This window comes from Paenibacillus sp. JNUCC 34 (assembly GCF_058269055.1).
Genome location: NZ_CM177770.1, coordinates 2,643,068 through 2,700,738, shown reverse-complemented (window position 1 = coordinate 2,700,738; position 57,671 = coordinate 2,643,068). Strand labels below are relative to the sequence as shown.

The following is a 57,671-nucleotide window of genomic DNA, read 5'->3' as shown; positions in this document are numbered from 1 at the left end:
TTCATCAATGCTTTACGAAGTGCCTTGCTTTCGGTTTGTTGAGCCAATATTTTCGTTGCTTCAGCGACCGATACCCCCGCTATGATCAAAGTTGAAAATTGCCGCAAATAGATTACAAAATCTTGGGTTTTAACAGGGTTACCAATCGAAATCTCCTGATTGAACACCGTGGTCTCCAGCTCAACAATGTCCGATACCGCAATCCCCTTCTCACGAAGAACCATGACGGCATCTTTACGGGCGGCACTCGTTATTTTCCCTTTACGAGCCTTACCGGATCTGTCGCGCCCGATGTACTGAAATTGCGCCATTAACTCATCTCCCTAAAGTAAGGTGCTGCAACCTCTCTCGTAATAATTCTCTTCTCTATGAGTTCGTTCATCGACATTTCGAGTGTATGCATGCCGTAGGATTTGCCTGTCTGCATGAAGTTGTAGATTTGGTGCACTTTCTCATTTCGTATCAAATTCGCGATCGCATGGTTATTGATCAACAATTCTGTTGCGACATGTCTGCCGCGATTATCCATCGTTGGAAATAAGCGCTGTGACAATATGCCAATTAATACGGAAGCTAACTGAATCCGAATTTGCCCTTGCTGATTCGGTGGAAACACGTCGAGTATACGATCAATTGTCGCGGGTGCATTCGGGGTATGCAGCGTCCCCAGCACCAAGTGACCCGTCTCAGCAGCCGTGATCGCAATGGAGATCGTCTCCAAATCCCTAAGCTCTCCGACGAGAATGACATCCGGGTCTTGACGAAGCGCAGCGCGCAATCCATTCGCAAAACTATGTGAGTCATAGCCGATTTCCCGTTGATTTATGACCGAGTAACGGTTGCTGTGCAAATATTCAATCGGATCTTCTAACGTAACGATGTGTTTTCGCATTTTTTGGTTCATATCATTAAGCAGGGAGGCTAATGTTGTAGACTTTCCACTCCCCGTTGGTCCAGTTACTAAAATCAATCCTTGCGCCTTCGTAGACAGTTGACGCAATACTTCCGGTACATGTAAGTTATCAAGCTCTGGAATTTCCGTCGGAATGAGTCGAAGTGCGATACCAACATTCGAACGTTGGTGATAGACGTTGACACGGAAGCGAGTTAAATCTCTAATCCCGAAAGAAAAGTCCAACTCCCTCTTCTCCTGAAAAACATCCCATTGCTCTTTTGTCATTAAACTTTTAGCCATCTTCACTGTATCTTCTGGAGTAAGCTTGTCCTCGCCATGTTGTTTCAGTTCACCATGAATTCTCACAATGGGAGGCACGTCCACGGTTAAATGCAAGTCAGAGGCCTTACTCTCAAAGGCCATTCGTAATAATTGCTCCAATGAATCCAATGCCATCTCACCTCTCACTCACTAATCGCGACACGCAGCACTTCTTCCGTGGTTGTATAACCTTCTTTCACCTTCATCAACCCATCATCCAGGAGAAAAATGGTCCCTTTGTTCACTGCAATTTGTCTAATCTCTTCAATCGATCGATTATTCATAATCATCCTTCTGATTTCATCATCAATAACTAGAATTTCGTGGATGGCGATTCGTCCTTTATAACCTGTCATATTGCAGGCTCCACAACCTTTGCCACGAGCAATTGTATCCACCTGTAATCCGCGATTTTCAAAAATCTCTTGTTCACGATTCGTAGGCATATGGATTGTTTTGCATTCCTGGCATATACGTCTGACAAGCCGCTGGGCAACTACGCCAGACAGTGATGCGGCTACGAGAAAAGGCTCTATTCCCATATCAATTAAGCGTGTAATCGTGCTGATCGCATCATTGGTATGAATGGTACTTAATACAAGATGACCTGTAAGTGAAGCACGCACCGAAATTTCTGCAGTTTCTGTATCCCTAATCTCCCCTACCATTACGATGTTAGGATCTTGACGCAAGATGGCTCGTAAACTTTTGGCAAATGTCATCCCTGTGTTTGCATTTACCTGTACTTGATTGACGCCCTCCAAGCGATACTCGACAGGATCTTCAACCGTAATAATATTCACATCGGGTGTGTTTAATTGGCTTAACGCTGAGTACAATGTCGACGATTTCCCTGATCCTGTCGGACCCGTAATGAGTACAATACCTGTTGGTTTGTCAATCATTTGAACGAAGCGCTCATAATTGGTAGGGTGAAAATTCATCCGCTTCAAATCAATCGCTGAACTGCCAAGATCCAGAATCCGCATAACCACCTTCTCACCGTAAACCGTAGGAAGGGTAGAGATACGCAGGTCCACCGCATTGCCATCCAAGATGATTTTGATCCGTCCATCCTGCGGGACACGAAATTCGGTAATGTTCAGATTAGACATGATCTTGATGCGGGCTACGATCATACTTAACATGTTCTTTGGAAATTTCTGCTCCGTTCTCAATATCCCATCGACTCGATACCGAACCACAACCTCTGCTTCTCCAGGATCAATATGTATATCACTTGCCCGCTGCTGATAACCAACAAGAATCATTTGATTAACCAGCTTCACAACAGGTGAATTCTCGTCGGTAACGGTATCTTCTTCCTTGTCTTTGGATTTCAGATCCATCCCGAGCAAATCATCCATGTTATCCACTAAACTGTAATATTTATTGATGGATTTCTGGATATCTTCTTTGGTTGCGATAACGACTTCAATTTGGAATCCTGTCGATAATCGCAGATCGTCAATCGCGTAGAAATCCATTGGATCCGCCATGGCAACAAATAACTTATTATTTTCTTTTTTCAGCGGGATCAGCTTATTTCGTTCAGCCGTTTCTTTCGGCACGATGTTAAGCAGCTTCGTATCGATAGGATATTTAAACAGACTCACGTAGGGGATACCTAATTGGAATTCCAGCACCTCGATTAACCTTTGCTCGCTAATAAAGCCTAATTGCAACAAGGTTTCTCCTATTTTCTGATTTGCCTTCTTTTCTCGAAGGGCAGTCTCTAATTGTTCATTCGTGATTAGTCCCGCCTCGATAAGCAAATCTCCAAGTCTTTTGTGAGGTTTATTCATCCTTTATCACCTACCTTCAAATTAATAAGGATGCCAAAAATTTAAGCGCTTTCTTTATAGGCCAGGGCAAAAAATGCTGAAGTCCCCACTGTTGTAATCGTTTTTTTGTTTAATTCTATGTTTAGCAGGGATACTTCGGAATTCACTTCGAATCTCTGCTGATTCTTATTGCTTATGATTTTGTAGGCGAGAATGGAAGAGCTTGTCTTGCCAAATTCAACACTATAAGTAATCGGATCCTTTAAGTTTTCGGTTACGATTCTACGTGTCACATGGGAAGCTGAAGCGGTATCATACACATGCTCTTCAATACTTCTCCCATTCTTCTGATTAATGCAGATATAGTTGAAACCTGGCTTGAAGGTTGCTGGACAATCACTCAATAATTCAACTTCACTAGCGAAGCGTGTCTTCGACGTGATCACATGTGAAGCAATTCGTACTTCATCTTGAAGCTCGCTTTTCTCATTGGCTCGTTGAAATGCATTTACACCGAACTTGTAGGCGGAAAAAGCTAAAGATGCGACAATCGTCAATAGCACAATCGATGCTAATAATTCAACCAGGGTTAGTCCTTTCTGATTCAGCTTCCAGTTCTGCATTTTCGCCCCCATTCTGAACATGATCGATTTGCGATCGAGAAAAGCATGTCCATTATTCCTAAATAGCCGTCCAATAAGAACCCTCAATGTTCGGCGCATTACTAATACTTGATGTGTGAGGTTGTATGCATTTATAGTTCTTCCCGTTATATCTAACCTGATCGTTCAACGTATAATCAACGGTGGCCGCCCACTGCGGTGGGGTTGCAATAAATAGATCCAAACTACTTCCCGAGGCCCCCGTTATTTGCTTATTCACCGTCTCACCATGTATGGTGATCGGAGCACCAGCGCCAGAAACCTTATTAATCGTCAAATTTCCATCGGTTCCACTCGTTGCTTGTTCAATATCCTTACGGGTCAGATGCATCGATTCGCTGCGGTTCCCAAAATCCGTAATGGACTGAAAACCTTGCGAGAAAAGACTTAATGTAACCGTTGCCAAGATGGCGAGCAATACAAAAGAGATTAAGACTTCAATTAGCGTAAACCCCTTGTTTTGTCTTAATACATTCAATCGATCCCCCCCTATACATGGCTAGTTACTCCATTTCACTTTCTCGAATTTACGTGTTCCTGCAAAAAGGTTTGCGACAGCAGCGTCATAGTTGACTGTCGTAGAACCAGTTAAAGTAACATTTTTTGTGATCATTGCTCCTGTAAGCAACAATGATCCTTCGGCGGAAGTATATTCTGCATTAGGTGCATATAATAGCACCCCATACAAAGAAAAAGAACCTTTTAAAATAAGTGAGTCTTTTACAAAAAGAATCACTTTATGTCCATTTGACTTAATACTGAAAGAAGTACTAGTCTCCAACTTATTAGCATAGATGCATACAATCCCATTTCCACTTCCAGTAATTTCGATGTCTTGTGATGGTTTAAATTCATCAAATACAATATAAAGATCTCTATTATCAGCTACGTTAATGTATTGTAATTGAGTACTACTCGATGAATAATTGCCCGATTGACTAATTGTGGATCCTGTTATAGTTAGAGGAGGCCAACCACTTACATCTGGAAACTGAATTTCAGGTGGAAATTCTCCTCTATAGTCTTCTACAAGATTACCTCCCCCAAGAGATGCGATTTCACCTGTAATTTTCTTTCCTGCGGTAACATCACCTTTTTCAAATACTGCTACTGTTCCGTTGCTAATTATATTTTCCGAGGCAAAAATCGCATGATTCATAGGAACAATGGGTGCATCGGGTTCTAAGGTCAATGTGGCTTGATTTGTAACGTTCCCTACTGTGGCTGTTGATTCAACAAAGATGGTGTATGGATTGAGAGGAGCGCCTGTTGTAACTTCTGCGTGAAAAGTACCTTGCCCAAGATGAATATCTTGATCTAAATAGTCGCTATAAAGAGTGGATATTGCTGTTGATGTTAGTGTGGCTGGATTATAATTCTCGATAATATACGACGCGATCGCATCTGCACCAGACTTCGCAATGTAGAACGCCTGCTCTTTTTTCTCCTGATGAACGGTTCGGGCAGCTTGGCTTACGCTAACTCCAAGAAGGGCCATTCCTAATATGGATAAAGCTGTTACTAAGATGAGTACCATCGGGAGAGCAAATCCCCGTTCGTTCTTAATCATCGTTCACCCTCATTTCAACATCTAATCCATACAATATTCTCCAATTTCTTCGCAATTGTAGCAGACAACCCCTAAATATGGAATATGCGAATTTACAATTTTTATGAAAAAATGTCGAAATGATGGGAACTTATCCCTATTTTCGAGAAAATTATCCCCCTCCTGAAGCGCAACAATAGACCTATATACCGGGAAAATCGTCGTTTATGGTTACCCACAAGCCCTAGAAAAAAACCTTTTCTTGATAATTTTCGTCATCTCCAGCTATCGGCCTAGCCTGCTAAATACCGGTCACGCTACTATGTACTTAAATTCACAATATTCCGCTTTGAAATCGGTTGCGCCCTTATTGGTCTTGCTGCTACCTTTCGAATTCATATGCACTTCATTGCTAGATTGAGGGCTGATTTTCGAAAATGATATAAACAAAAAAGCAGAAGATCACTTCTGCTTTTGTTGGGATTTCTTTATTTATTTCCTGTTTATCCTTGGAATTCAAAAAGCTATGAGTAGCTGTTGCTGATTCTTCCCATAACTTTAATCAACTTTCATCCATAGCTTTTCGAATATTATAATCATTTAGATCGATATCCAGAGCCATTCCTAGTGCCATCTTTGCAAGCTGGCTGCCAATATAGGGGCCCATCGTCAGGCCGGACGCTCCAAGTCCGTTTGCCGCTATAAGACCATCCCAGCCAGGAACAGCCCCGATCACCGGAAGAAAACCGGGTGTAAAAGGGCGAAAACCAACTCTTACCTCCTGAAAAGTGCCATTTGCTAAATCAGGTGCCAATTCTAACCCTTTATTCAGAATTTCCTGTATTCCTCCAGCTGTTATTCTTGTATCGTAGCCTTCAATTTCATTTTCGTGAGTCGCCCCTATAACGATCTTCTGATTATCAAAAGAAAGTAGATATTGATCAGTAGGCGGAATGACTACAGGCCAAATCCCTGTGTCTTGTCTATCTAGAACTTGTAAATGCATGATTTGTGCTTTTTGAAAACTAACCATAAAGTGAATGCCTAAAGGCTGCAGCAGTTGATTGGCCCATGCGCCTGCACAAACAACAACTACGTCAGACGAGAAGCTTTTCGCACCGACAGTTACTCCTGTTACACGGTTCGACTCATATTGAAGTCTGGCATCCCCATTTATAAGCACAGCCCCGTTTCTTTGTGCTGATCGGACCAACGCATCGCGCAGCGCACGACCGTCTACCCTTGCGGCACCGCTAATATGAACAGAATGATGATCTTCTGTTAACAAAGGAAAACGCTCATGCGTTTCTTTTTCATTAAGCTGGGTAATTTCACCGATTTCCGGTGCATCCACTTTTCGTAGTTGTGCCCGCTCGTCCATCTTTCTTATTTTCTCCACATCATTATGAATACTAAGAGCACCAACTTGAGCATAGCCTGTTTCTGTTTCGCCCTCGCTTTTGAGTTCTTTAATCAACCCAGGGTAAAATCGTGCGCCGGCCTTTGCCAGCTGGTACCAAGCCTGATTACGCCTTTGTGATAGCCAGGGGCAGATAATGCCAGCAGCGGCATCCGTAGCCTGTCCTTTATCTTTGCGATCTACAATAAGGACATCTGCACCCATTTTTGCTAACTGGTATGCTGTCGATGCCCCAAGAATTCCTGATCCAATTACGATGACTTTCTTCATGATTACATTCCTTTCGTAAAATCACTGTATCCATTATAACGAATACTTCATCCATAACCCACATAGCCGGTTAGTTTCTCTCCTAATTACCGCTAACAATTAGTCTGCCTGCCCCATTAAACAGAACTCCCGCCTTTCGGCTGATCGCCAATGGACGGGAGTTCTGTTTACATAGGGGTATCATTTTCCTGAATGTTGCACTTGATGAAATAATCGCTCCTCTTACTTCAATTACTTCAGATTGTTATTATGCGGTGGACCATATAAGCCCGAAGTGTCTTTGAACCATTGGAAAATATGAGATGCACAAACCTTAAGAACCGCATAGCCAGGAACGGCCAGCAGAATGCCAACTACACCGAACAGATTACCCGATGTCAGAATAACAAAAATAATCGTGATGGGGTGAATCTTCAGCGTTTTGCCCATGATCTGTGGCGAGATGAACTTACCCTCTATTAGCTGTACGATCGTCCAGACTGCCACCATCTTCAGCAACATTATCGGAGATGTGACCATAGCCACAATCAGCGCTGGCGTAATCGCAATCGCAGGCCCTAGATAAGGTACAACATTGGTAAACGATGCAATTATGGCTAGAATAAGCGCATAATCCAGACCAATGATCATGTAACCAATGTAGAGTAAAATACCAATACAAAAGCTGACGATAATCTGTCCACGGATAAACGAACTGATCTGGTGATTAATATCTTGAAGTACATGCAATATGCCGGAACGACTTTTGGTTGGCAGGAAGGACAAAATCTTCTGCGGCAGCTTCTTGCCGTCTTTCAGCATATAAAACAGAACGAACGGAACTGTCACAATCGACAACACGATCTCGGTAAAAGCACCCAGGAATCCGCCCACTCTGCTCCACGTGTGGTTCAGAATTTCCGTTGCTTTCTTAGTAACTGTGCTCCACCAATCTTGGGAGTTAATGCTCACAGCTTCCTGGAACTGACTAAATAACTGACTACCCGTGAGTTCTTCAAATTGCAGTTTAACACTTTCACTATATGTCGGGAAATTGTCAATCAACCCCATTATCTGGTTGCGAAGCACCGGAATGACCGCAAGCACTACCACAGTCAGAATACCGGCAATAGCCAAATATAGGATCAGGATGGACCATCCGCGCTTGATTTTCCTATTTTCCATAATATCCACAAGGGGATTAAGTAGGTAATATAATATTCCGGATAGTATAATCGGCAATACGATCGTCTTAATCAATACTGCAAACGGATGCAGAACAAATGAAATTTTGCTCAGCACCAATACGTTAAGTCCCGCCAGTAGCAGGATAAGCAAAAGAAGTACAAGCTTATTGTTCAGAAAAAATCGCTTGAACCGATCCGGCCAAATGCGGGGTTGCTCCATATATGTTCTCCCTCACTTATGTATCGTTTATTAGTTCGTCTAGCTTCATTCTTGTAACTATAATATTTAATATAGTTCATGTCCAGTTCACCAAGGATCAAGCTAGAAAAATGCATATAACCCTTTCCCCATTATATTGGCTGCTGTCGGTTCCTATTCATGGAATTTCTGTTTTGATATCGACAGACAAAACAATTCTGCCAGCGAGCAAAGAAGACACCCCCGTCAAGGATGCCTTCTCGTCTATTTTTCAAACCAATCGTGATCTCATTTATTTCAGCGTGAAATTCCCAGAGCTTGTGCGAACGTTCAGCACCACGCCGCCACTGCCGAACGTTCCCTTCAACTGGTTCTTGTCTTTGTCGTTTGTCTCATAACGCATTCCGTCCCACTGCAAATCCCCCTTGCCGGAGCTCCCTTCGAAATCAACTTCCAGCGAGGATGGCTCTTCAACCAGATCGACGGTCACACGACCACTGCTGGATCGCAGGTCGGTATCATGCATGAGCCGGTCTGCATTCAGACGTATGCTTCCGGAGCCCGTCTTTCCTTGTACGCCTGACTCTCCGTCCTTCAGTTCGACATCTCCGCTTCCGCTCTGAAAGCTTAACATCGAAGCGTTATAGCGTTCGGTCGATATATCGCCAGAGCCTGACTCCAGCGCGATTGATTCAGCATCTATCTCCTCGGCCTTGATATCGCCGCTGCTGGTGTGCATTGTTATCTCGTCAGCCTTCACCTGCTGTACGTTGACATCTCCGCTGCTTGCCTTGATTTTGACCGAATCTCCCTGCATTTGTGCGATCTCGATATCGCCGCTCCCGCTTTCAATCCCGGCCGATGCCCATTGCTTCTCCGGTAGTTCCACCGTCAAATCGATATTCATGACCCGTACGCCCAAGTCAATTCCTTGAGGTACATCGACCCCCAGCACCAACGTATCGCCGTTAGGTTCAGCCTTCAATTTCACTTGTTCCGCAATTTGGGGGCTTACCTTTCCATGAAGGCGAACCTTGATCTGATCCGAATTCCCTTGAACGACATGTATATCGCTGCCACCTGTACGAAGGTTCAAGTGATGGAAATCATTAGCTTCGAATGTTTGCTCTTCGTTAATTTCTTTGGTATCCAATGAAAAACCGAAATTAATACCCGAAAAAATTTTCATCGGGTTCATCGCAATAATCAGAAGCAATACACCCACCGCAACGATCAAAAAACCTGTTTTCTTCTGCATAGCGTTTTCTTCATTCCTTCCATCTTTCCTTTTTCTCTCTCCGCTGCAAATCCCGAAGTCTTGTTCAGTATAGCACTCCTGAAAAACTCAAACATTGGGCCTGCGAATGAGATTGGAGCCCCGACTTAAGTCCAGTTTCGCTCGAAAGCCGAGTGCTCAGCGGCGAGCCAGCACGCACAACAACCGTATTGAGCTAGAATAGCTCCCAAATAAATCATCGACGTACTGCCCGTAGTGAATATGCCAACGGCTTTCTCATTCAGCCTGTTCTACGGGCATCGGATAACTCCGTGTTGTTTGAATATCGATAAAAACAAAAAAAGCCGCGATTTTCGCGACTTTTTATGCGTGCATGTTTTTGTTCTTATTCTATTTCATCCATAAACTCCTAATGTTTCCAACGATTTCTTTTGATTTCGTATGGTGTAGATAATGTTCTCCTTCAAGTGTCATTTGCTCTTCATGCAGAGTATCCAATCTTTAACGCTTGTATTATTCGCTTGTATAAAGAAAATAAGGAGAAGATTTTTGAGAAATGTTAAATGTTGTGCCCCTTTAAAAATGGTTGTATATCATTACAACAGTCGGCCTTATATTAAATTAAACTTGCATTATCCATTTATCGGTCCATGGCTCTCCACTTTTTCTTTCGACTTTACTCCTAGTGGCTTAGGCAGAACTACTAAGATCAACACGGCACATAGAATCAACAGGGCCGAGCTGATTTTCAATGTATAATCCATTCCATCAATATAAGAAACATTGATTCGCGTTAAGATCGAGCTTCGAATGGATTCATCCATCGTATAAGCTGCTTTGGTTGCTGTTCCGATGGAATTCGTTATATAGTCGACATACTGGCTTGGTACATCACTAATCACCTTATTGATTCCATTTTGGTATCTAGTGGATATCAGAGTCCCTAGGACTGCAACGCCCAGCGCACTGCTGACCTGCCGCAAAGTATTATTCACCGCTGAACCGATCCCCACTTCTCCCCTAGGCAATGATTCCATGACTGCCGACATACATGGTGACAGTGCCAAACCAAATCCAACTCCTTGGATCACTAAATAGATGGCGACAAACCCATAGCTGTCCTGAACATCTATGGTTGAAAGTAAGAACAATCCAATGCCCATAATCAGCAATCCGGTTGCAATCGCCCATTTGGTACCCAATTTACTCGCAACCCGAACACTGAATAGCGAAGCTACAATCATCCCGGCCATGAAAGGAATCAGCCTCAGCCCCGTTTCATAGGCATTGCTATCCAATGTAAATTGAAGATATTGGGTCAAGAAAAACAGGAGGCCATTCAGGACAAACATAATCACACATACGGCAAGGGTGGCCCAGGTGAATAAAGGATGTTTGAACAAGCATAAATTCATCATAGGCTCCTTTGCAAACCTTTGCCGTATAATGAACAAAGCAATAAAGAGTCCCCCAGCGCATAAAGTCAAGATGACTTGCAGCGAACCCCATCCGAGGCGTGAGGATTCAATAATTCCGTACACCAAGCTGCTTAATCCGATACAGGACAGCAGCATACTCAGCCAGTCGATCCGAAGAGCCTTTTCATTTTTGGATTCAGGTATTAGAAAGTATCCCGCTATCAATACGGCTGCAATGATCGGTACGTTGATAAAAAAGATGGAACCCCAGGAGAACTTCTCAATCAAAAACCCTCCCAGCAACGGACCGACCAACAGTCCCACGCCCGAGCTCGCTGACCAGATGGCGGAAGCTTTCCTTGCTTCCTGAGGAGTGAATACAGTAGGAAGAATGGAAAACGTGAGCGGCATAATGATCGCTCCCCCCACTCCCATAAATGCCCTTGCCACAATTAACACATCCGTCGTTCGAGCAAATCCTGCCACAAGCGAAGTTATGGCAAAAATGATTAAACCAATAAACAGCATTTTTTTTCGCCCGAACCGATCTCCCAAACTGCCTGCGGGAAGCAGCAACACGGAAAAAACCAGAAGGTACGAATCCATAATCCATTGGAGCTCATTGGTACCGGCATCAAGATCCTTGGAAAGCGTTGGCAGTGCGACATTAAGGACGGTTACATCAAAACTGATGATCAGGAGACTCAAAACCAGACAAGCCAGTGTCCACCATCTATATTTATGACGATCGAAAGAACTCATTTAACTCCTCCTAATGGAAGATTTTATACTTTCACCGTATACAAATCGTTCGATACATTCACCACAAATGGATTCAATTCACCGTTAATACAGACATGCAGGTCATGCATCGCTCTTGTACAGGCTGTGTAGAACAATTTGCGTTCGCTTTCTTTTCCATACGTTGCCTGTGAAGCATCATAGATAATGACCGCATCAAATTCAACGCCCTTTGCCAGATAAGACGGAATGATCAGAATTCCGGCCTGAAAGGAGGCTGTTTCCTTTTCAATCAGCCTTACATTTATCAAGTCCTTTAATGCCTCATATGCCTTGCCGCTCTCGGTCGCTGTCTTGCAGATTACGGCAATCGTCCGGTGACCCGCGGCCTGCAGCTCCTGAATACTCTCCACCACCACGGCAGCATGCTTCTCCGAATCAGACGTTTGCTTCAGGACGGGCTTATCGCCTTCCCGGTTAAACGGCTCAATAACCTCTCCACCTTCAATGAGCGCACGGGTGAATTCGATGATTTGCCGCGTCGAGCGGTAGCTTCGAGCTAAGGTCACATGGCTAGTATCCTTCCCTCCGTATAACAGCGTTAAGTTATCTGTGTTCAAGCTGCCCTGGTCATGGATGAATATCCTTTGATTCCAGTCCCCCAGCACAGTCATTTTGCTCCGAGGAAACAATCTTTTGATGAATCTGAATTGGAACGTGGAGAAATCCTGCGCCTCATCGATAAATATATGCCGGATCGTATTGTTCGTCTGGAATCCTTCAATACATTCGGTTAGATACAAGTAAGGTGTAGCATCCTCATAAAAGAGCTTCGTTTGATCCAAATTCTCCATCGTCTGGCTACAAATCTCCGCCCAGTGCGGCGGAAGCTCGACATTGTCCATAAAGTTTGAGACGTAGCTTGGATCCCCGAACAGTTGGCGATATAACAACGGGATATTGACGTAACGGAATTGCGTGATTTCTTTTTTTAACGGCTTGAAATACAAATCCACGATCTTTTCGGCAAGAATCGTTCTTTCGGTTTGAAAATCATCGAACGTATCGCCTGCATTGCGCTCTCGCTTTTGAAGCTCCTTAAAAGCCCAGTTGTACTCATCCTTGTCAAGCAGCTCAATTTCCTCTTCAACCCATAATTTAGCCATCTCTTGAGCAGCCTTTTTCTTCAGCTCCTTTAGGAGCCACTCCGATAGAAGTCCCAATCGGTTGGGCATCCGAAGGCTGGAATCATACCCGTAGAACTGCTCATGGATCCGTGCAGCGGGAATCAGAACCTCGTCACGAAACGTAATATCCTTAAATATCATATCTTTGCTGCCCAAGGAAGACACGTACTGCTCGATCCAATCCATGAACTCTCCTGAAGCTTTGAACTGAATACCTTCAATCCGCTCGGTATATCCCTCTTTCCCCATCGCCGACAGAATGAACTCCATTTGGCTGAACGGATCTTCAACCTGAAATACCTCTCCCAAGCGATGCTCCAAATATTCCTGGAAAGTGGTTTGTTCCATATTTTCTTCCCCCAACTCAGGAAGGACGGTAGCAACATAACTGTTGAACATCGCATTTGGAGAGAACAGTACGATCTGGTCTGCACGCAGCGTATCCCGGAAACGGTACAGCAGGTAAGCCACCCGCTGCAAAGCGGCTGAAGTTTTACCGCTGCCTGCCGCCCCCTGAACAACAAGCATTTGGCTTGTCACATTGCGTATAATCAAGTTTTGTTCTTTTTGAATGGTCGCCACGATGCTTTTCATTTGCGAATTGGACTGCTTGCCAAGAACCTCTTGCAGCAATTCGTCGCCTATGGTCACACTGGCATCGAACATGCTTCCAATCACGGCATCCCGAATCATGTACTGTCTTTTTAAGGTCATTTCCCCGGTAATGATACCGCTGGGCGTATTGTATTGGGCTGGTCCGGGAGAAAAATCGTAGTACAGATTGGACACAGGAGCGCGCCAATCATAGACAAGAAAATTGATGCCGTCTTCATCGACCAAAGAAGCAATTCCCAAATAAATTTCCTGAACCTGTTTATCGTACTCATCATAAAAATCAATGCGTCCGAAATAAGGAGACTGCTTCAAGCGAGACATGGTTTTCATTTTCTTTTTCGCATGCTGATAAGTACGCTCGTTCTCGGACAAAACCTCGGCCTGCTGCTTCAGGCTCGCATAGGTGCCTGCGTCTTCAAAATTTAAAGACACATCCTCCCAGAAGTTTTTCCGGAATTCCACGATATCCGTTTTTTTCTCGTCGATGTCTCCCGCGATCCCTGCCAACTGCCGGTCGATCTCGGATACGACAAGGTTTACCCGTTGTTGTTCATCTTCCCAGCTCTCAAATTTAGCGCTCATCTTAACACTCCCCATCCAGACTGTAGTTCAGTTTCTAAAACCAATATCAATCACTTGAACTCTGCAGCCTCATGCTGATGATAAATTTATGTGAGACAGTAATTGACAACGAGATAAGATTGTGATATGATAAAATTGTAAATATGTAATATGTTTGTTATTCTGTAAAATATTAACTCGTTGATGACTTTAGCATATAAGCATTCACATATCAAGCTTTATTTCCCAATGCATTCTACACTTGTAGAGGACATTGGTTATTTTTGTTGTGAAAAAAGGATTCTGAGTAAGCAGAAGAACACGCCTCTCCATCTCGATACTTCCTTACCCACACTTTGAGCTGGGTGCATTCTAATACCTAACTTCTCTGCCACGACTTTATAACTCGCCGATCCCTCAAGATACAATTGGACTGCCTTCACTTTGAAATCGATTGAAACGCTTGTCCTTTTTTAGCCATAAAAATATCCCCTTCTAGTTCGCTCGTTCCTCATGTTAACATAAGGTTTTTTTCGAGTGTCTACTTAAAGGGGATAATACCATTTATCAGGCCTTTCGCGAATCCAGATAATCACTGTAAACCATGATGGGATCATACAAAAACTATTTAACTCTATATCTTATATTATTGTCATCTCCGCCTCTAATTCCAGGCCGTAACAATCTCCTCTTTCCGCTCTTTCAGCAGCTCTTCCTTATCATCCCGGTAAAAGAGATTATACGTATCGAACGGAATCATTCGGCCGTCTGGATGGACGATATGGACACAGGATTTTTTGACTGAGCGAACATCAAAATTGTAGGCATCCAGGAATTGCATGATGATGACCCGAAATACATTATTATAGGTAATCTGCTCCGGCACGGCGGCCAACGGCAGACAGCACAGCAGGCTTTTCAGGGAAAGTGCCGAAGACTGCGGCGAATGGCCCGTGGATAGCAGCTCGAACATTTTGTTCCGAATCACCGGGTCTTGTTCGAATACGATCGTATTACTGTCTCCCTCAAGCAAAATTTCAGGGTCGATCATCCTCGTCAGGGGCAGTACTTCCCCACCCAGTTTCAGTGCATAACCCATAGCTAGACAATCCGGGTGGCAAGGCACCGGCAAAATGTCCGCATCCTGAAACACTTCGGTCTGTTCGATAATCATCCGCCGCACTTCGCTTACCGTCAGACGGTCGGTAGCCGGGTCATACCCTTCCAGCCGGCCAGCAGCCTGAATGGGCTGAATCGTAACACCACGCACAGCTCTCTGCTGAAGTCCGTAATTGATGATGTCGCCGATCTCTCCGTCATTAAGTCCCTTTTTCAGCGTAACAACCAGCGTGGTGGATATGTTGAATTCATTCAGATGATCGATGGCCTGCTGGCGAATACGTCGGAGATCAGCGCCCCTCAACTCTTTTAGGACATGAGTTTCAAAGCTGTCGAACTGCAAATAGATTTCAAAACCAGGCATATACCCCGAAAGCCGGCGCGCGAATTCCTTGTCCTGGGCGATGCGAATACCATTCGTGTTCACCATAATATGCTTGATTGGCCGGCTTTTGCACATGTCCAGAATATCAAAAAAATCTGGATGCGTAGTCGGCTCACCGCCGCTGATCTGCACGATATCCGCCTCCCCTTCGTTCTCCACGATCCGATCGAGCATAACTTCAATCTGCTCAAGCGACCTGTAAGAGGTACGATGCGGCGAGGATTCCGCGAAGCATATTGGACACTGCAAATTGCAGTGGTCCGTTATTTCCAGCAGTGTGAGGCAGCTGTGCTGCTCATGATCCGGACAAAGCCCGCAATCGTATGGACAGCCGTAACGAATCGGCGTATTCCACTGAAGCGGCATTTCGGAAGGCTTGATAAACCGCCGCGTCTGGTGGTAGTAATCGACCTCTGTGGAGATCAGCACTTTTTCCGGACCGTGAACGAGGCATCTTTTGACCATATAGATTTTGTCATTCTCCTCAATGATCTTCGCTTCAACTTTGCGGTAACATGTGGTGCAAATGCTGTTCGTCAATTCATGATACAGATAAGGCCGGTTTGGCATAAAGTAACGCTCCTTTATCAACTTGGAATTCGAGAACGCGGGATAGAACGACCTATTCTGTTCCTGCCGCCAATCAGCCAACCATAATAGATTAGGCCGAATATACAGGCCAGCTGAATATTGTTAAAGCCAAAGTACGGATGCAGCGTAGGCTTGATCCATTCAATTACAAGGCGGAACAATAGGTAACCGGCCATAAACCATTGAAACATCGTACCAGACACATAGCCCTTACGAGTAGACTTGCCGCGGCTGAGGCGGTACAGCGGTATTAGCAGCAGCGCGAGTATGATCAGAAACAAGATTTCATACAGCTGAGTGGGATGGCGATAAATTCCGTCGCCGAAATCCACAGCGGTGATCCAGGTTGTTGGCGTGCCATAGGTATGATCATCCAATCCTGTCAAAAAGCAGCCGATCCGGCCCAGACCCAGGCCAAGAATCAGCGGGTACACAAAATCATCGCCCGTAGATTGCTTCCAACCGACCCATCGCTTCGTCAGTTCAACCCCGATCAGCCCTCCCAAAAGACCACCGACAATCGTTTTCCCGCCCCACAGCAGGTTCAATTGACTTAACTGTTCCCATGTAGCAGAGGGATCCTCCAGCCAGAACAGCAGCTTGGCACCAATGGCCGCTCCCGCAATAATGCCGGCCAGAATTTGCAGGCTCATCAATTTGGACATAGCGCTCGGGCGCCGGGTCCATAAATACACTCGAAAGCCGATAAAATAGGCCAGCGATTCAAACAGCACATGCGGGTGAATCCTCCAGGAACCCAGATATAAATATACAGGAAACTCCATCTTCAACTCCTTATAGTGTTAACTTTAATAGGAAAAAAGCATTGCTCCGCAAATCGTGATAAGCAACAGCGCAAGCCCGCCAAGGATGGCAAGCAAGGATACAACAACGGTCCATAACGTGCTCTTCTGCTGTACGGGCATTGATGATCCGTAATTCATTTCACCGCAACGATACCGGCAGCGACCGGTGTCTGGGTCATAACATTGCTCGCAAACAGGTTTCCCGCAGCGACTGCACTGGGCAATTGCCGGTTCACCGGGATGATTCATGCAGCGGTAGACTTCCATCCTTCCACCTCACTTGACAATTAATTCATATTATTAATATTGTAAACGTTGTCGCGGCTTTAGGCTACCGTTTTAAACGGGACTGAGGTATTCCTTTCATTCAGAAACGGACTAAACGAGGTTTTATTAGAGCGCGAGAGCCTTATCTTATTAATTCATTAAATCTGGCATTTTCCTGTGTTTCGTTTTTTGTTCGAATGCAAATGCAATACGAATTAATGTCGGTTCACTAAATGCCGTTCCTGCGAATGTAATCCCGAATGCTCTTCCATTATCTTGGAATCCAGCAGGTACTGCTATGGATGGATAACCCGCTTTAGCACATATATCAGCTCCGACATAAGAAGGAAACAGGATTGTATCTAATCCATACTTTTATAATGCATGATCTATACCCATATTTTGTGAATAATATAAATCAGTAATAGACTCTAGAATGTATTTCTGATTCTTTATTGGATTATCTAGTTGTAATTGATATTTCAATGAATCTTGTCCATATTTCAAAGCCTTCTCAGTATTCTGCTCGTTCCATTCAATCAACTCCTTTAATGAATGAATAGGAAATTGAGCCGGGAGGCTTTGCAAATAATTTTCAATAGAATGCTTAAATTCAAAGTTTTTTTTGTTATATTCCCACTCTCTATAGAAAGATGGGATTTCTATATTTTCTATTACATTGGCTCCAGAATCTTTAAGTTTAGCCACAGCATCATTAAATAATCTTTCATCATACTCGCCAATATCACGATATTTCTCAGGTGGTACATTCCTAAAAACGCCTATGGTTGCGTTACTTAATCCGTCTTTATCCAAAAATGTTGTATAGTCCATATTAGAATGTTCATTCTTCCAAGTAGCGGGATCACTTTCATCTTTTCCCGTAAGAGCACCTAATAAGATCGCTGCATCTGTCACAGTCCTTGCCATAGGTCCAGCTGTATCCTGAGAGTTGCTCCACGGAATAATTCCTGATCGACTTATTAAACCTACGGTTGGCTTGATACCAACAATAGCGTTCTGTACAGATGGGCTTAAAATAGAGGCAGATGTCTCTGTTCCAACTGCGATTGTAGCAAAATTTGCTGCAACGGATGCACCTGATCCTGTACTAGAACCACCAGGAAAATAATCCCCATATGGATTTTTCGTTTGTCCACCAATTGAACTATATCCAGCCCACATTTTTGATGATGCCATCCCATTTGCCCATTCTGTCAAATTTGTTTTTCCTAAAATAATTGCACCTGCGTTCCTTAATTTTTGGACGAGAAAGGCATCTCCTGAGCTTACATGGTTTTCCAAAGCTAATGCACCCGCATTTGTATGCATTTTATCATTTGTTTCAATATTTCCTTTCAATAATACTGGGACACCATGTAGAGGGCTTCTTGCTCCTAGTAATTTTCTTTCTTGGTCTAATGCTTCTGCAATAAAAATCGCATCTGGATTTATTTCCATAATAGAGTTTATCATTGGTCCACTCTGGTCAAACGTTGCGATACGATACATGTAATACATTACAAGTTCCCTTGAGGTAACTTCCCCCTTATTCATGGCATCCTGTAATTCAAATATCGTTGCTTCTTCGCTATTTAATTTTTTCAATCCAAAATTATGTTCCATGGTGAGCTCCTATTTTCGATTTTGGGTCTTTTATTTATTTCATTCTTGTGAATCCTATGGTCTTTATTATAGAAGTGATATATTTTTAAAAATATATAAAAAACAATTACTAAGCGTTTAGAACATAAAAAAAGGCTTGCGGGCTTAACCCGACAAACCTTTTGATTTATTTCTTTTTTGAGTACACAATTTTTCTGATACTATCATGGGAAAGACTGAACAGTTCTGAGAGCTGATCAATCGTTGATCCCTCATTGAATTTTTGGCGAATCTGGCCGTTTCTAAGGTTAAGGTAATTTCTGCTCCCTGATTTTTCACCCCATTTTTTGCGAGACCCTTCTGAGTTGGGGATATAGACCATTCGACCTTGCACATATTTCTGTACTTCCTTTAGCAAATCTTCTGGCAAAATAGCTTCAGCATTTGTATATTTCAAAGTAGATATACTCCTTAAAATAGATTCTAATTTTAAGGGAGCAAAATCTATACTATAAACTATTTTCACCTTACAGGTCAGAATGAAAACATGCGGTTACTTCATTAAGCTCCATACAAAAATCCGCCATGGTTATAATATAGACTTTGCATGGAGCTTGACATTTGCGACACTTTTGTTCAATCCTCACCCTCCTTATCACGATTTATGATAACTGATTACTTGATAACTAAATATTCTATGGTATTTACGTTAATTCCTTCTTATCATTAAGCTCTCGTGTTCCTTTAGCTAAATAAAATGAGCAGGCTGCGGCAGCCTGCTCAACAATGGTTTGTTATTCAACTATCGTGTCCCGCTAGTTTTAATGATCAATGTGTTTTGAAGTATTGATATACTACCTTTATTCCATCCTCAGTTTCTTCTTTTTCATAAGGAGTTACCCCATATGATTCATAGACTTTTCTCCAAAATTTTACGGCTGGAATGTTGGTTTGTGCCTGACCAATTGCATATCGACCAGGATACATTTCAAAGAACTTAATAGAAGCTAATTTCCCAATCCCTTTCCTTCTCTGATTCTTGATAATAAAGAACGAATTCAACACATAATCTGCATATTCTTGATTTGAATACGGACCACTTTGCAATAGAATAAATCCTATTGGTTTACCATTTAAGTTAATAAAAAATGGTGTTAGCCCCTCTTTATCAAAAAACAAGTCAAGTACATCGAATTCGAAAAGCCCATTTTCGGAATTCAAACTTATGTTATCAATGAATTCGGATAAGTCATGTAAATACAACGTCATCAGATTTCTCAATATTTCTTTTCTGTCCAAGTTCACTTTTTCTATGAGTAACTCCATTTTCCTTGCCCCCATTTTCAATCAAACTATCATTTCATATATGAACGAACTTCCATATACAATTACACTATCCCCCTTGAAAAGTTGTTAAGCAAATAATAACAATGAAAGCAGACTGAATATATATATAAAACACCTAAAAAGTATTCTTTACACAAAAAGTCACTATATTCTTAAACAAAAAACGTGTATCTATCCGACAGAAAAAAAGCCCACTCTATTTTTAGAATAGAAACTGGGCTTGTTCATTGTTTTTATACAAATATCAGACCTATTACTTATTTTCACTTAAAAATTCAAGAACTTTGTTAAATGCTTCTTGAGCAGCCGGGGTATTCATTATAAATTGAAACTCATGTGCTAACTCGCCAGATACATTTTTATCAAAGAAAAGTCCATCTACATGCACCCCTTTGTTTTGCAAAGCAGAAACCAATGCCTCTCCTTGATCTTCGAATGACGCAGTATTTCCATCTGTGATAAAAGTTGGTGGATAATCGTTTGTAACATAGTTGAAAATAGAAGCAATCTCTATCTCAGGTGATTTTTCAAAGTTTTTATCCCCGAAGTAAGCCCAACCCGCGGCACGCAAAAAGTCTTGTACTTGTTTAGTTGTTTCCATCTTAGCTAACTCAGGCATATTATATGGGCCACAAAATAACAGCACGCCTTTTATTGTAGAAGGATCAACAGTAGCGTCAATCTTGGTTAACTTGGCATACTCAGGAGATGTTTGAATATTAACGAATTGACCAGATATTTGCGCTCCGGCAGAATCTCCTGCAAAATAAACCTGATCTAGTTCCAAGTCATATTTCTTTGCATTTTCTTTGATATATTCATAAGCCTCGCCTAGTTGGAGTACTGGCGTAGGATATTCTCTTTTAGGAGCAAGAGCGTAGTTTATATTCACCACTGTATATCCACGGGCTGCTAATTCTACTGCATACCCAGTGATGTCTGATTTATCTCCACCTACAAATCCGCCTCCATGTACCCAAAAAATTACGGGTGTTTTTTCTATATGATTTTTTGGGTAAACGATGTCTAATCTGCCATCCGGAAATTTGGAATTATAATTGATATCCTTAATGATTTCTGTTTCTTTTAGAGCGTTGTCATAGTTATCAGAGGGAACAAACATTCCGCCTTCAAATGCTTTTTTAATCAAGAATGCCTTTGGTGTTGGTGAAAGGTTCCAATAACTGATTCCTGCAAGAGCCAGCCCGAAAACGATTAGGACCGATATAAGCATTCTCTTTTTCCATACTCCTCTAGGTTTTTTCTCTATTATTTGCATTATAAAATGATCTCCATTCTTTATGTGGCTACTATGTTGTTTTTTATGGAATATCTAAATAATATATCATTTCATTTGCATTTTCTACACTACCAAATAGTATTCCTTTTACGTTATCATGTTCATCGACAATCAATTCAAGATGCTTGTCATGATGGTAAGCTATAATTGAAGCACTATTTTGGCAACCGTGAAGTAAATAATAAGCCCGGTGCCATCCACTAGCGTAGTAATGAATGGACTCGACACGACCGCAGGGTCTGCCTTCAGCTTATACAATATTAATGGTAAAATTGCTGCTACAAAGGAAGCCCAAATGACGATAGTCATTGCTGAAATACTGACAACAAGTCCAACGTTCCAATCAACCCCAAGTAATGCAGCGCGACCATACGCTATCAATGAAATTGTGGCACCCGTCATTAAACCTGTGGTTACTTCCTTCTTTACGACTTTAAATAGATCCCTCAATTGAACTTCACCGACAGCAAGTGCCCGTACTAGAGTCGACACCGTTTGCGTTCCTGTGTTTCCACCCGTTCCAATCAGTAATGGAATAAAGAAAGCCAATGCAATTACTTCTGATAACGTCTCCTCATAGTGTCTCAGAACAGTTCCCGTATAGGCCTCCGCTACAAATAAAATTAATAACCAAATGATACGTTTTCGATATAATTGAAATACGGACGATTTTAAATAAGGTACAGCTAGAGGTTGACTTCCGCCTAGCTTCTGAATATCCTCTGTCGCCTCTTCGTGAATGACATCGATTAAGTCATCGACTGTGATTACGCCAATTAAGCGCTCTTGATTATCAACTACAGGTAGAGCTACTAAATCATAACGGGTTAACAGGTCGGCTGCTTCCTCTTGCCCCATAGAAGCGGGTACTGAGATCACATCTCCCATAATAATTTCTGATATTTGGGTCTGGGGTTCAGTTAATATGATTTTCTTCAACGAAATTACACCTAGAAGCTCCCCTTTATTTCCTGTGATATAAACATAGGAAGTAATCTCTGCTTTATGACCAATTTTCCGGATATGACGTAGTGTTTGCTCCAATGTCCACGTACTGCGTGCAGCAATATAATCGACCGTTGCCAGACTACCTGCGGTATGTTCAGGAAAGGTCATCAAAGTCCGAACTTTTTGACCATAATCCACCGGAAGTAGAATGAGCAGCTTTTCGGCTTGATACCGATGTATGGCAAGCATCATATCTGCTACGACGTCACTAGACATCTTGTTGAGTACTTTAGTTGTCAGTGCTTCCTCCAAATGATTCAGAATGCGATACTGTAATACAGGTTCTAAATATTCCAATATCTCTGCAGACATGGCAGGATCCAATATCTCTAACAATTTAATCTGTTCCTTGCTCTCAAGTTGTTCTATACATTGAGCCAAATCAAAAGGTCTGAATGATTCAATATAGGTTCTTATGAACTTAACATCTGAATTCTTTATAATATTTCTCATTTCTTCGATCTGGATCATATATGTCTCCCCCTTCATGTTAGGATGTTGCAAATGGTATAAGAAGATTGGCGACGCTATAATAAATTAATAATGCTACGATGTCGGTTAAAGTTGTTACCACGGGTCCAGAAGCAATTGCAGGATCTATATTCAGACGTTTAACGATTAAGGGAAGTATTGCTCCGGTTATCGTTCCGAACAGAATAGATATAAATAGTGCCAAACCGACGATAGTGCTAAACATCAGCGACGAATCCAATAATAGGATTGACAGCACGATTGCGAAAACCCCACAGACAAACCCCGTCAGCACACCGATGCCCGCTTCTTTTCCAAGTAAATACCAACTATCCTTACCGCTCACTGAACTCTCACTCATCCTTCTAATGACAACAGATAAAGATTGAATTCCGCCGTTACCCGACATTCCTAGTATTACCGGGATGAATAGTGCTAACGTGGTAAAATGCTCCAACGTGGCAATGAAAGGTGCCATGATTTTAGTCATCAGAAAGCCAAGCACCGTAAGTCCAATAAGCCAAGGCAATCTTTGGCTTACTAATCTAAATGTACTTGAAGAAAACGACAATCCACTTTTTAGCGCGGCAATATTCTGGATTCTTTGCGTCATCCGTTCTTCCAACAAATCGAGAACATCATCAACCTTAATGATTCCAATCATGATTCCGTCTTGGTCCGTAACAGGGAGCTCATGAAGATCATACTTTTTGATTAAGTCTGCTGCGTTGGTTTGATCATCATGATCGTAAATAGAGATGATATTCGTGTTCATGAGCATTTCCATCTTGCTCTCTGATTGGGCTCGCAAAAGTTGATGTATTGACACTACACCGACCAAGCGAAGCTCTTGATTGGTAACATACAGAAAATAATAATTATCTTCGCTCGATAGACGCAATCGACTCAGTACCGCCTCAGCAGTATCCACTATATCTGCAGTTTGAAACTCTGTATGAATAAGTGTACCCGAAGAGTTTACTGGGTATTTCATGATCCGCTCCACCTTAGTTCTAGCTTCAGGCTGCATAGCATTCAATAGTGAAACGGCTTTACGTTTCGATATGGATTTTAGGAAAGCCGCTGCTTCGATCGAGACCATAAAGCTCAGCATTTCCGTAACATATTCAGAGTCAAGATACGCCACTATAAGCCTTCGATCGTCCAAACTTAATTCCTGAAATATGCCGGCAAACTCACTCGGTTTTAGAGACTTAAGAACCGTTCCACGCTTCCTTTCATTCAGTCCTAAAAAGAATGTTGCTTGGTCTGAAACATGTAGACTTAGAAAAGTTAAAATGAATTGCTGAATTTCGTTGGATGCAAGAGACAAGCGAAGGCGATTCGTAACTTCATCGTTCTTGGTGTATCTGGGATTCATAGTTATTGCTTCCTTCCTTCGATTATCATAAAAAACTATCTTTAATAAATATTGTTATTATGAGCTTTCTATAGAATTTACGGAATCTCCATGACATATACCAAAAGGGTCATACTGAGTCTGTAGTAACTGTGACCATAACAAAAAGAGTCCTTAAAAATTAAGGACCCCTTAAAACAGATTTAAATTATTTCAACATAAGTGCAAATGCTTCTATATCAAAATAAGGCATTCTCCCGAGAATAGAATAGAATGAACTTAATACAAACTCTCCAGCTCATCAATAAGTGACCCTACGTATGCTGCAGCGCTGCGAATCGGATCAGGCTTCGACATGTCCACGCCTGCCAGTTTCATTAATTCGAGTGGGCTCATAGATCCACCGGCTTTTAATACTTCAAGCCAGCGATCCACGGCAGGCTGCCCTTCCTCTCTTATGAGCTGTGCTACAGCAGTGGAAGCGGTAAGACCAGCTGCATAAGTATAAGGGTATAAACTCATATAGTAATGCGGTTGACGCATCCAGGTTAACTTGGCATCCTCATCGATAACCACATCCTCTCCCCAGAACGAAGACAGGATATTTCCTTTTAGCTCACACAATTTCACGGCAGTAATCGGTGTATTTTTCATTGCAAGGTCGTATACCTGGCGCTGAAGCTCTCCTTCGAGTAAATGAGTTACAAAGTTGTGGAAATAGGTGCCGAGCAACTGGGAAATAACCCAGCGACGCATTCTCGGATCGTTAGAACGTGCCAGCAAATGATCCACCAGCAAGAGTTCGTTCATCGTTGAAGGAGCTTCAATGAAATACAGTGAAGGTCTTGAGTTCGTCAAACGCTGATATTTGCTCGCCAGCATGAGATGACCGGCATGTCCCACTTCATGGGCCAGCGTAAAGGCACCTCTCATGCTATCAGCCCAGCTGATCAAAATATAGGAATGGACTCCAGGAATCGACATGCAGAACGCACCCGTTCTCTTCCCTGCGTTATCCGCGTAATCCACCCAACGATTATTAAAGGCATCCGATACGATCTCCCCGTATTCCGGACCAAGGATGGTTAAGGCTTCTTTGATCAGATCCCCTGCTTCCTGAAAAGAAATGCCAGGACTAAAATCAGGATCAAGCGGAGCTTTCAGATCCGCAAATGTCATCTCGTCTAAATGGAGCACACGTTTCTTGAGAGCGGCATATTTTCGCATATGAGGTGCAAGCTCTTCCTGCATAATATCCAAAATGTTGTTATACATTTCCGTTGTGACCTGCTGCGGCATCAAAAGCATATCCGTAACGGAGTCATATCCGCGCAGACGCGATTCAATCACTTGGCGCTTTACTTCGGTACCGTAGGCTTCAGCAAACGTATTGCGGTATTTGTATAGTGTCTCGCTAAAGGCTTTAAACGAATTACGGCGTAGATCTGTATCCGGAGATTCAACGTACTTGTTCTCATAAAGTGCAAACGAAACCGGTACTTCTTCCCCTTTGCCGTTCTCTGTGGACGGGAATGTCATATCTGCCAGCTTGCTCCGCTCATAAATGCGGTAAGGCGACCCTAATACTTCGCCAAAAGAAGCAAGAACCTTTTCCGTCTCTGCCGTCAGTCTGTGCGGCTTGGTTTGCAAAAGCAAGCCGAGACTGCGTTCGAACACCTGAAGTTCGGGCTGTTCTTTTATGTACTGATCTATCGTTCCGTCTGGAAGCGCGATAATCTCGGATTTGATAAAGGAAAGAGCTGAACTGACTACTGAAGCAAGATCGCGCGCTTTTGCAGCGTTCATCTGATTCTCGGGACTGATGCTGTCTCCAGATTGATGCAGATACGCATAGGCTCCTACACGGTTGATTCTGCCTTGCAGCTCTTCCTGTGCGTTAAGACAGGCTAGCAGTGTATCTGCTCCTTCTCTGAGTCTTCCTTCATATTTCGTAACAGAGGAGATGTCCTGCTGAACAGCGTTTAATTCTTCTTCCCATGCCTCTTTTGTTTCAAAGATATCATTCAAATTCCATGTTGTTTCCGTATCCACTTCTGCTCGGGTTAAAATTTTCGACATACGCTAAGCACCTCTCCCATGTTATTAATTGACCAATGTATGGCACCAATAAATCCCATTGTATCATAGATTCGTATGCCTAAAGAGGTCATTTTAACCATGACCTCTTAATGTTAATCATTTTGTTGAAAATCTCAACTTCCAATTGCCTTTTATCTCTAGGCGTGCATCTCCCTTACTATGTTCAAAAAATGAATTAATGACTATGTTAAATGTGTCGTCAGAGCCTAAGAGTTCTTTATCAATGACAAGGTTTGCTTCAAACTCCCTTTTTATGGGATTTTCGTTTTCTACTTCTGTTAGTAATTTGTGGCTGTCTTCAATGTCAAAGCTGAATTCCTTTGATGCTAGAGGTTCGACTTGAATTTGCTCCGCAGTAACTTCAACTCCAGAATGACTTATAACTTTAAATTCACCGAATGTTAAGGCTTCAGCCATAATATAAGGAGCTTTATCTGCTTGTTCAAAAATAACGGTGATTGGTAAAACAAAATGATTGTTTTTCACGTTCAAGTCGGAAACCGTAACACTTATTTCATCAGTCGCTTGATAGTACTCCGTACCTATAACTGCACCTTTCCAATTCGTAATGTCCTTGAAAAAACCTTGAAGTGAACTTGCGAAACCAGGATTAACTGCCGCCGTTAAACTAATTGATAAAACAGCTACCGCAGCTACACCTCCTAGACCTTTTATAGCTTTATTCATTACTCTTCCCTTCATTTCAGAACTTGCTGCTTTAATCCCTAGTTCACTTCTTTCATGTAATTCTTTTGGGATTTCAATTTTTTCTAGTTCTTGTTTTATTCGATTACTCATACATACCCGCCTCCTTCACTTGTTTACGTAGCTTATCTAATGCACGATATAATACGGATTTTGCTGATCCTAAGGGAATTTCTAATATCTCTGAAATTTCCCTGAAGGTATGATCATAATAAAACCTTAGAAGAACAATACTTTTTTCATCTTCATTTAACGTATCTACTAATTCTTGGAGTGATAACGAGAGTGGAACATCTTCATCATCCGAACCTACAAATTCTTCATATCCTGGCTTTAAATGAACTACTTTCTTGCGTTTTCGAAGAAGATCTATTGAACAACTAATAGCAATTTTCGTTAACCATGTTTTGAAATACTCTGGATTCTTCAATGTATTGATCTTTTTAAACGACAGGTAAGCTGTTTCTTGAACCACATCCAACGCATCGTCTTTGTTTTTGACATACACATAAGCGATACGATATAAATCTTCCTCATATTGTTGGAATAGTTTTAAGAATGCTTTATCGTTTCCCCTTTGTGCCTTTCTGACTGTCCGAATGATACCAATCACCTTCTTACTCTGTTTAATTTCTGACTTACACCCATTAGACGGAGAACTATTTAGTTTGGCTTAAATTTTCGAAAAAAAACTGAGCATGAAATTTGCCCAGTCGTCACATCTTTTCAAATAACTTGCCTTAGTCAATCATTATCTTTCTATAAATGCTTATTTGATGTTCTTCCATACAATTATCCGATTTATGATTTTAAAAAACCAATCTCACTTGAGAATGTTTTCTACGTGAAAATCCGAATACCCAAAGAAGGAAAGATCCACTATTAATACTACATGATATTTTATTGATAAATTTAGTAAATCGATGAACATGACACCACTTGCTTATAAAAGAATCAGTTGGAACAAGGAACGAACTCGGTAGGCGTATAAATGCCACTTAACGAAAGTAGGCGACATCTCCTGGATGCCGCCTATCTTGTGTGCACTTCCTCTAATATTCGTATTGTCTGATTAGCTCCCGGAGCTTGCTTTGTATTTGTTCGCGAACCACTTGTGGACGCTTCACGTTTGCCTCCATGCCAAATCCGAGGAAAAAATGTACCGCCCATGGTACATACGATGCGCTCATGTTTGTACAAATCGTACCTGAGCCGTCCTCACGCAGATCGATCCACCGGGTTAACCATAAGTCTGATTGGCATCGTCTCACACCCTCCGGTGTCAGATCCACCTCAAGATCCAATGTATCAATCTCATCCATTCGCATGATCCATGACTGAATGTGCTCCTCAGTCGTATTCAATTTCATGCTTTGGTCGCCCTCGAGCGAAAAATCCTTCACTCGATCCACGCGAAACACTCGATAATCCCCTGCCATGAAACAGTAAGCCTGACAGTACCATAACCCGTTCATCGTATATATCCCGAGTGGTTGAATCATCCGTTCTCTTCTCGAAGATGCTTCGTACATGATTGTGACGACACGCTGATCCAGTGCAGCCTCGAGCAACTCCTTCAAGAAAGAAACTTCCATCTCATGCGGAGGAACCCAAAATACAAGCCGTTGTTGCATACTTTCGATCTTTTGCTTAAGCTCACTCGACAGATAATGAAAAAACTTATGCAACGCGGTATCCACTTCATCTTTGAAGGGGAGAAATTTGTAATTGCGTAACGATTGACAGGCAAAAAACAACGCGATCGCCTCATGTTCCGTAAAGCTGATGGGTGGCAGCACCTTCTCGCGTAGGACGCGATAACCGCCCCTGGGCCCTGCTTCGGAATAGAGCGGCACGCCCAGTTCACTCAGCTCCATCAAATCGCGGATCATCGTTCGGCGCGAAACGCCGCATTCGTCTGCCATCTCCTGTATCGTAAACTTCTTGCGTTCATTGACCATCATCATAAGTTGAATGAGTCGCTGTGCTTTGTGCATGGACCGCTCTCTCCTCTTAACAACCCAAATAATAGTGCCATTAGTTGTCACTATTATCCCGTATGCTTAACCTTGAAGTCAATGTTTACACACCAAGGAGGATTCGGATATGCAATCAGATGAATTGACATTTTCATAACTTGGAAGTTACCAATCTGCGTTTTTGATCTTTTCGGCAGGATAAAGATTATGTAGAAAGTTCCGACCATAATCAGGAGTAGTAAATGGAATCTTCAAATATGAAAACGAGGGGAGATTTAAAAAATGGAACAAGTAAATCAACACTACGTGATGGAAATGGTTTTGTTCAGGTTGAAGGAAGATACGGATAAAAATAGTTTTTGTCAGGCGGCTGCCGCACTCACCGAGGTACTGCAAACTGAGTTTTCTGGCTTTAAAACGCGCACTTTGCTGCATACACCAGACGAAACCCAGTGGACGGACATCATATACTGGTCCGATATGGAGATGGCATTAACAGCGATGAACCAACTCAGGTCAGTTCCTGCTTTCCAAACATTTGTGTCGATGATTGATTCAAGAGAGATCATGCTACAGCATCTGATCCCTGCTAATTTGAGTATGTAGGGAATTTGTGCAGGTGTCAGGGCGGGACCGTTGTCACTTGGCATGATGAAGATAATTCCAAGAAAGGTGATGAAGCATGGGAGACACATTTGCGGGTAAATATACTCCGGATTTTTTCAACCAATTTATAGCTATCGTCAAACTCAAGTATCCGGCATTTGATTCAACAAGGTTTCTGAAATTGATCTATGATGATCGCTGGGAGCAGGAACAATTGAAACAGCGTATTCGGCATATAAGCAGCTCATTACGATCGACCCTACCTGCGTCCTATAATGACGCACTATCGGTATTGACCCAAATCGCTCCCGAATGTAGCGGAGTCGAATACTTGTTCTTTCCAGATTTCGTGGAAGTATACGGGCTTGATGATTGGACAGCTTCCATTCCCGTATTGGAATGGTTCACCCGCTTTTCCAGTTCGGAGTTCTCCGTTCGTCCTTTTATTGTGCAAGATCCTGTTAGAATGATGGACCAAATGCTGCAGTGGGCAAATCATACTGATCATCACATCAGACGGTTAGCCAGCGAGGGCTGCCGTCCTAGATTACCCTGGGCGATGGCCCTGGACATATTCAAAGCTGATCCATCCCCAATTATTCCAGTATTGGAAAAACTCAAACGAGATTCATCTGTCTACGTGCAGAAAAGCGTTGCTAATAATCTGAACGATATATCCAAGGACCATCCTGAACTGATCATACAACTCGCCCGCGATTGGCACGGAGAAAACCTGCAGACCAATTGGATTGTCAAACACGGATGTCGTGGTTTGCTCCGAAAAGGAGATCAAGATGTGCTTTCCTTGTTCGGCTTTGAGATTTCGCCGGATGTGACGGTAAGTGGATTGTCGCTTGACGAAGAGACGCTGGAGATCGGCCAAACTCTTCACTTTTCTTTTTCGATCCGAACCAACTCCTCTGTATCCCAGCGGCTACGGGTCGAATACGCGATTGATTTTGTTAAAGCCAACCGTACGACATCGAGAAAGCTATTCAAGGTAACAGAACACAACTACGACAAAGTGGAGCGACAATACATACGTGCCCATCATTTCAAGGATTTGACGACCCGAAAGCATTATCCGGGCAAACATCGGCTATCCGTAATCATAAATGGAAAAGAGCTAGCGGCAACGGATTTTTACATAACCGCTACCTCAGAGCCCTCGTGAGAATGATCGTAAACAATCAAGTCGATGCCATCAATTTAGAACTTTATGACATGGAGGAAATAATATGAGTAATGTATCAGTAATCGGATTGGGATCAATGGGTGCATCACTGGCTCAAGTGTTGCTTCAAAATGGCTATCGAGTGACAGTATGGAACCGAACGAGCGCTAAGGCGGAGCCGCTCGTCAAAAAAGGAGCTCTCCTTGCCCCCAGTGCGGCTTCTGCTATAAGCGCAAGCACGGTGTCAATTATCTGCGTCTCTGACTACAAGACTTCATACGGTATTTTGGATACAGAGGAGGTCAGAGATGTCCTTGCGGGTCGCGTTCTTATCCAGTTGAGTACAGGCAGCCCCCAGCAAGCACGCGACAATGAAGCATGGGCTCGCGTACACAATGTGGGATATCTCGACGGAGCAATAGCGGCTTCACCGCCCCAGATGGGCAAACCGGACGCTACAATCTTCACGTCAGGTTCCATGAACGCTTTTCAACAGAGTGAACCGTTTCTGAAATGTCTAGCCGGAAATGTGCCTTATCTTGGTGAGCAGGTTAGTGCAGCATCTTCGACAGAATTGGCGTTTCTTTCATACCTATTCGGTTCGTATCTCGGATTTTTTCATGCGGCACGTATCCTTGAATCGGATGGTCTACGCGTAGATGCTTTCGGGTCTATGATCGCTCATGTCTCGAAGGTTGTCGGTGAGGTTATCAAGTATGAGAGTGAAGTGATTCAAACAGAAACTTACGATAACCCACTGAGTTCTGTTAATATGTGTATGACGACAGTGGAACTCCTCATGGAACAAGCTCGTGAAGCTGGAATTAACAATGAATTTCCGGTGTTTGCCCAAGGGCTTTTTAAGAAGGCCTTGGACTCTGGCTACGGACAGGAGGAACTCGGTGCCCTTATTAAAGTAATGCGATAGAACACTGGTGAGCATCGTTATATACAATATCTTCTTACGGATCAATCGATTCTCTCATAATCTAAAAGCAGTAATTCCTGCGCAAAGGAATAACTTAAAGTATTGAGTATGCGTCCAAGTTTCGTCTTAGTAGGAAATGTCCCCGCTGAGTGGGCGCAAGTGAGTTGGCTGATTTCCCCCTCTCTTCTTCCTGTGTGGATTGGAGAGGGTTTTTGCTGTCTCTATATAGCCAGCTTATTTGGTGAGGAATCGTCCGTTGACAAACATAGTGCGCTACGAGACCACAAGACGTGGAAAGACAAGACGGTCAAAACCTTACTCAACCGACTCTTGCAAAAGGGAATTCTCACGTTTGAACAGATCAACCGAGTCTATTATTACTCTCCTGCACGAAGTGAAGAGGAATGCAAACGTACAGAACGCCAATCCTTTTTACAACGAGTGTATGGTGGCGCACTTAAATCGATGCTGGTTCACTTTTTACAAGAAGAGAAGCTCTCCTCCCTAGAAATTGACGAGTTGAAGAAAATCCTTTCCGAAAAGGAGAAATAACCTGGTGGATTGGCATTCAGTCACGTTTTATCTCAATCAAGCATTTTTGTGGACACTGCATAACTCCATTCAGGCCAGCTTTCTCGTAGTTCTAATCTTGCTCTGTAAGCAGCTTGGAAACGAACGTCTGCCCGTTAGATGGCACTACGCCGTATGGTTCCTTCTCGTATGGAAACTTGTGGTTCCGTGGTCGGTCGATAGTTCTATTAGTTTGTTCAACTGGCTGCCTACGCCGTCATTGGACAGCATGCAGGAAGCCCACCCGCAAGCGACATCTGGCTCACTTCAGCCTACAGAAGCGGTCTATCCGCATAGTTCCGTCCCTCACCGAGATACATACCTTTCAACTGAAGCGAGCTTTTCATGGTTCAGCGTCCTTTCTCTCATATGGATCGGCGGGGTCATGATTCTTGCTGTCACCACGATTTACACCACATACAGATTCCTCTCTCGGCTAAAAGACGATTCGACTGTTCAGGATCTAACTATTTTGCGAGTCTATTCCCAGTGCAAGCAGCAGATGGGCGTCACCACACGCATACCTTTGCGGATGAGTCACCGAATGACGAGCCCTGCTTTAATGGGGATATGGCGACCACAAATCTGGCTTCCTGCAAGCATTTTGGAAGAACTCGACGAGCAAGAGCTACGGCACATTTTACTGCATGAGCTAGCGCATTGGAAAAGATGAGACATTGGCGTGAACAGTATCATAAGTATGCTCCTGATTGTAAACTGGTTTAACCCGCTGTTATGGTACGCCGCTTCCCGCATGCGCCAGGATCAGGAAATAGCTTGTGATGCTTTGGTCCTTACTTATTTGAAGGAAACGGAAGTACCGCGCTACGGCCTCACCATGATCAAAATACTCGAGCTATACGCAGAGCCAAAACAGATAAGCATCACAGCCGGATTTTCCAGCTCCAAAAAACATGTGAAAAGGAGAATCGAAATGATTAGTAGGTTTAAAAAACGGGCTTATACGTGGACGGCATCCGGTATCATTGTTGCCTTGGCTTTAGGTGTTTTCACTCTTACCGATGCACAAAAAGTACTAGGTAAAGAACTCACCTTCGTCACACCAGTGTCAGGTGACATCCACAGCACGACTGATCAAAAGGGAATCAACATTATTAACAGTTTGAATACGCCTGCAAAAGCAGCCGCGGCTGGCAAGGTACTCAAGGCGGAATACAATACCACATCGGGCAACCACGTCATTCTCATGCATGAAGACGGGTATCAAACCGTTTATTCTCACTTGGAAAAGCTGGAAGTTACCGCTGGAGCTACTGTCACCCAAGGTCAGCTCATCGGTCTGTTAGGTAGTACTGGACGAAGCACGGGACCGCATCTGAACTTCCAGATTCTCAAAAACGGCACGCCCGTCGATCCGATGCAGCTTTTGGTAACCGAAACAACAAAAGAGTAGCCATGGAGCCACTCTTTGTAACAAGGACAGCTCCTCATGGGCTGTCTTTTTCATATCTCATAAAAAACCGTGACGGTCCTCTATCGTTGTTCTAACAATCCGAATCTGTAGAATTTGTTGTAGCTATAAAGACTATCATCCCAATGATACAAGCTGTACCTAACCACTGAAACCCTTCAAAAGGTTCCTTTAACCAAACTACCGTTGTGAGAACGGCTGCCAGCGGCTCTAGACTACCTAGGAGACTTGTTTCCTTCGGCGAAAGACTTTTCAAGCTTTCGATATAGAACCAAAATGCGATCATTGTGCCAAATACCACAACGAATATTAAATATAGATAGCCTTCAATTGTAAGCACATTAAAATCAATTCTCCACGGCGGATGGATAAAGCTTAAGGCAACACCGCCAATGACCATTGCCCAGCCGACAACGACAAGCGAATCAAATTTCTCTAGAAGCGGAACGGCATATAACGTGTAGAATGCTAATGCTGCACCTGACAATACACCCCATACGATGGCAGCGGCTGGAACAGATAATTGAGAAAAAGAGCCATTGGTTAGCAGGAGAAAGCAACCGACCAATGCAAGCGAAACAATCAACATATCTTGACGCTTTAGCATAGCTTGTTTACGTAGAATCAAATAGAAAATAATCATAACAGGTGCCAAATATTGCAATAGCGTTGCAACAGCCGAATTGCCTAGTTTAATGGAAGCCATATATGTGTATTGTACCGCAAGCATGCCAAATAGCCCGAAGATAACCAGCTGTGCGGCTGTCTTTTTATGTTTCCAAACATGCAGGATCTGGGAGCGGTCCTTTGCAAGATATTGAACTGTTAACAGTAAGATACCGGCAATGAGCAGACGTGTCGTAACAAGCCAACTCACACTTATGCCATATTGTTGAAAGAGTTTTTGGGATACGGTACCGCCAACGCCCCAACAGATGGCTCCCGTCATTACGAGCAGTAGTCCTGTTTTTCTATTAGGTTGGTTGTTTATCATGGATGGTCCCCTCAATATAATGATATTGTTATAATAAAGAGGAATATGCTGTTTTCATACCATAATCGTATATTAAAATATAAAGATATTGAGGTGATGGCTTGCAGATCAAAAATATCATGATTGATCCAAGTTTAAAGGAACTAACAGAACATCGTACAGTCGAATTACCCATCGCCCGTTATGAAACAACAATAAATCACAATATATATGGCTATATCCCTCTCCATTGGCATGATGAATTGCAGTTTGTATACATTGTGCGAGGCGAAGCTCTTTTTCAAATCAATGATGAAGAAATGGTCATTCGGCAAGGTGGAGGGTTATTTATTAATAGTGGTTGTCTGCATATGGCAGAAGATTGGAACGATACCCGTTGCACGTATATCTGTTTGAACGTTTCTCCGCAATTTGTTTTACCCAAGGAGCTTCACGCTTCTTATGTATATCCCTATATTCAAGCAACGAATATTCCTTACTATTTTTTAAGTCCTAGCGAAAGCTTTGGAAAGGACATATTAGATGCAATCATAAAAATAAATCAATGTATTGAGAAAAAACCTCCACGGTATGAGGTCGACATATCGGTTATGCTGACTTTTATATGGCGTAGCATTGTGTCGAACACCCCTCAAATAGAAATCGATCAGACGGAAAACATAAGTTATCAAAGAATTAAACGAATGTTGAACTGGATACATCAGCATTATACAGAGAAGATCAGGCTCGAAGATATTGCTAAAGTTGGCCAATTAAGTCGTTCTGAAACATGCCGTTATTTCAAACGAATGATAAAAACGTCACCGCTAAGTTATGTCATCGAATACAGAATCCAACAAAGCTTAGACCTGCTTCGGCGTCCGGAATCAAATGTAACCGAGGTTGCCTATCAAGTCGGATTTAATAGTACAAGTTATTTTATTGATAAATTCAGTAAATCGATGAACATGACACCTCTTGCTTATAAAAAGAATCAGTTAGAACAAGGGACGAACTCGGAAGGCGTATATATTCCTGCTGATGGAATATAAAGTGAGTTCTAGGAATTTTGAAAGGGTTTTCTCTAACATATAACAAAGTGCCTTCATCTTGTAGTATACTAAAATTGGTTGCAGTAAAATTTTAGGAGGTAAACTTATGCGCGTGAGAAAGCTTGCTCCTTACAAACACTACTTATGCGGCTTGTTGACTGCTAGCTTATTATTTTCAATGATACCGATATTAAGCAGTTCGGCATATGCTGCAGCTCTGCCTACAGAGATCTCTGCTTCTACTTCCTCGCAGCAGCTAACGGATCAGAAGCTAACTTCAGCCGCAGAGCTCCTCGAATATGAGGCACAAATGGCATTTATGGCTGCACTGCACGCTTGGCCAGCTTTGGACAAGCTATGGCCAGGCACTCAGTATCAATCTCGTCTTATGCTCCTCACGAATGGCGAGCAAACGTACGAGATAACCACGTCAGGCTATAAGCTAGTCGAACCGTCCAATCCGGGATTACCGTTAGGAGTGTATTTTGACAACCAGTTTAAAGTATTGGATTGGAACGGCAAGCAGGCAGTCGCCATTTTTGTTGATAAAGATAAGCCCCTTCAAGATCGATTCGAGCCTCATACGAATACGCCAATAAGCTTTACAATCACTACACATGAAATGTTTCATTTCTACGATCAACCGTCATGGCCAATAGTACAAGATCCGAACAAAAACTATTCCCGTTCATCCATTTATCCAACTGAAGTAAAACCACGAATCCAACGAGCTATGCTTTTCCAGGCCTTGTATCAAGCGTATACGGATCCAGAAGCAACCCCCATGCATCTCGGACATGCTGCTTATTGGTATCAACAGTATAAACAAGACAATCCTGCTGAATACGAAAATAGTCTGTATTTCGATACTATAGAAGGTATAGCATCGTATATTGACAAAATGTCAGTTATGTACAGTGCTTTCGAAGGCAGCGCATCAGCCCAGCAAGTACGTGATTACTTCACAAAGCAGTATCAAGATATTAATATGAGTGGCTTTATTACCTTCGATCAAGAATCATACCAAATTGGGAGCTGGCTGGCGTTCTTGTTGGATGCATTGAACAAGGATTGGAAGGGGTTGGTGCCAGAGGGGCATACTCCGATTGAACAACTTCTGGAGGGTGTTACGCCGATACCTCAGCAAGCGGATGACAAGATTACAGCAGAACGTGAAGCAACGATTGCAAAGTTTAATGCGGATCTTGCCATTACGCTTGACCCGCTGAAAAAAGCGTTGGATGACCCAAATATACCACTATTATTGATTCCACTAGATATTAAAAGAGGTGCGTTCGGTACAACAGGATTTATTACATTGAAAGGTTATGAGCCAGGCTATGTCATTATGAATATGTCTACCCAATTCACAACGAGTGCTGGAAAGTTAGAATTGAAAGAACGCTCGATGTTGATGATGCCTACCTATATTGAGACCATAGAAGGAAATTATTTTATTACACCGCTGCAAGCAGACGAGTATGTAACAACAGATGGCACGCTTACGTTCGATAAGAACGGGTTGAAGGGTACGGTCTATGTTAAGCCATTTAAGTATAATGGGCGTGAAGCTTATATGGTGGCACCGTAGTACGGTCATCGTGGGCTATCTTCAAGTGATGAATGGCTTTGCACGCCCGTCGATCCGATGCAGCTTTTGGTAACCGAAACAACAAAAGAGTAGCCATTGAGCCACTCTTTGTAACAAGGACAGCTCTTGATGGGCTGTCTTTTTCATATCTCATTAAAAAACCGTGACGGTACTCTATCGTTGTTCTCCTAGATTATACTTCAGAAACTTGTTGTGCCTTGATCCTCCATCCCCCAAGTCTCTGCTGCTCTTGCCACAATCTGTGGTATATTCCGCCCATGGACAAAAGTTCCTCATGTCTGCCTGCTTCCACAATCCTTCCCTGATCTACAACTAGAATCCGGTCTGCCCTTTCGGATATTGGCTGCAATCGTTTCATTAAATAGATAGAGCTGCTGCTGAACCGTGCTTACCATGGCCAGGAGTTCATCGCTTAGCATAGCTCTTACATCGATGCCTCCAATCTTCACAGCACCTCCCGTTACGTCCCAAAAACGCGAAACCAAACTGGCAATCGTCGACTTTCCCGCACCAGAGGGTCCGACCAAAGCGACCAAATTGCTTTCGGGAACCTGAAATTGAATCCCGTTCAAAATCTCCTTGTCTCCATAAGAAAAATGCACGTCCTCTAACTCGATATCGAATGAGGAATAACCCTAGAGGTTGCGCGAATAACCGGTAAACCCTTGACTCTCCCCTCAACTGGATAGTTATACTCGTAAAGACAATAGGAGAACAGAAAAAATTCATTCAGGAGAGGTATCCATGTATAAAATCAGTGAGTTTTCAAAGATTAGCCAAGTTTCCATCAAAACCCTTCGTTACTACGACCAGTTGAATTTGCTCAAGCCAGCTCACATCGACAAGTTGAGTGGATATAGGTATTACTCGGCCGATCAAATGTTTCAACTTCACCGTATTTTAGCCTTTAAGGAATTGGGATTTTCGTTGGATCAAATTCGTCAAATGTTGGACGAGAATATCCCGCTCGATCAAATCAGAGGGATGTTTCGACTAAAACAAAGCGAGGTTCAATCTAATCTAGATAAGGAGCAAGCCAAACTTGCGCGAATCAAAGAACGTCTGTGTACCATCGAAAATGAGGATAACGGCCTGTCGTCACAAGATGTCGTACTAAAAGAAGTGGAGTCGCAACTTGTGATGTCTTACCGCCAAAGAGCTTCCCTAGGCCAAATTCCTGCGCTTTTCCAACAGTTGGACGATCATATGGGAAACTCCGGTCTGTCTTCTCTGTCCCAATTGGTCCTTTGGCATGACTGTGTAGAAGGCGATGACGATGTCGACATTGAAGTGGCTCGTCTGCTCAATCACAATATGCCAAGCCATTCACCATTTACAGTAAGACGATTGCCTGAAGTTCCGATGATGGCCACGCTTATTCATCATTGTCGGACAACGAGCCGCTGCACCGCAAGTACAGAATTGGCGGTGTGGATCGAACGAAACGGATATCGAATGAAGGAGAATGAGCCGCGGCGTGAAATCTGTATTCCTCATGAAAGATTAAGCGATCCGGAATCTTACGTTGCCGAGGTACAAATAGCTGTCGAAAGAGCTTGACTGAAGATCATGTGGAAGGAGATACACCTTTGACTAAACAACAAAAGCTTCTGACTATAAATTTATTTTTATTGACTTTCGTTTTGGGAACGAGTGAATTTGTCATCGTCGGGTTGTTGACTGAAGTGTCAACCGACTTAAACATCGCAATTTCAACAGCAGGAGCTCTGGTATCGGCTTTTGCCATATCTTTTGCAATAGGTACGCCAATCTTGACGGCTCTATTCAGCCGATTCTCCAAGTACCCTCTAATGCTTGCCTTGATCACTGTATTTATTGCTGGCAATATCCTAACCGCTTTATCTGGGACATATGCTCTGCTTCTTGTTTCCAGAATAATCACTGCCGTTGTTACTGGAGTTTTAATCGCTCTAGCAATGGCAGTTGCCAGCGAAACCGTGTCTACCGAAAAGAGGGGTGTGGTTATTTCAATCATCTTTACGGGGTTTACAATCGCTAGCGTAATCGGGGTCCCTCTTGGTACCTATATCGGACAATGGGGCGGTTGGCATATGGCCTTTTGGTTTACCGCTCTATTAGGAATCGTCTCTCTAATCGTAAGCTCGGTAACTATTCCAAAAGGGCTAAAGGGAACGCAGAATTCATTAAAAAAACAAATCGGATTATTAACCAATTCTCGTATTATAATCGCATTCTTTATTCCGGCGTTAAGCATTGGAGCGACATATACCGTATATACTTATCTAACTCCTTTGTTACAAGAAGTGCTTTCTGTCCCGGAACGGTATATTAGCCTTGTTTTTTTACTTTACGGAGTTGCATCTATCTTCAGTACTCTAATTGGCGGGAAATTGGCAATCCACAACGGAATCGGAAAGCTTCGGTATGTATTTTTACTACAATCAGCCATTCTCGTATCGCTTTATTTTTCATCCAACTCGATTGTCGGGGGATTGCTTAGCATATCATTCATTGCCCTTATCGTTTATACAATGAACTCCACCATGCAATTGTATTTCATTGATCTTGCAGATAAACATTTTCCGTCAGCCAAAGATCTAGCTTCATCCTTAACTCCTGTGTCCGTAAATGTCGGAATTGCGCTTGGATCAGCTCTGGGGGGATTTGTAACGACGAACATGGAACTCATCGATGTTTCCTGGTTTGGAGGGATCATTGCGATCGCTGCCTCAATGCTGACCTTTATCAGCTATAATTTAGACAGAAAAGCAACTCTCTATAAAAATATGAAGTCGTCCATATAACTATCCTACCATGTCGAATGAGGGTGGTCCCTAATTAATTCAATAGTTTTAAAATCAGCCGGTATGTCTAAACTTTTAAGTGCCATCATCACAGCACCGGATACTGCTGATAATTCGGGATTATTAAAACGATATCGTTTATTTTTACCGGATTGCAAGCTTTCAATAAACTTAGATTTCATATAAGGACTATTGATGACACTTCCTATTCCCGTTACGGATATGAGGTCGGATTGGAAGAATGATCCAAGGATCTCCACGCCTACCATGATTTGATCGATGGCTTTATCGCACACGATCTGAGCCAATCGGCTCCCTTCCTGAGCGGCATTCGTGATGGATGAGGCCATCTCTCCAAATTTTTTATCTCGTTCCCTTCGATCCTCTATAAATCCTCGAGCCGCTAGGGTACGAAGTTGATCTAAGTTTTCAACATTCCAATAGGATTGAATATTACGAACCATCGTCTCATCTGATCGTTGAATATTCCCAGCCAGTATTTCGAAAATTGTATCATATGAAAGAAATCTTGCAGCACTCTCGGCATAATGATGGAAGTCATTATTTTTGAGTTGAATCCCTTGTTCAGTAATTGCAAAAATGATCGAGCCCGTACCTGAGACAACCACGATACCAGGCTCCCCCAAGAATGCTCCCGCGTGAGCAACGACGGAATCGTTCACATACCATTTCGGACAATGTAACCCCTTTACATCAGTTAAACGTTGAACCCACTTTAAGTCTTGCTCGGACTCGTAACCAGCTATCCCTGCATATATTCCTTTGACTTGATCGGTGGAGCAATCAGCTATGGAAAGCGCCGTTTGAATAGTTTTTTGAACATTTTCGTGGGCGTTGCTGTCTTTATGGATCGACGATGCCCCGCCTTCCGAATAGGACAATATATGTCCAGCCAAATCGCTGACCATGACTCGCGTTTTCGATCCGCCCCCATCGATTCCAATAACGACTTCATGAACCATTTCAGAGGTCCTCCTGTCTATCAAATCATATAAACCTGCCTGATCTATATTTTCTTCATTTCAACTAAAAATCCCTTCTTAACTAAGCCATCCTGTCCGTTAAATTAATAGCAACGATCCTTAAGCATATGTTAAAGGAGCGATCACAACGATCGCTCCTTATCGTTTCTCACTTGCGCTAATTGAGTGCAGACGGCTTCATCAATTCTGACTTTACTAATCTTGCCGGATGACTTAACTCTCTGTTCTTATGAACAATTAATCCATGCATGGAATAGCTTTCTGGACATAAAGGAAGTACTTTAAAAGTGCCAGCATCGAGTTCATGTTGCACCGCAACTTCCGGAACCAAAGCAAAACCAATCCCGCATGCAACGGATTGTTTAATCATTTCCAGACTCGGGAGTTCAATTGCATCCTTTACCTGAATTCCCGCCTCCTTCAGTGCTTTACTGGCATGTGTATGGTATAAACATATGGTTCCGAAACTGATCAATATTTCCTTATTTAATCGGGAAACTCCTTCAGCCTCTACGTCCATCATCAAAGCATTGGATGCGATAAATATCAATTTCTCTTCAACCAAAGGATAGAATACAATATCATTCCGCTTTGGATCACGGGGTAAGATTCCAAAATCAATTGCATGTTCAAGCACTTGATCCAGTATATCCTGATGAAATCCTGATTCAATCCGCAATTTCACTTCCGGATATTCCTTCCCAAAATGTTGCATAAATGAAGAAAACCGTGTCAAAAAAAAGGATTCCTGCATACGAAGGTACACCGTGCCTCTCGGCTGTTCCATCTCATTCATAGCATCCTCGATCGCAGCTCCTAAGTGAACAAATTGATAGGCATATTTCAAGAGTTTTTCACCAGCTGCTGTTGGTTTTACACCACGAGACAATCGGTGGAACAATTTCTGTTTACACGCTTGCTCTAACAATTGAATATGAGTTGTCACCGTTGACTGAACATACCCCAGTTTATCCGCTGCACGGCTAAAGCTTTTTTCTTCCATCACAGCAATAAAGGTTTTAATAAATCTCCCTTCCAGCAATTCAATCACTATAATCCTCCTCCTGATATCGAAAAACGAAATGGATCTCATCGGTTTTTATCATCACTGCAATACATGAGTTCATGATATCATAATTTCCGAAAGAACATAAGAAATAGATTTCTAAATCCGATAGGAAAGTGAGAGGAGTATTTATGAGTAAAAAACAAGGTTTCAGAGTTGGTGTCTATGTTTTCAAGGATGCTGAGGTCGTTGACTATGCGGCACCTTACGGTGTGTTCTCTGTCGCGCGGAGGTTGGATCCAGAGCTTGACGTATTTCTTGTCGCAGATTCATTAAGACCCGTTCAAACCCAAGCGGGCCTTACAGTGCATCCCAATTACAGTTTCAACGAATTACCTGATATGGATGCATTTTTGATTCCCGGCGGTTTCGGAACTCGCCAGGAAACCTATAACAAACGACTGCATCAATATATTTGGTCTCTGCCCGAGACAACGTTACTGACCAGCGTGTGCACCGGTTCTTGGATATATGGACAAATGGGACTTTTGAATGGACTGCCAGCTACAAGCCGGAAGGAACCGGATCGTCTGGAAGCGTCCGAAATGGGCAAAGTGCCGATTGATCGCCTTGCCGAGATCGCGCCGACTTGCACAATCAGTAGAGCGCGCATTGTCGATACCGGTAGAATCATTACTGGAGCCGGCATCGCTTCCGGCATGGAAATGGGATTCCATTTATTGAGACGTGCCGGATATGACGAAGGCTTCATCTCGGATGTAGCTAGAGTGATGGAATATTCCGAAGCGTACAATGTGTACAAAGATGATATTGAGTATTACAAGCAAGCCGCAAAATAAACCGTCCGAATTTGTTATTTACCCACAACGTAGGCAAGACAATATTGTTACGCGTCGACCGTCCCCCCAGTACTTTACTGCAGGACGGTCGTTTCTCTTTTTGTGAAACCGGTCTTACAATTCCTAATGAAAAAAGGATGCTCTCGTGCATATAAAAAAGCCGCTCTATCGCGGATCGGCGCGATGAGCGGCTGATATATATGTTTAATACAAAAGATATTCCTTTTATGGACGAGCCTTGAAAATACCAAACGGACGACCGATAGGAAGAAATACTTTTCCAAAGTGAGTATTCAATACTGCTGCACCCGCGCCATAGAACGAGAATAGAGCGATACCCATCTCAGCATAGGCAGCCATTGTGTGGAACACCTCAGAGGCGATTCCGAATGCATCAAAAGTCAGGCCCACAAAAAGCAGGTCGATTAGTACGAAAATAAAGAATAATACTTTGTTTGTCTCCATGGCCCCAATCGTCATGAGTACGGAGAAGATGAGATAACCAGCAAATGCAAATCCGAGCTGCTTGCCGTCAGCGTTTGTTGCTAAAACTTCACCGAATACGCCGAGTTTTACCAGCCAACTGCATGCAGTCGCGAACCAGAAGAAAGCATATGCACCAAAAGCAGTCGTGCCGAATGTATTGTTGTGTTTAGAATCAAGAATCGAAGCATAGAGCTGCGCAAAAGCACCGAGGAAGATAGCCCATGGGATAACGAGGCCGAGGCCTTCAGTCAAACCGAGCTTTTGTGAGGACGCTACGAACGTAACGATAGCCAGTCCAAACAAGCCGATTGCGCTTGGGTCGGCTGTTACGATTTTGATGTTAGTATTCTGTTGATTGTTCATGGTAGTAAAAAAGCCTCCAATAATTTCAGGGGTGATCCTGTATAATATGTCATTCTGCCGATACCAGAATAGTACTGATCTATTCTAACGGAAAATATACATTTCGCAAAGGGGAGAATGCTAAAACGGAAAAACAAATCATACTTGAACATTCATTATGTTCCAAGTTACTCTATAATCTGATATGTTAAAGGACACATTGATGTTGAATTGAAAATCAATTGTTTGGTCATGGAATATTATTATATAAGTGACCACGTATGGAGTTTCGATGTAGAAAAGAGTAAGTTGTAACGTATTTTCATCCTGCCAAGAAGCATAAGTGATAACCTCTTGAAGATGCATGGATAAATCTTTATTGAATACATCCTTAGTATGGATCGCTTTCGTAAAATCAAATGGTAAAATGTTGTCTCTATCATCCCCATAGAAAACTTGAAGTTCCAATTGTTTATCTTGCATGTGGAAGGCAATTTTTTTAAGTCCCTGCGGATTGTCATTCATCATATAACAACTATTATTTGCAATCGGTATGTTGATGGGAACAGGCCGAATTGTAGGAACAAAGTGGTTAAAATTAGATAATAGATTTTGCAGTTCGATATTGTCTTCAGAATTGCAGGAAAAATTCTTATCTAATTGGTCAAAAATATGTTCATAAATTAAATCTAAAAGTGTCTGTAATGGCTTCATATTCTTGAAGCTAGAAGTTGCCGCAATGACTATATTTTCTTTTGGAGCTACAAAACATAATTGACCAAAAGCACCATCGCCCCTGTAACAGCCGCGCCGACATAAATGAAATTGATATCCGTAACCTTGTGCTGAATCTATTCTCTCTGCTCCTGCACGATTATCACTTTGTTCTGATGTAGCCAACTTAATGAATTGCTCTGAAACAATTCTTTTCCCTTCGTAAACCCCTTTATTTAAGAGCATAAGACCAAATTTAGCTATACCTTCGGTTGAAATGCTCAGTCCCATTCCACCTGCTGTAATACCCAATGGGCAGGTTTCCCATGATGGTCTTGGTATCCCCAATGGTTCAAATAATCTAGGCATTAAAAAATCAACCATGTTGTGACCTGTTGCTTGTTCAATAATTGCAGACAGCATATATGTAGAATGGGTGCTGTAACAATAGTGGCTTCCCGGTTCATGTTCAACATCTAAAGATAAAAATGTCTTTACCCAGTCTTGCTCCTTAGCTACTGCAGCATAGATATTATCATGGTGCCCTGCGTTCATAGATAACAGATGGTGTACGGTCATTATCGCTAAGTTTGGAGTAATATTACTCGGTAGTTTTTCAGAAAAAAAAGATACAACTTTATCATCTAAGTCTAAATATCCGCTATCCCATGCGATACCTACAGCTATGGAAGTAAAGCTTTTGCTCAGAGAATATAATAGCTGTGGACTATCCATCCGATATGGTGAGCGACAAAATTGAGCGGTGGCTTTGCCATCTTGTAACAAAATAAGACTGTTTACTTCTAATTTCAGTTGTTCTATTTTTGTGAAAAACTCTAATAAAGCCTTCGAAGATAGCCTATGATTCTCAGGAATATCGGTTGATATTTCCATAATATACTCCTCCTACTTCGTCATTTCATCTTCAGGAGATAACTATTTCTATTAACTACATACACTTACCTTCTATTCGTCATATATAAAAAGCACGCAGCAGGTTAGCCTGTGCGCGCTTGGGCCATTCACTATTTTCCCTCCAACTCATCCGGTATATCGTATTTATTGATATGTGAGGTTATCGCTGCAACTGTTTCGCTGGCATCCGTCGTAGCAGGTACTTGTCGCACTACATCATCCGTATCGTCATTAAAATTTAAACGGTCGGCCTCGATCTCTTTTTGCTTATTTTTTTCCATCTTCTCAACACCTCCTCACCTCTTATATAAGCTCCTGATCTTGTTCTGTTAACGCGTACAAAGGGACTTCCCGCTCCTCTTCCGGGTTATTTAACGCATAGATGCGTGCCGTCTCACTTTGCTCGTTCACATGCTGAATATAGATCGCTGTCCCATCACACAACACATTCGCCATTTCGGGGGAGGACGCTATTTCTTGTGCTCTTTGAACATTCATACAGAAAGACCTCCCTTACTGAGTAGAGTTCGTCTTTACTATGCACAAGGTAAATATCTGTTATGCATACTGCATTCCAACGCAAAAAAAGAGACTCAAGTAGCTGGTTGGTTCATTTTTACAACGGCGTTCTCAGCAGCTTCCATCATGACTTCCCCCAGCGTAGGGTGAGGATGGATAGTTAAAGCCAAATCCTCCACGCTCGCGCCCATCTCGATAGCTAGAGCCATCTCCGAGATAAGGGTCGAAGCCTCCACCCCTACGATTTGCGCGCCGATTACGGTTCCTGAGGTCCGATCCGCAATGATTTTGACGAATCCATCCGTAGCTTGTAAAGCTAAAGCCCTTCCATTAATTGAAAATGGTGACTTCCCGATGACAGTTGGAATGGCATTTGCTTTTGCGTCCGCTTCAGTCAGGCCTACACTTGCCAGCTCTGGCTCTGAAAAAACAACAAGCGGAATCGCCTTGTAGTCAACCATCGAGCTTTTACCAGCAATCACTTCAGCTGCAACCTTGGCTTCATATGACGCTTTATGGGCAAGCGCCGGACCTGCCGTTATATCTCCAATGGCGAATATATGCGGAATAGCCGTTCTGCATTGTTCATCGGTATCGATCAATCCCCGATCTGTTGTGTGCAGACCGATACGCTCCAGTCCTAGATTTCCGTCAGTATTGGGTTTTCTACCGACGGTGACCAGCGCATAATCTGCCGTAAGAACATGCAGTTCCTGATTTTTCGAATACTGAAGCGTTACCGTATCAGAAGTTTGTTCCGCTAGTACGGCAGTCGCGTCCGTTATGATCGTTATGCCGTCAGCTTTTAACTGCCGGAGAACTGGAGCCGTCAGTTCCGGTTCAAAGCCTGGCAACACTTGACTCCCTCCCTCCAGTATTGTCACTTTTGTCCCGAATTTGGCATACATCTGTCCCAACTCTACACCAATATATCCGCCTCCGATAATGATCAGGGTGGTTGGAATACGCGAAAGTGAGAGAGCTTCTGTGGAGGAAAGAATTCGTCCGTCAAACGGCAAAGTTTTCAGTTCGATCGGACGGGAGCCCGTTGCCAATATGGCGTGCTGAAAAGAGATCGTGGACTCCGCGTCTGTTTGTTTAATAGCAGCCGTATGCTCATCAACCAGGCTTGCTTCTCCCTCGATGATCGTAACTCCAGCATTTTTCAACAGAAATCCAACTCCACCAGACTGTTTGTTAACGACTCCTTCCTTGAATGCCTGTGCACTCATGAAGGAAGCCGCGGCCTCCGTCTTATTCGATTGACGAAGAACTTGATAGCGATGAGATTCGGCAATCAACGCTTTCGATGGGATACAGCCTACATGGGTGCAGACTCCACCAATCTTGCCTCGCTCAACAATGGCCGTTTTCAGGCCAAGCTGAGCGGATCGCAGCGCTGCCATGTAGCCGCCGGGACCTGATCCGATAACCAATGTGTCTACAGTTACAAGCTGACTCATACTCAGATACCTCCTGTAAAAATGGTTTTTAAAATATGATGATCATAATATATTATAGTCATCATATTTTAAATCGGTCAATGGCCCTCTTTCATGTTCTCATCATAGCAGCAGCAGAATTGACATCTTTTATTATGATGACTATAATATTTTAAATGAACAATTCGGAGTGAGAGGAGCGATTTCGATGCCTTATCCAGAAGGCCATAAGGAGAAGGTTCGAGGTAAAATCATTGAAAGTGCTGCCCGTGCTTTTCGCAGAAATGGAATTCGCGACATCAGCGTTCCTTTCATAATGAAAGGTGCTGGACTGACACACGGAGGATTTTATGCGCACTTTAATAACAAAGAACAACTGGTTGCGGAGACTTGCCGTTATGCAATCGACGATACGATTGCGTTCCTCCAGAAAGCTGCCGAACAGGAGAAACAAAGACCCCCAATCCATGTGGTCATTGATTACTACCTCAGTCAGCAGCATCGAGACAGTACGGATTTTGGTTGCATCCTTCCTGCCCTTTCCAGCGGAATTCCACGCTCTACTGAAGAGGTTCGGCAAGTCTACACCGACGAGTTGAAACGGATGATCGATTTTATTGCAGGTGTCGCGAATATTGACAACGCTACAGCATCTAGCTTGCTTAGTTCGATGGTTGGATCACTTATGCTTTCTCGATCTGTCAACGATCCTGATATGAGCGACAATCTACTCGCCGCAGGTAAGCAACAAGCGAAAGCGTTAATTTTTAATCATGAGTCCGTCATCCAATGATGAAACGGACCAAACTCTTTTATACTTAAAGTAAAAATACCGATTAAAACAAAAGAATCGTACATGTTATCCCGAAATACAAACAAAGCGGACTATAGAGCCATGTATCATTTCTCGCGAATACTGTGTGATTTATTTTCTTGAAAAATCCTATATGTCTAAAGTCACCAATCGCCCGAAGAAAGAAAACTGAAGCGCAAACGATACACCCAATTCTTGTTATGGAATTTGCTAGAAAGTAGTGTGTATAACCGCCCTGAATAAGAAGAATAAAGCATACGATTAGAAGTAGAATAGCCACAGACAGCGTACCCACCTTCCCAGGAACAAAAGCAGCTTTATGCTCCCCCGCTCTCGAAGGTATGGCTGCCTTGACACCCCAACGCCCCCCATACGCCCAATAAACATGTAAGATGCTGATTAGAGCCAAAAGACTTACAGTTGATAATGTCATAACGAATTTCATTATAACGCCTCCTAAATCACCTTATTTAAACTTGCTCAAAAAATCCTAGCAAGGTTTCCAAGAACATTAAACACACCAACAATTTCGTTTGCGGCCTAGGGAGTACACGAACTAAAAAAAGTGAAAATATAAAAGTCAGTACGTTATTTACTTGGCAAATATAATTCAACAAACTGGGTCCCGTCTTAACGTTAATCATTGCTAAATTAATGCTAGCGTTTGAAATCACTGCCAACCCACCGCTTACGAACCATATAGATTCTTGGGTCATGGATTTGTATATTCTGGGTGTTATCCAGATATGAATAATCCCCAAAAGCATTATCATTAATGCCACAATAAGGTAAAAAGTATTTATATGAACATCTCCTTTCTCCATTTTATGGTTTGTTAGAAGCATAAACATACGATGCCGTATGTTTATGCATTTTTTATGTCCCTATGGATCGTACAACCACATTAGGGACATGCGTAATCATATATTTAATAAAATCACAAACATTTTTTCTATATCAAAATTGGTATTGGACTCAAACCTAGTCATCCACCCTACATAAGTTAAATATGTAAGCCTGGCCCTGTCTATCGCTTCTGATGGCGTCACCCCTCTCCTTTGATACAGTCTGGAAATACAATTAATTCTTTGTTCCTCAATATCAACTAATCGTGTTGCCACGATAGGATCATGTTTGGCCCAGGCATAAATGCCAATCTCAATTTTCTTGTCCCGATTGATACTAATGTGAAGCAGCTGTTCCAATGAGGAATTATCTTGTTCTATACTATGAATGATCTGCTTAGTTGCATAATCTTCCCAGTAATCCATCATGGAATCTAGAAGTTCTTTACGGTCTCGAAAGTAGTGATAAAAACTACCTTTACTTATTTTCAGCTTCCGAGCAAGTATTTCGACACGAACCTCATATATTCCAGCTTCGGCCAATTTATTTAATCCAGCTTTTACCCAGTCTTCCCTGGTTAATTGCATAATTCACCTCTAGATACGGTAGCGTATGTTTTCATTAGAATACATTTCGATTTTTATTTTGTCAATAGAGTGTCGATCTACATTAATGTACATTATTTCTACAGCTACAGCATTCGCCCACTCCCCATTCACTATAGAAAATCGCCGACCGGAAGACCAAGATCAATCGTAGTATGGCGTAACATCGGCTCATGGGCACGAGCTTTCGCTGAAAAATGGCGCATCAAAACGACAACCTGTAAGGACTCACTGGATAAAGCGCCTTCATCACGACTCCCAATGAGCGCCACGTCCGGCACAACCGACCAGGCACCGGCACGTTCATAGAAATAGGCTAAAGACGGTTTGCAAGTGAATATGCCAAAGTCTATATCCCTCTGTTCGATCCAACGAGTAGCGGCAGCAACCGTACGCAATCCCAACCCTCGGCCTTGATACTTAGGATCGGTTGCGACACAGCTAAGTCCAGCTATGTTGAATGTCTGATCACTGTGCTTGATGGTCTTGCGGACTACACCTGCATAGCTGACTAACCGTCCATCTACGCAGGAATAGAAAGAGTGAGCATTGAGTGCAGCATCGTGAGCGTCTGGAATTGTCTCTTCAGGCATTGGACTAACATCTGGCCAAACCAGATGCATTATTTCGGCGATCTCACGCCGTAATATGTCAGATGCTTGATTATAGTAGATTGATTGTACGATATCAGTCATCATCTGTTCATTCATTTTTCGATTCATTGCTGTTCCTCCATTGTACATACGCTGTTATAAATAGAACAAACAAGGTGCTTCGGTGACAAGCATTGTTTTGTTTTATTTTCTTTTCTTTCCATATTAACAGAATGAGAGAGCAACATTTCAAAATTCCCCTTGTGATATAACTAAACATGAATTCCAAACAAGGAGATGTTTGCATGAATAAGTTAAAAGGTAAAATCGCTTTAGTAACTGGTGCAAGCCGGGGGATCGGTCGTAGCATTGCGTTACGTCTGGCACAGGATGGAGCATTAGTCGCAGTGCACTACGGAAAAAGACAAAATGAAGCAGAGGAAGTGGTTCATAAGATTGAGCAAAGTGGAGGTTCCGCATTCACGGTCGGTGCTGATTTAAGTACTCCTAATGGTATTCATGATTTATATACGACATTGGATGAAGCCCTTCGGGAACGTACAGGCGATAATCGGTTTGATATTCTTGTGAATAACGCTGGAATCGGTCAAATAGTAACCCTAGAAGAGACGACAGAAGAATCTTTTGACGAAGTCATGAACATTAATGTCAAAGCACCGCTTTTTGTTATCCAGCATGCTTTGCCGCGTCTGAAAGATGGAGGTCGTATTATCAATATCTCATCGTTTGTTACACGCGTAGCTTCCCCTAGTGTTTTCGCCTACAGCATGTCGAAAGGGGCTGTCGACACACTTACGCACGTCTTAGCTAAGCAACTTGGGAGCCGTAATATTACGGTGAACGCCATCCAGCCTGGAATTATTAATACAGAAATGAATGCCGGGACGTTGCAAGATCCCAATGGACAGAAATTTGCCGCTGGTCTTTCAACCTTTAACAGGTGGGGGGAGCCTGAAGATGTGGCGGATATAGCTACCTTTCTTGCCTCATCGAACAGTCGGTGGGTAACCGGACAATTGATTGATGCAAGTGGCGGATCTCATCTGTAATACCACCCTCTGCAGTATACAGTCTTATTCCGTTTAATCAAAATTAGTATTGAGTTAATAATATCTGATGAAGAAATTATTAAATTAATCCAGCAAATAAATATCATGAGTGACTTTAAGAAACCAGCTCGTACCAAATAGTAACAATTTCAGTTCATTGACATACACTTTCGTTTTCTTTACTTTTTTTAAGTAAAAATGCAGAAAACCGTTAGAGTTGCATCTCCAACGGTTTTTCCTGTAAACATTGATTTTGTTCAAAATAGCCGTGTAGTCTCCCTCATTCCCAAACTCGGTTCGTTAATCTTATAACTGAACGATACACTGTTCGACCGCGACAGCGACTGCTTGGGATCTGGAGTTCACTCCTAGTTTGTTATAGATGTTCGTCAAATGAGCTTTGACCGTACGCTCGGATATTCCCATATCGCTAGCTATTTCTTTACTTCTATAACCACGCGTAACGGCCTGAAGAACGATTCGCTCTTTCTCGGAGAGCACTGTTCGCTCTGAAGACGTATCATGCGCATCATGGCGTTTATTCCTTGCCGCGAATACTCTTGCCATAATTTCAGGTTGTAGCAAGGTGTCGCCGCGAACCGCGGATTCTATCGTATGGAATAAATGATCTCTACCGGTATCTTTCAGAAGATAACCTTTGGCCCCCAATTCCAGCCCGCTTATCATCAGTTCATCTTCATTATAAGTCGTTAATATAACAACGGGGATATCGATGTTTCTTTCTTTTAGCTCCTTCATGGTCTCCAATCCGCTCATTATAGGCATATTTAAGTCCATAAGAATGACATCAGGCGTAAGCGACTCCAATAATCGCAAGGCCTCCACTCCGTTCTCCGCTTCTCCCACGACTTGAAAGTTTTCGTTCGTCTCGATCATAAACTTCAGCCCTTCTCTTACTACAAGATGATCATCAACAATAAGCACGTTGTATGTCATGAGTTCTCTCCTTCCTCATCAGATGTATCTATCTTAATCAGAGTTCCACGAGGGATATTATTGGTTATAATAAGCGATCCACCTAAGATGCGAACTCGCTCCTTAATGCCGATTAATCCGTAATGTCCAGAGATTGAGTTCATTTGATTTGAAGCAATACCTATCCCGTCGTCTTTGATTTCAAGCTTCATGTTCTCCTCCTCAATTCGAATATATACCCACACATGACTGGCTTCCGCATGCCGGGCTACATTTGTTAAACATTCACCTATAATACGAAGGCCATGCTCCATCATCAACTTGGGTATGCTGCCATCCATGCTCATATCAAGAAATACTTGAATACCAGTCGCATTCCTGAACCTCTCTATTTCGTCACGAATGGCATCTGAGAAATCGACCGTTGCAAACGTTTTTGAACGAAGATTATCAATAGCCAATCTGGCTTCCGATAATGTTTTCTTTGCATGGATCATGGAATGCTGGACGATTTCTTGAGCTCTTTGGGAATTGCCTTTCGTCAAATGTGCGTCGACCGCATCCAGCTGCATAATGATACCTGCTAGACCTTGGGCCAGCGTATCATGCAAATCCCGCGCCATTCTTTGGCGTTCGTTAGCCAATGTCAATTCCTCAACCTTGCGATGTGCGCGCTCCAGATCTTCAAGAAAGGTTTGGGTACGGATTCGAGCATGAACCTGCTTTAAAAATAAATCGGCAAAAGAAACGAAAATGACAGTCATCATTACGTATAAAATCGACAATAAAATCAACATTTCGGATTGTCCCGAAATGAAGAGAGTCGATATGACTAAAACATAGTACAAAACGGATAGCATTACCATTTTGATTCTGTGATAATAGACACCAACGCTTTGCCCAATCAAAACGGGATACATCCCAAGTAATAGTATAGGAGTAGCTTGATCCATAATAAGCGCACATACTTGAATAATCAGACCTTGAATCACGAAATAAATCCAAGGATATTTTTCCGTAAGAGATGAGAAGTGCCAAATTAACGAAGCGTTAAGAAGCATCAATCCCGAAAAGAAGGACAAAGAAATAAACGATGTCTCATCCAGAATCTGTACAAACATGGAAAGGAAATAAATGAAAAAAACCCAAGTCATGATCGGAACTCTGGCATTAAACAAGGCATCGGGTAAGTCGTTATATTGATTTTTTTGCGCCCACTGTTTGAACCAATTTCCCGTTTTCATGAGTTCTCCCCTTTCGTTCTATCTATTATATATAAAGATTTTACGTTTTTCGATTTTATCTTCTATTATAGCTTATTGTAAACATGAAAAAATCGTACATAAGGGCAGAGACCCTTATGTACGATCGGGTAATAATGTAATGCAGATATTAATTTGAGCTCACTAGGCGATTTCTTTTTTGCTCTCCGATTCTTTCTCAATGGACTCACCTTCAACATCGATGTTTGGTAAAATGCGTCCAAGCCATTTCGGGAGATACCAAGCCGATCGGCCCATAAGGGTCATGACCGCAGGCACGATTGTCAGCCTTACAATAAATGCATCGAACAATATGCCGAACGCTAATGCTAAGCCCATTGATTTAATCATGGTATCTTCAACGAAGATGAAACTTGCGAATACGGCAATCATGATAAGACCTGCTGCCGTAACGACACTGCCGCTATTTTTAAGACCGGACAATACGGCATGTTTCGCATTTCCCGAATGGTTAAATTCTTCGCGCATGCGACTGACCAGAAATACTTCATAATCCATGGCTAAGCCGAATAGAATACCCGCAGTCAAAATAGGCAAGAAGTTTAATACAGGACCGGCTACAGGAATGTCGAACAGCTGGGTCAGGTTGCCATCCTGAACAACAAACACGACGAATCCAAGTGTTGCCGTAAGTGTAAGGAGATAACCTAACACGGCTTTGATCGGCACTAAGATAGAACGGAATACCATCATGAGAAGAATTAAAGCTAGTCCCACAATCAGAGCTGCAAATTTAGGCAAAGCCTCATTTAATTTCTCAGATATATCAATATTTACTGCTGTTGTTCCTGTAACCATAACCTCAACTTGATCCTGTTGCTTAAATTCAGCCGCCTTATCGCGGATCAAATGAACTAAGTCGGTCGTTTTCTCATCTTTCGGATCGGTTCCAGGGATTATAGAAACCATGGCTACTTTACCCGTTGCATTCGGGATTGGTGGAGTTGCCATTGCCACATTCGGCAGCTCGCTTAGTTCCTTCCCTACCTTCGCAAATGTCGCTTGTGCGTTCTCTGCTGACTCTGCTTTAAGAATAATCGCGAGCGGTCCGTTCATACCGGGCCCAAACCCTTCCGCCATTAAATCATACCCGCGGCGTTCCGTTGTATCGATCGATTTAGATCCTTTATCCGGAAGACCCGTTTGCAAATGCAGTGCAGGCAGACTTATAACTCCTAACAATAAAATGCCTGCAAGAGCGATCGGTAAAGGATACTTGGTAATAATTCTGCCCCAACGATTTGAATCCTCACTGGCTTTAGGGGAATTCTTACTGGAAGCAGCTTTCGACTTCGGACGAATCCGTTCACCTGCAAATCCAAGAAGCGCAGGAACGACGAGGACGGAAATAATTACGGCCACAAGCACGGTGAATGCTCCCGCTACGCCCATTACCGTGATGAATGGAATTCCCGTTACGGATAATCCAGCAAGTGCAATAATAACCGTTAATCCGGCGAAAATAACAGCGCTGCCGGCGGTAGCATTTGCATGCGCAATGGACTCTTCTACGCCTTTGCCTTCCATAAGATTTTGTCTGTATCTCGAAATAATGAATAAGCCATAGTCGATTCCGACGGCTAATCCAAGCATGATTGCTAGAATTAGTGAGAATGATGCCATTTCGATAAAACTAGAAGCAATAATAACGGACATGACGCCGATCCCGAGTCCGATTACGGCTGTTAGGATAGGCAATCCAGCCGCGAGCAAGGATGTGAATGTAATGGCCAGGATCATAAATGCGGCAATAATACCAATGACCTCAGATATTCCGCCAATTTCAAGTGCGGAGAATTCGACGCTTCCTCCGAGTTCAGCCTGTAAGCCCTCGCTGCGCGCTTGCTCCACACTTTCCAATACGAGCTCTTTAGATGCATCTGTGACTTCCAAAGCCTCTGATTTGTACGTGATTACCGCATATCCAATCTCTTTTTTATAACTGATCGTGCCGGCCTCGTATGGGCTGGCGATCGATGCGATCTCAGTGTCTTTAGATATAGACTTTAGCGTCTTAGCGATTATTTTTTGCGTTGATTCCGATTCTAGCGTTTGACCGTCAGGTGCTTTGAAGATCACTTGGATCGTGCCGCCTTCAGGGCCTGTTCCTTGTGAGAACTCTTTTTTCAATACTTTCATCGCTTCCTCGGATTTGGTGCCGGGAATGGTCATTTCACCGTTTAAATTAACGCCCATGCCAAGACCAATAGAAACAGCGATGATGAGTACCGCTATACTACCGAACAAGACTTTCTTTCTGTTTCGAGCAGCTGAAATTCCAAGTTTGTACAAAAATGATGCCACGCGTAATCACCTTCCCTATTTCCATGAATATCACTAATGTATCTTATAATAGCAACCAAGCAGCGGTTTGAAATCGTACATGCGGGCATTCGCTTGATGTACTTTTGGGCATGCCCTTTAGTGAACCCATGGCAAAAAGGCTTCATTTCATAGACTAATTGATGAAAACTACTTGACGTGTGAGAAGGAATTGTTATAATAAACGATAATGTATGAATATATGAGCAAGCAATCATATATTGATTTTAAAATAGGAAGTGAGATAAAGAGATGTTAGATATTATTGTGATTGGTGCTGGCCAAGCTGGATTAAGTATGGGGTATTATTTGCAACAAGGAGGCTATAATTTTGTAATACTTGATGGAGACAAAAGAATTGGAGATAGATGGAGAAATAGGTATGATTCCTTGATCCTATTTACACCTAAATCATATAGTTCACTGCCAGGGATGAGATTAGAAGGAGATGAAAACGCATTACCTACAAAGGATGAAATCGCGGATTATCTTGAAGCATATGCTAACCGTTTTTTGTTACCGGTGAAAATGGAGACAACTGTACATAAAGTACAAAAAATAAAAAGTACATTTGAAGTCTCTACCAATAAGGGGATATTTCATTCCAAACATGTTATCATCGCATCTGGTGCTTTTCAGAAACCGTTCATTCCTTCAATTTCCCAAAGTCTTTCACAAGAGGTGTTTCAAATTCATTCTTCCCAATACCAATCACCTGAGATGATTCCAGATGGTCCTGTTCTTGTGATTGGAGGAGGAAATTCTGGTACGCAAATTGCGACTGAACTTGCAGAAAATCGTGAAGTAACCATTGCTATTAGCCATTCATTTAAATTTTCACCACTTAATATTATGGGCAAAAGCATTTTTTACTGGTTAGAAAAGATTGGTCTCTTATATGCAGGAACTGATACAAGGCGCGGATCATGGTTTCGAAAACAAAGTGACCCTATTTTTGGCCTTGAATTAAAGCATCTGATTCGTAAAGAGAAAATTAATATTAAACCAAGAGTCATACAAACACAAGGAAGAGAAATAACTTTTAGCGATCATAGTAAAAGAAACCTGCAAAATATTATTTGGTCAACAGGATTTGTTCCTGACTACAAATGGATAGACATAGAGGGAATTTTAGATGCAAATGGTTTTCCTCTTCATAAAAGAGGTGTGAGTCCAACACAAGGGTTATATTATATTGGACTACCGTGGCAACATCAAAGAGGATCGGCACTTATTTGTGGAGTAGGAAAAGATGCTGAGTTTTTATATTCGGTTCTGAAAAAGATGATTTAAGTTATATCAACCTAGATTATTCATCATATTTGGAGGGAATTTAGTATGAGTTTACAGAAAAGAAATATCATTGGCTTTACTATTTTAAATGCTCACATGATTGCTATTTTAATCATAGACCTAGCAAATGTAACATCATTCGAATGGCTATCTACTTTTTTTACGATAGTAGGAATTACTGTGACAATATCCTATATTTTCTATGTAAAATATAAAGTTATTAAGCCGATTAATCAATTAGCAGCATCTGCGAAAGCCATAACTGAGGGAAATTTGCATATTGCTCCGATTGAAATGAATTCCAATGATGAAATTTCAGAGTTAGCTAAAGCGTTTATAGAGATGAAAGAACAATTACATACAATGACACAAAAAATTGCGAGTAGTTCTACAGATTTATCAGCGAGCATAGAGGAGCTA

Annotated in this window: 52 protein-coding genes and 2 pseudogenes (2 of these 54 running past the window's edge); 15 read left to right on the top strand and 39 right to left on the bottom strand. The window is 42.5% G+C overall.

What is annotated here, in order from left to right:
- The 24 genes and pseudogenes from AC2TF5_RS12765 to AC2TF5_RS12650 all read right to left on the bottom strand — a co-directional run.
- Nucleotides 1-311, bottom strand: partial view of a type II secretion system F family protein gene (locus tag AC2TF5_RS12765; protein ID WP_491302506.1) — the 5' end (the start) only. The gene continues 898 nt to the left of window position 1, outside the view; 311 of the gene's 1,209 nt are visible here — the first part of the coding sequence; the start codon lies at nt 309-311; its stop codon lies beyond the left edge, outside the window.
- On the bottom strand, nt 311-1,318 hold the full coding sequence (locus AC2TF5_RS12760) for a type IV pilus twitching motility protein PilT (protein ID WP_491302880.1): 1,008 nt from the start codon (nt 1,316-1,318) through the stop codon (nt 311-313). Before AC2TF5_RS12760 ends, AC2TF5_RS12765 begins: the two co-directional genes overlap by 1 nt.
- Nucleotides 1,319-1,359: 41 nt before the next feature.
- A complete protein-coding gene (locus tag AC2TF5_RS12755; protein WP_491302505.1) occupies nt 1,360-3,021 on the bottom strand; it encodes a GspE/PulE family protein in 1,662 nt (553 codons plus the stop codon).
- A gap of 41 nt (nt 3,022-3,062) precedes the next feature.
- On the bottom strand, nt 3,063-3,623 hold the full coding sequence (locus tag AC2TF5_RS12750; protein WP_491302504.1) for a PilW family protein: 561 nt from the start codon (nt 3,621-3,623) through the stop codon (nt 3,063-3,065).
- Between the two features lie 58 nt (nt 3,624-3,681).
- Complete coding sequence (locus tag AC2TF5_RS12745) at nt 3,682-4,140, bottom strand: carbohydrate-binding protein (protein ID WP_491302503.1); 459 nt, start codon at nt 4,138-4,140, stop codon at nt 3,682-3,684.
- A gap of 21 nt (nt 4,141-4,161) precedes the next feature.
- Nucleotides 4,162-5,232: a DUF7305 domain-containing protein gene (locus tag AC2TF5_RS12740; protein ID WP_491302502.1), complete on the bottom strand. Its 1,071-nt coding sequence runs from the start codon at nt 5,230-5,232 to the stop codon at nt 4,162-4,164.
- A 541-nt stretch (nt 5,233-5,773) separates the two neighbouring features.
- Nucleotides 5,774-6,901, bottom strand: coding sequence for an NAD(P)/FAD-dependent oxidoreductase (locus AC2TF5_RS12735; protein ID WP_491302501.1), 1,128 nt, complete (start codon nt 6,899-6,901; stop codon nt 5,774-5,776).
- Nucleotides 6,902-7,132: 231 nt separating this feature from the next.
- A complete protein-coding gene (locus tag AC2TF5_RS12730) occupies nt 7,133-8,287 on the bottom strand; it encodes an AI-2E family transporter (RefSeq protein WP_491302500.1) in 1,155 nt (384 codons plus the stop codon).
- A gap of 271 nt (nt 8,288-8,558) precedes the next feature.
- Nucleotides 8,559-9,524 carry a DUF4097 family beta strand repeat-containing protein gene (locus AC2TF5_RS12725; RefSeq protein WP_491302499.1) on the bottom strand — a complete coding sequence of 322 codons (966 nt, stop codon included), beginning with the start codon at nt 9,522-9,524 and terminating at the stop codon, nt 8,559-8,561.
- Between the two features lie 611 nt (nt 9,525-10,135).
- The gene (locus AC2TF5_RS12720; RefSeq protein WP_491302498.1) at nt 10,136-11,683 is read right to left on the bottom strand and encodes an MFS transporter; all 1,548 of its coding nucleotides are present in this window, start codon (nt 11,681-11,683) and stop codon (nt 10,136-10,138) included.
- A gap of 23 nt (nt 11,684-11,706) precedes the next feature.
- Nucleotides 11,707-14,046: an RNA polymerase recycling motor HelD gene (gene helD / locus AC2TF5_RS12715; protein ID WP_491302497.1), complete on the bottom strand. Its 2,340-nt coding sequence runs from the start codon at nt 14,044-14,046 to the stop codon at nt 11,707-11,709.
- Nucleotides 14,047-14,689: 643 nt separating this feature from the next.
- Nucleotides 14,690-16,099: a radical SAM protein gene (locus AC2TF5_RS12710; protein ID WP_491302496.1), complete on the bottom strand. Its 1,410-nt coding sequence runs from the start codon at nt 16,097-16,099 to the stop codon at nt 14,690-14,692.
- A 17-nt stretch (nt 16,100-16,116) separates the two neighbouring features.
- Entirely contained in the window at nt 16,117-16,905 is a 789-nt protein-coding gene (locus AC2TF5_RS12705) for a prolipoprotein diacylglyceryl transferase family protein (RefSeq protein ID WP_491302495.1), read from the bottom strand.
- A 24-nt stretch (nt 16,906-16,929) separates the two neighbouring features.
- A complete protein-coding gene (locus tag AC2TF5_RS12700) occupies nt 16,930-17,193 on the bottom strand; it encodes a B-box zinc finger protein (RefSeq protein WP_491302494.1) in 264 nt (87 codons plus the stop codon).
- Between the two features lie 150 nt (nt 17,194-17,343).
- A pseudogene (locus AC2TF5_RS12695) lies at nt 17,344-18,819 on the bottom strand (amidase family protein).
- Nucleotides 18,820-18,985: 166 nt separating this feature from the next.
- On the bottom strand, nt 18,986-19,255 hold the full coding sequence (locus AC2TF5_RS12690) for a CD3324 family protein (RefSeq protein WP_491302493.1): 270 nt from the start codon (nt 19,253-19,255) through the stop codon (nt 18,986-18,988).
- Between the two features lie 371 nt (nt 19,256-19,626).
- Nucleotides 19,627-20,124, bottom strand: a complete 498-nt coding sequence (locus AC2TF5_RS12685; RefSeq protein WP_491302492.1) for a GNAT family N-acetyltransferase — start codon at nt 20,122-20,124, stop codon at nt 19,627-19,629.
- 274 nt (nt 20,125-20,398) lie between these two features.
- Nucleotides 20,399-21,424 (bottom strand): alpha/beta hydrolase, encoded by a 1,026-nt coding sequence (locus tag AC2TF5_RS12680; protein WP_491302491.1) that lies wholly within the window; start codon nt 21,422-21,424, stop codon nt 20,399-20,401.
- Nucleotides 21,425-21,586: 162 nt separating this feature from the next.
- Complete coding sequence (gene mgtE / locus AC2TF5_RS12675; RefSeq protein WP_491302490.1) at nt 21,587-22,924, bottom strand: magnesium transporter; 1,338 nt, start codon at nt 22,922-22,924, stop codon at nt 21,587-21,589.
- A 19-nt stretch (nt 22,925-22,943) separates the two neighbouring features.
- The gene (gene mgtE / locus AC2TF5_RS12670) at nt 22,944-24,305 is read right to left on the bottom strand and encodes a magnesium transporter (RefSeq protein ID WP_491302489.1); all 1,362 of its coding nucleotides are present in this window, start codon (nt 24,303-24,305) and stop codon (nt 22,944-22,946) included.
- Between the two features lie 258 nt (nt 24,306-24,563).
- A complete protein-coding gene (pepF, locus tag AC2TF5_RS12665; RefSeq protein WP_491302488.1) occupies nt 24,564-26,363 on the bottom strand; it encodes an oligoendopeptidase F in 1,800 nt (599 codons plus the stop codon).
- Between the two features lie 117 nt (nt 26,364-26,480).
- Complete coding sequence (locus AC2TF5_RS12660) at nt 26,481-27,182, bottom strand: hypothetical protein (RefSeq protein ID WP_491302487.1); 702 nt, start codon at nt 27,180-27,182, stop codon at nt 26,481-26,483.
- Entirely contained in the window at nt 27,175-27,699 is a 525-nt protein-coding gene (locus tag AC2TF5_RS12655; protein WP_491302879.1) for a sigma-70 family RNA polymerase sigma factor, read from the bottom strand. The genes AC2TF5_RS12660 and AC2TF5_RS12655 overlap by 8 nt, the downstream gene beginning before the upstream one ends.
- A 442-nt stretch (nt 27,700-28,141) precedes the next feature.
- Nucleotides 28,142-29,086 carry a helix-turn-helix transcriptional regulator gene (locus AC2TF5_RS12650; RefSeq protein ID WP_491302486.1) on the bottom strand — a complete coding sequence of 315 codons (945 nt, stop codon included), beginning with the start codon at nt 29,084-29,086 and terminating at the stop codon, nt 28,142-28,144.
- A gap of 264 nt (nt 29,087-29,350) precedes the next feature.
- On the opposite strand from AC2TF5_RS12650, the gene AC2TF5_RS12645 reads away from it, so the two are divergent.
- From AC2TF5_RS12645 to AC2TF5_RS12620, 6 genes and pseudogenes are all read left to right on the top strand, one after another.
- The gene (locus AC2TF5_RS12645; RefSeq protein ID WP_491302485.1) at nt 29,351-29,674 is read left to right on the top strand and encodes a hypothetical protein; all 324 of its coding nucleotides are present in this window, start codon (nt 29,351-29,353) and stop codon (nt 29,672-29,674) included.
- Nucleotides 29,675-29,750: 76 nt separating this feature from the next.
- Nucleotides 29,751-30,848, top strand: a complete 1,098-nt coding sequence (locus tag AC2TF5_RS12640) for a DNA alkylation repair protein (RefSeq protein ID WP_491302484.1) — start codon at nt 29,751-29,753, stop codon at nt 30,846-30,848.
- Nucleotides 30,849-30,912: 64 nt separating this feature from the next.
- Nucleotides 30,913-31,776: an NAD(P)-dependent oxidoreductase gene (locus AC2TF5_RS12635; RefSeq protein WP_491302483.1), complete on the top strand. Its 864-nt coding sequence runs from the start codon at nt 30,913-30,915 to the stop codon at nt 31,774-31,776.
- Between the two features lie 159 nt (nt 31,777-31,935).
- The gene (locus tag AC2TF5_RS12630; protein ID WP_491302482.1) at nt 31,936-32,328 is read left to right on the top strand and encodes a BlaI/MecI/CopY family transcriptional regulator; all 393 of its coding nucleotides are present in this window, start codon (nt 31,936-31,938) and stop codon (nt 32,326-32,328) included.
- A 4-nt stretch (nt 32,329-32,332) separates the two neighbouring features.
- Nucleotides 32,333-33,226, top strand: a pseudogene (locus AC2TF5_RS12625) (M56 family metallopeptidase); the annotation flags it as partial.
- Between the two features lie 54 nt (nt 33,227-33,280).
- Entirely contained in the window at nt 33,281-33,760 is a 480-nt protein-coding gene (locus AC2TF5_RS12620; protein WP_491302878.1) for a M23 family metallopeptidase, read from the top strand.
- Nucleotides 33,761-33,851: 91 nt separating this feature from the next.
- Here the strand turns inward: AC2TF5_RS12620 and AC2TF5_RS12615 are convergent, their stop codons facing one another.
- Nucleotides 33,852-34,772 (bottom strand): EamA family transporter, encoded by a 921-nt coding sequence (locus AC2TF5_RS12615; RefSeq protein WP_491302481.1) that lies wholly within the window; start codon nt 34,770-34,772, stop codon nt 33,852-33,854.
- A gap of 101 nt (nt 34,773-34,873) precedes the next feature.
- Here AC2TF5_RS12615 and AC2TF5_RS12610 point away from each other — a divergent pair, with 101 nt between their 5' ends.
- The gene (locus tag AC2TF5_RS12610; RefSeq protein ID WP_491302480.1) at nt 34,874-35,803 is read left to right on the top strand and encodes a helix-turn-helix domain-containing protein; all 930 of its coding nucleotides are present in this window, start codon (nt 34,874-34,876) and stop codon (nt 35,801-35,803) included.
- Between the two features lie 106 nt (nt 35,804-35,909).
- Entirely contained in the window at nt 35,910-37,394 is a 1,485-nt protein-coding gene (locus AC2TF5_RS12605; RefSeq protein WP_491302479.1) for a hypothetical protein, read from the top strand.
- A 293-nt stretch (nt 37,395-37,687) separates the two neighbouring features.
- Here AC2TF5_RS12605 and AC2TF5_RS12600 read toward each other — a convergent pair whose 3' ends face one another.
- On the bottom strand, nt 37,688-37,987 hold the full coding sequence (locus AC2TF5_RS12600) for an ATP-binding cassette domain-containing protein (RefSeq protein ID WP_491302478.1): 300 nt from the start codon (nt 37,985-37,987) through the stop codon (nt 37,688-37,690).
- A gap of 172 nt (nt 37,988-38,159) precedes the next feature.
- Between AC2TF5_RS12600 and AC2TF5_RS12595 the strand changes: the two genes are divergently transcribed.
- Together AC2TF5_RS12595 and AC2TF5_RS12590 are read left to right on the top strand one after the other, a co-directional pair.
- Nucleotides 38,160-38,975: a MerR family transcriptional regulator gene (locus AC2TF5_RS12595; RefSeq protein WP_491302477.1), complete on the top strand. Its 816-nt coding sequence runs from the start codon at nt 38,160-38,162 to the stop codon at nt 38,973-38,975.
- Nucleotides 38,976-39,004: 29 nt separating this feature from the next.
- Nucleotides 39,005-40,201 carry an MFS transporter gene (locus AC2TF5_RS12590; protein WP_491302476.1) on the top strand — a complete coding sequence of 399 codons (1,197 nt, stop codon included), beginning with the start codon at nt 39,005-39,007 and terminating at the stop codon, nt 40,199-40,201.
- A gap of 5 nt (nt 40,202-40,206) precedes the next feature.
- On the opposite strand, the gene AC2TF5_RS12585 is transcribed toward AC2TF5_RS12590, so the two are convergent.
- Together AC2TF5_RS12585 and AC2TF5_RS12580 are read right to left on the bottom strand one after the other, a co-directional pair.
- Nucleotides 40,207-41,184, bottom strand: coding sequence for a BadF/BadG/BcrA/BcrD ATPase family protein (locus AC2TF5_RS12585; protein ID WP_491302475.1), 978 nt, complete (start codon nt 41,182-41,184; stop codon nt 40,207-40,209).
- A gap of 178 nt (nt 41,185-41,362) precedes the next feature.
- Nucleotides 41,363-42,256, bottom strand: coding sequence for a LysR family transcriptional regulator (locus AC2TF5_RS12580; protein ID WP_491302474.1), 894 nt, complete (start codon nt 42,254-42,256; stop codon nt 41,363-41,365).
- Nucleotides 42,257-42,402: 146 nt separating this feature from the next.
- Here AC2TF5_RS12580 and AC2TF5_RS12575 point away from each other — a divergent pair, with 146 nt between their 5' ends.
- A complete protein-coding gene (locus AC2TF5_RS12575; RefSeq protein ID WP_491302473.1) occupies nt 42,403-43,071 on the top strand; it encodes a DJ-1/PfpI family protein in 669 nt (222 codons plus the stop codon).
- A gap of 225 nt (nt 43,072-43,296) precedes the next feature.
- On the opposite strand, the gene AC2TF5_RS12570 is transcribed toward AC2TF5_RS12575, so the two are convergent.
- The 5 genes from AC2TF5_RS12570 to lpdA form a co-directional block, all read right to left on the bottom strand.
- Entirely contained in the window at nt 43,297-43,920 is a 624-nt protein-coding gene (locus AC2TF5_RS12570; RefSeq protein ID WP_491302472.1) for an acetate uptake transporter, read from the bottom strand.
- Between the two features lie 138 nt (nt 43,921-44,058).
- Nucleotides 44,059-45,507 (bottom strand): serine hydrolase domain-containing protein, encoded by a 1,449-nt coding sequence (locus tag AC2TF5_RS12565; RefSeq protein WP_491302471.1) that lies wholly within the window; start codon nt 45,505-45,507, stop codon nt 44,059-44,061.
- A 131-nt stretch (nt 45,508-45,638) separates the two neighbouring features.
- A complete protein-coding gene (locus tag AC2TF5_RS12560; RefSeq protein WP_491302470.1) occupies nt 45,639-45,809 on the bottom strand; it encodes a hypothetical protein in 171 nt (56 codons plus the stop codon).
- A 22-nt stretch (nt 45,810-45,831) separates the two neighbouring features.
- Nucleotides 45,832-46,026, bottom strand: coding sequence for an H-type small acid-soluble spore protein (locus tag AC2TF5_RS12555; protein ID WP_491302469.1), 195 nt, complete (start codon nt 46,024-46,026; stop codon nt 45,832-45,834).
- 95 nt (nt 46,027-46,121) lie between these two features.
- Nucleotides 46,122-47,510, bottom strand: a complete 1,389-nt coding sequence (lpdA, locus tag AC2TF5_RS12550) for a dihydrolipoyl dehydrogenase (RefSeq protein ID WP_491302468.1) — start codon at nt 47,508-47,510, stop codon at nt 46,122-46,124.
- Between the two features lie 187 nt (nt 47,511-47,697).
- Here lpdA and AC2TF5_RS12545 point away from each other — a divergent pair, with 187 nt between their 5' ends.
- Nucleotides 47,698-48,282 carry a TetR/AcrR family transcriptional regulator gene (locus AC2TF5_RS12545; RefSeq protein ID WP_491302467.1) on the top strand — a complete coding sequence of 195 codons (585 nt, stop codon included), beginning with the start codon at nt 47,698-47,700 and terminating at the stop codon, nt 48,280-48,282.
- A 43-nt stretch (nt 48,283-48,325) separates the two neighbouring features.
- Here AC2TF5_RS12545 and AC2TF5_RS12540 read toward each other — a convergent pair whose 3' ends face one another.
- The 3 genes from AC2TF5_RS12540 to AC2TF5_RS12530 form a co-directional block, all read right to left on the bottom strand.
- Entirely contained in the window at nt 48,326-48,748 is a 423-nt protein-coding gene (locus tag AC2TF5_RS12540) for a DUF3995 domain-containing protein (protein WP_491302466.1), read from the bottom strand.
- 475 nt (nt 48,749-49,223) lie between these two features.
- Complete coding sequence (locus AC2TF5_RS12535) at nt 49,224-49,736, bottom strand: TetR/AcrR family transcriptional regulator (RefSeq protein ID WP_491302465.1); 513 nt, start codon at nt 49,734-49,736, stop codon at nt 49,224-49,226.
- A 131-nt stretch (nt 49,737-49,867) separates the two neighbouring features.
- A complete protein-coding gene (locus AC2TF5_RS12530) occupies nt 49,868-50,452 on the bottom strand; it encodes a GNAT family N-acetyltransferase (protein ID WP_491302877.1) in 585 nt (194 codons plus the stop codon).
- A 200-nt stretch (nt 50,453-50,652) separates the two neighbouring features.
- On the opposite strand from AC2TF5_RS12530, the gene AC2TF5_RS12525 reads away from it, so the two are divergent.
- Nucleotides 50,653-51,417 (top strand): SDR family oxidoreductase, encoded by a 765-nt coding sequence (locus tag AC2TF5_RS12525; protein WP_491302464.1) that lies wholly within the window; start codon nt 50,653-50,655, stop codon nt 51,415-51,417.
- A gap of 306 nt (nt 51,418-51,723) precedes the next feature.
- Here AC2TF5_RS12525 and AC2TF5_RS12520 read toward each other — a convergent pair whose 3' ends face one another.
- The 3 genes from AC2TF5_RS12520 to AC2TF5_RS12510 all read right to left on the bottom strand — a co-directional run bounded on the left by AC2TF5_RS12520 (nt 51,724) and on the right by AC2TF5_RS12510 (nt 55,940).
- Nucleotides 51,724-52,374, bottom strand: a complete 651-nt coding sequence (locus AC2TF5_RS12520; protein WP_491302463.1) for a response regulator — start codon at nt 52,372-52,374, stop codon at nt 51,724-51,726.
- Nucleotides 52,371-53,597: a sensor histidine kinase gene (locus AC2TF5_RS12515; RefSeq protein WP_491302462.1), complete on the bottom strand. Its 1,227-nt coding sequence runs from the start codon at nt 53,595-53,597 to the stop codon at nt 52,371-52,373. Before AC2TF5_RS12515 ends, AC2TF5_RS12520 begins: the two co-directional genes overlap by 4 nt.
- A 162-nt stretch (nt 53,598-53,759) precedes the next feature.
- Nucleotides 53,760-55,940 carry an MMPL family transporter gene (locus AC2TF5_RS12510; RefSeq protein WP_491302461.1) on the bottom strand — a complete coding sequence of 727 codons (2,181 nt, stop codon included), beginning with the start codon at nt 55,938-55,940 and terminating at the stop codon, nt 53,760-53,762.
- Nucleotides 55,941-56,210: 270 nt separating this feature from the next.
- Between AC2TF5_RS12510 and AC2TF5_RS12505 the strand changes: the two genes are divergently transcribed.
- Together AC2TF5_RS12505 and AC2TF5_RS12500 are read left to right on the top strand one after the other, a co-directional pair.
- A complete protein-coding gene (locus tag AC2TF5_RS12505; protein WP_491302460.1) occupies nt 56,211-57,251 on the top strand; it encodes a flavin-containing monooxygenase in 1,041 nt (346 codons plus the stop codon).
- A gap of 45 nt (nt 57,252-57,296) precedes the next feature.
- A protein-coding gene (locus AC2TF5_RS12500) for a methyl-accepting chemotaxis protein (RefSeq protein WP_491302459.1) crosses the window boundary here: on the top strand, nt 57,297-57,671 show its 5' end (the start). It continues 879 nt past the right edge of the window; 375 of the gene's 1,254 nt are visible here — the first part of the coding sequence; the start codon lies at nt 57,297-57,299; the stop codon falls past the right edge of the window.

Excerpts from the sequence above, each read along its gene's own strand:
- AC2TF5_RS12760 (WP_491302880.1), bottom strand. The coding sequence starts at position 1,318 with ATGGCCTTTGAGAGTAAGGCCTCTGACTTGCATTTAACCGTGGACGTG.
- AC2TF5_RS12755 (WP_491302505.1), bottom strand. The coding sequence starts at position 3,021 with ATGAATAAACCTCACAAAAGACTTGGAGATTTGCTTATCGAGGCGGGA.
- AC2TF5_RS12750 (WP_491302504.1), bottom strand. The coding sequence starts at position 3,623 with ATGCAGAACTGGAAGCTGAATCAGAAAGGACTAACCCTGGTTGAATTA.
- AC2TF5_RS12740 (WP_491302502.1), bottom strand. The coding sequence starts at position 5,232 with ATGATTAAGAACGAACGGGGATTTGCTCTCCCGATGGTACTCATCTTA.
- AC2TF5_RS12735 (WP_491302501.1), bottom strand. The coding sequence starts at position 6,901 with ATGAAGAAAGTCATCGTAATTGGATCAGGAATTCTTGGGGCATCGACA.
- AC2TF5_RS12730 (WP_491302500.1), bottom strand. The coding sequence starts at position 8,287 with ATGGAGCAACCCCGCATTTGGCCGGATCGGTTCAAGCGATTTTTTCTG.
- AC2TF5_RS12725 (WP_491302499.1), bottom strand. The coding sequence starts at position 9,524 with ATGCAGAAGAAAACAGGTTTTTTGATCGTTGCGGTGGGTGTATTGCTT.
- AC2TF5_RS12720 (WP_491302498.1), bottom strand. The coding sequence starts at position 11,683 with ATGAGTTCTTTCGATCGTCATAAATATAGATGGTGGACACTGGCTTGT.
- helD (WP_491302497.1), bottom strand. The coding sequence starts at position 14,046 with ATGAGCGCTAAATTTGAGAGCTGGGAAGATGAACAACAACGGGTAAAC.
- AC2TF5_RS12710 (WP_491302496.1), bottom strand. The coding sequence starts at position 16,099 with ATGCCAAACCGGCCTTATCTGTATCATGAATTGACGAACAGCATTTGC.
- AC2TF5_RS12705 (WP_491302495.1), bottom strand. The coding sequence starts at position 16,905 with ATGGAGTTTCCTGTATATTTATATCTGGGTTCCTGGAGGATTCACCCG.
- AC2TF5_RS12700 (WP_491302494.1), bottom strand. The coding sequence starts at position 17,193 with ATGGAAGTCTACCGCTGCATGAATCATCCCGGTGAACCGGCAATTGCC.
- AC2TF5_RS12685 (WP_491302492.1), bottom strand. The coding sequence starts at position 20,124 with ATGGAGTTACTCATAGAAAAAGTGAACTTGGACAGAAAAGAAATATTG.
- AC2TF5_RS12680 (WP_491302491.1), bottom strand. The coding sequence starts at position 21,424 with ATGCAAATAATAGAGAAAAAACCTAGAGGAGTATGGAAAAAGAGAATG.
- mgtE (WP_491302490.1), bottom strand. The coding sequence starts at position 22,924 with ATGATCCAGATCGAAGAAATGAGAAATATTATAAAGAATTCAGATGTT.
- mgtE (WP_491302489.1), bottom strand. The coding sequence starts at position 24,305 with ATGAATCCCAGATACACCAAGAACGATGAAGTTACGAATCGCCTTCGC.
- pepF (WP_491302488.1), bottom strand. The coding sequence starts at position 26,363 with ATGTCGAAAATTTTAACCCGAGCAGAAGTGGATACGGAAACAACATGG.
- AC2TF5_RS12660 (WP_491302487.1), bottom strand. The coding sequence starts at position 27,182 with ATGAGTAATCGAATAAAACAAGAACTAGAAAAAATTGAAATCCCAAAA.
- AC2TF5_RS12650 (WP_491302486.1), bottom strand. The coding sequence starts at position 29,086 with ATGCACAAAGCACAGCGACTCATTCAACTTATGATGATGGTCAATGAA.
- AC2TF5_RS12645 (WP_491302485.1), top strand. The coding sequence starts at position 29,351 with ATGGAACAAGTAAATCAACACTACGTGATGGAAATGGTTTTGTTCAGG.
- AC2TF5_RS12640 (WP_491302484.1), top strand. The coding sequence starts at position 29,751 with ATGGGAGACACATTTGCGGGTAAATATACTCCGGATTTTTTCAACCAA.
- AC2TF5_RS12635 (WP_491302483.1), top strand. The coding sequence starts at position 30,913 with ATGAGTAATGTATCAGTAATCGGATTGGGATCAATGGGTGCATCACTG.
- AC2TF5_RS12620 (WP_491302878.1), top strand. The coding sequence starts at position 33,281 with ATGATTAGTAGGTTTAAAAAACGGGCTTATACGTGGACGGCATCCGGT.
- AC2TF5_RS12615 (WP_491302481.1), bottom strand. The coding sequence starts at position 34,772 with ATGATAAACAACCAACCTAATAGAAAAACAGGACTACTGCTCGTAATG.
- AC2TF5_RS12605 (WP_491302479.1), top strand. The coding sequence starts at position 35,910 with ATGCGCGTGAGAAAGCTTGCTCCTTACAAACACTACTTATGCGGCTTG.
- AC2TF5_RS12595 (WP_491302477.1), top strand. The coding sequence starts at position 38,160 with ATGTATAAAATCAGTGAGTTTTCAAAGATTAGCCAAGTTTCCATCAAA.
- AC2TF5_RS12585 (WP_491302475.1), bottom strand. The coding sequence starts at position 41,184 with ATGGTTCATGAAGTCGTTATTGGAATCGATGGGGGCGGATCGAAAACG.
- AC2TF5_RS12575 (WP_491302473.1), top strand. The coding sequence starts at position 42,403 with ATGAGTAAAAAACAAGGTTTCAGAGTTGGTGTCTATGTTTTCAAGGAT.
- AC2TF5_RS12570 (WP_491302472.1), bottom strand. The coding sequence starts at position 43,920 with ATGAACAATCAACAGAATACTAACATCAAAATCGTAACAGCCGACCCA.
- AC2TF5_RS12565 (WP_491302471.1), bottom strand. The coding sequence starts at position 45,507 with ATGGAAATATCAACCGATATTCCTGAGAATCATAGGCTATCTTCGAAG.
- AC2TF5_RS12560 (WP_491302470.1), bottom strand. The coding sequence starts at position 45,809 with ATGGAAAAAAATAAGCAAAAAGAGATCGAGGCCGACCGTTTAAATTTT.
- AC2TF5_RS12555 (WP_491302469.1), bottom strand. The coding sequence starts at position 46,026 with ATGAATGTTCAAAGAGCACAAGAAATAGCGTCCTCCCCCGAAATGGCG.
- lpdA (WP_491302468.1), bottom strand. The coding sequence starts at position 47,510 with ATGAGTCAGCTTGTAACTGTAGACACATTGGTTATCGGATCAGGTCCC.
- AC2TF5_RS12545 (WP_491302467.1), top strand. The coding sequence starts at position 47,698 with ATGCCTTATCCAGAAGGCCATAAGGAGAAGGTTCGAGGTAAAATCATT.
- AC2TF5_RS12540 (WP_491302466.1), bottom strand. The coding sequence starts at position 48,748 with ATGAAATTCGTTATGACATTATCAACTGTAAGTCTTTTGGCTCTAATC.
- AC2TF5_RS12535 (WP_491302465.1), bottom strand. The coding sequence starts at position 49,736 with ATGCAATTAACCAGGGAAGACTGGGTAAAAGCTGGATTAAATAAATTG.
- AC2TF5_RS12530 (WP_491302877.1), bottom strand. The coding sequence starts at position 50,452 with ATGATGACTGATATCGTACAATCAATCTACTATAATCAAGCATCTGAC.
- AC2TF5_RS12525 (WP_491302464.1), top strand. The coding sequence starts at position 50,653 with ATGAATAAGTTAAAAGGTAAAATCGCTTTAGTAACTGGTGCAAGCCGG.
- AC2TF5_RS12520 (WP_491302463.1), bottom strand. The coding sequence starts at position 52,374 with ATGACATACAACGTGCTTATTGTTGATGATCATCTTGTAGTAAGAGAA.
- AC2TF5_RS12515 (WP_491302462.1), bottom strand. The coding sequence starts at position 53,597 with ATGAAAACGGGAAATTGGTTCAAACAGTGGGCGCAAAAAAATCAATAT.
- AC2TF5_RS12505 (WP_491302460.1), top strand. The coding sequence starts at position 56,211 with ATGTTAGATATTATTGTGATTGGTGCTGGCCAAGCTGGATTAAGTATG.